Origin of the sequence: Gryllotalpicola reticulitermitis (assembly GCF_042651345.1) — a bacterium.
Taxonomy (GTDB): domain Bacteria; phylum Actinomycetota; class Actinomycetes; order Actinomycetales; family Microbacteriaceae; genus Gryllotalpicola; species Gryllotalpicola reticulitermitis.
Window position 1 is genome coordinate 392864 of sequence record NZ_JBHSCN010000006.1, and the last position, 54399, is coordinate 447262.

Annotated in this window: 66 protein-coding genes (2 of these 66 only partly in view); 39 read left to right on the forward strand and 27 right to left on the reverse strand. The window is 69.0% G+C overall.

The features are described 5' to 3' along the window. Positions 1-498, reverse strand: the 5' portion of a protein-coding gene (locus ACFOYW_RS15200) for a PAC2 family protein (protein WP_390230695.1). It extends 471 nt beyond the left edge of the window; 498 of the gene's 969 nt are visible here — the first part of the coding sequence; the start codon lies at positions 496-498; the stop codon falls past the left edge of the window. 52 nt (positions 499-550) lie between these two features. On the opposite strand from ACFOYW_RS15200, the gene ACFOYW_RS15205 reads away from it, so the two are divergent. The 9 genes from ACFOYW_RS15205 to lnt all read left to right on the forward strand — a co-directional run bounded on the left by ACFOYW_RS15205 (position 551) and on the right by lnt (position 10419). Next, positions 551-1222: an HAD family hydrolase gene (locus ACFOYW_RS15205; protein ID WP_390230698.1), complete on the forward strand. Its 672-nt coding sequence runs from the start codon at positions 551-553 to the stop codon at positions 1220-1222. Between the two features lie 14 nt (positions 1223-1236). Continuing rightward, the gene (locus tag ACFOYW_RS15210) at positions 1237-2241 is read left to right on the forward strand and encodes a tRNA (adenine-N1)-methyltransferase (protein ID WP_390230701.1); all 1005 of its coding nucleotides are present in this window, start codon (positions 1237-1239) and stop codon (positions 2239-2241) included. A gap of 85 nt (positions 2242-2326) precedes the next feature. Next, positions 2327-3223 (forward strand): peptidylprolyl isomerase, encoded by an 897-nt coding sequence (locus tag ACFOYW_RS15215; RefSeq protein ID WP_390230703.1) that lies wholly within the window; start codon positions 2327-2329, stop codon positions 3221-3223. A gap of 17 nt (positions 3224-3240) precedes the next feature. Further along, the gene (locus ACFOYW_RS15220; protein ID WP_390230706.1) at positions 3241-4239 is read left to right on the forward strand and encodes a helix-turn-helix transcriptional regulator; all 999 of its coding nucleotides are present in this window, start codon (positions 3241-3243) and stop codon (positions 4237-4239) included. Beyond that, positions 4236-5219: a helix-turn-helix transcriptional regulator gene (locus ACFOYW_RS15225; RefSeq protein WP_390230709.1), complete on the forward strand. Its 984-nt coding sequence runs from the start codon at positions 4236-4238 to the stop codon at positions 5217-5219. Before ACFOYW_RS15220 ends, ACFOYW_RS15225 begins: the two co-directional genes overlap by 4 nt. Before the next feature lie 66 nt (positions 5220-5285). Then, entirely contained in the window at positions 5286-5513 is a 228-nt protein-coding gene (locus ACFOYW_RS15230; RefSeq protein WP_390230712.1) for a twin-arginine translocase TatA/TatE family subunit, read from the forward strand. A gap of 3 nt (positions 5514-5516) precedes the next feature. Next, positions 5517-6311, forward strand: coding sequence for a twin-arginine translocase subunit TatC (gene tatC / locus ACFOYW_RS15235; RefSeq protein ID WP_390230714.1), 795 nt, complete (start codon positions 5517-5519; stop codon positions 6309-6311). Positions 6312-6347: 36 nt separating this feature from the next. Next, positions 6348-8780: a DEAD/DEAH box helicase gene (locus tag ACFOYW_RS15240; protein ID WP_390230715.1), complete on the forward strand. Its 2433-nt coding sequence runs from the start codon at positions 6348-6350 to the stop codon at positions 8778-8780. 7 nt (positions 8781-8787) lie between these two features. Next, positions 8788-10419: an apolipoprotein N-acyltransferase gene (gene lnt, locus ACFOYW_RS15245; protein WP_390230720.1), complete on the forward strand. Its 1632-nt coding sequence runs from the start codon at positions 8788-8790 to the stop codon at positions 10417-10419. A gap of 13 nt (positions 10420-10432) precedes the next feature. On the opposite strand, the gene ACFOYW_RS15250 is transcribed toward lnt, so the two are convergent. The 4 genes from ACFOYW_RS15250 to ACFOYW_RS15265 all read right to left on the reverse strand — a co-directional run bounded on the left by ACFOYW_RS15250 (position 10433) and on the right by ACFOYW_RS15265 (position 13125). Beyond that, on the reverse strand, positions 10433-10795 hold the full coding sequence (locus tag ACFOYW_RS15250; protein WP_390230723.1) for an RNA polymerase-binding protein RbpA: 363 nt from the start codon (positions 10793-10795) through the stop codon (positions 10433-10435). 81 nt (positions 10796-10876) lie between these two features. Then, entirely contained in the window at positions 10877-11611 is a 735-nt protein-coding gene (locus tag ACFOYW_RS15255) for a glycerophosphodiester phosphodiesterase family protein (protein WP_390230726.1), read from the reverse strand. 55 nt (positions 11612-11666) lie between these two features. After that, positions 11667-12635 carry an SPFH domain-containing protein gene (locus ACFOYW_RS15260; RefSeq protein ID WP_390230728.1) on the reverse strand — a complete coding sequence of 323 codons (969 nt, stop codon included), beginning with the start codon at positions 12633-12635 and terminating at the stop codon, positions 11667-11669. Positions 12636-12660: 25 nt separating this feature from the next. After that, on the reverse strand, positions 12661-13125 hold the full coding sequence (locus ACFOYW_RS15265) for an NfeD family protein (RefSeq protein ID WP_390230731.1): 465 nt from the start codon (positions 13123-13125) through the stop codon (positions 12661-12663). Positions 13126-13203: 78 nt separating this feature from the next. Here ACFOYW_RS15265 and ACFOYW_RS15270 point away from each other — a divergent pair, with 78 nt between their 5' ends. From ACFOYW_RS15270 to ACFOYW_RS15280, 3 genes are read left to right on the forward strand one after another with little or no spacing between them, the layout of a single operon-like run. Beyond that, positions 13204-13983 carry an SDR family oxidoreductase gene (locus ACFOYW_RS15270; protein WP_390230734.1) on the forward strand — a complete coding sequence of 260 codons (780 nt, stop codon included), beginning with the start codon at positions 13204-13206 and terminating at the stop codon, positions 13981-13983. A gap of 5 nt (positions 13984-13988) precedes the next feature. Continuing rightward, positions 13989-15986, forward strand: a complete 1998-nt coding sequence (locus tag ACFOYW_RS15275) for a S9 family peptidase (protein WP_390230737.1) — start codon at positions 13989-13991, stop codon at positions 15984-15986. Positions 15987-16043: 57 nt separating this feature from the next. Further along, positions 16044-16946, forward strand: coding sequence for an LLM class flavin-dependent oxidoreductase (locus ACFOYW_RS15280; protein ID WP_390230740.1), 903 nt, complete (start codon positions 16044-16046; stop codon positions 16944-16946). On the opposite strand, the gene ACFOYW_RS15285 is transcribed toward ACFOYW_RS15280, so the two are convergent. After that, positions 16898-17515, reverse strand: coding sequence for a dihydrofolate reductase family protein (locus ACFOYW_RS15285; RefSeq protein WP_390230743.1), 618 nt, complete (start codon positions 17513-17515; stop codon positions 16898-16900). The two genes, ACFOYW_RS15280 and ACFOYW_RS15285, sit on opposite strands and share 49 nt — an antisense overlap. A gap of 127 nt (positions 17516-17642) precedes the next feature. Here ACFOYW_RS15285 and ACFOYW_RS15290 point away from each other — a divergent pair, with 127 nt between their 5' ends. Together ACFOYW_RS15290 and ACFOYW_RS15295 are read left to right on the forward strand one after the other, a co-directional pair. Beyond that, complete coding sequence (locus ACFOYW_RS15290; RefSeq protein ID WP_390230745.1) at positions 17643-18275, forward strand: ScbR family autoregulator-binding transcription factor; 633 nt, start codon at positions 17643-17645, stop codon at positions 18273-18275. A 107-nt stretch (positions 18276-18382) separates the two neighbouring features. Next, positions 18383-19078 carry a hypothetical protein gene (locus ACFOYW_RS15295; protein WP_390230747.1) on the forward strand — a complete coding sequence of 232 codons (696 nt, stop codon included), beginning with the start codon at positions 18383-18385 and terminating at the stop codon, positions 19076-19078. 68 nt (positions 19079-19146) lie between these two features. On the opposite strand, the gene ACFOYW_RS15300 is transcribed toward ACFOYW_RS15295, so the two are convergent. Beyond that, positions 19147-19713: a TetR/AcrR family transcriptional regulator gene (locus tag ACFOYW_RS15300; RefSeq protein WP_390230750.1), complete on the reverse strand. Its 567-nt coding sequence runs from the start codon at positions 19711-19713 to the stop codon at positions 19147-19149. A 61-nt stretch (positions 19714-19774) separates the two neighbouring features. Here ACFOYW_RS15300 and ACFOYW_RS15305 point away from each other — a divergent pair, with 61 nt between their 5' ends. From ACFOYW_RS15305 to ACFOYW_RS15315, 3 genes are read left to right on the forward strand one after another with little or no spacing between them, the layout of a single operon-like run. Then, positions 19775-20749: an NADP-dependent oxidoreductase gene (locus ACFOYW_RS15305; protein WP_390230752.1), complete on the forward strand. Its 975-nt coding sequence runs from the start codon at positions 19775-19777 to the stop codon at positions 20747-20749. Positions 20750-20785: 36 nt separating this feature from the next. Beyond that, positions 20786-21490, forward strand: coding sequence for a hypothetical protein (locus ACFOYW_RS15310; RefSeq protein ID WP_390230755.1), 705 nt, complete (start codon positions 20786-20788; stop codon positions 21488-21490). Between the two features lie 51 nt (positions 21491-21541). Continuing rightward, positions 21542-21739, forward strand: coding sequence for a hypothetical protein (locus ACFOYW_RS15315; RefSeq protein WP_390230758.1), 198 nt, complete (start codon positions 21542-21544; stop codon positions 21737-21739). A 53-nt stretch (positions 21740-21792) separates the two neighbouring features. On the opposite strand, the gene ACFOYW_RS15320 is transcribed toward ACFOYW_RS15315, so the two are convergent. From ACFOYW_RS15320 to ACFOYW_RS15340, 5 genes are all read right to left on the reverse strand, one after another. Then, positions 21793-21984, reverse strand: coding sequence for a hypothetical protein (locus ACFOYW_RS15320; protein WP_390230761.1), 192 nt, complete (start codon positions 21982-21984; stop codon positions 21793-21795). After that, complete coding sequence (locus tag ACFOYW_RS15325) at positions 21978-22250, reverse strand: hypothetical protein (RefSeq protein ID WP_390230763.1); 273 nt, start codon at positions 22248-22250, stop codon at positions 21978-21980. Before ACFOYW_RS15325 ends, ACFOYW_RS15320 begins: the two co-directional genes overlap by 7 nt. Beyond that, on the reverse strand, positions 22247-22498 hold the full coding sequence (locus ACFOYW_RS15330; protein WP_390230766.1) for a hypothetical protein: 252 nt from the start codon (positions 22496-22498) through the stop codon (positions 22247-22249). Before ACFOYW_RS15330 ends, ACFOYW_RS15325 begins: the two co-directional genes overlap by 4 nt. Continuing rightward, positions 22495-22833, reverse strand: a complete 339-nt coding sequence (locus ACFOYW_RS15335) for a hypothetical protein (protein ID WP_390230768.1) — start codon at positions 22831-22833, stop codon at positions 22495-22497. The genes ACFOYW_RS15330 and ACFOYW_RS15335 overlap by 4 nt, the downstream gene beginning before the upstream one ends. A 288-nt stretch (positions 22834-23121) precedes the next feature. Continuing rightward, positions 23122-23406, reverse strand: coding sequence for a hypothetical protein (locus ACFOYW_RS15340; protein WP_390230771.1), 285 nt, complete (start codon positions 23404-23406; stop codon positions 23122-23124). 116 nt (positions 23407-23522) lie between these two features. Between ACFOYW_RS15340 and ACFOYW_RS15345 the strand changes: the two genes are divergently transcribed. The 13 genes from ACFOYW_RS15345 to ACFOYW_RS15405 all read left to right on the forward strand — a co-directional run bounded on the left by ACFOYW_RS15345 (position 23523) and on the right by ACFOYW_RS15405 (position 33085). Next, on the forward strand, positions 23523-23867 hold the full coding sequence (locus ACFOYW_RS15345) for a hypothetical protein (RefSeq protein ID WP_390230774.1): 345 nt from the start codon (positions 23523-23525) through the stop codon (positions 23865-23867). A gap of 2 nt (positions 23868-23869) precedes the next feature. Then, a complete protein-coding gene (locus ACFOYW_RS15350) occupies positions 23870-24118 on the forward strand; it encodes a hypothetical protein (protein ID WP_390230777.1) in 249 nt (82 codons plus the stop codon). After that, positions 24115-24276, forward strand: coding sequence for a hypothetical protein (locus tag ACFOYW_RS15355; RefSeq protein WP_390230780.1), 162 nt, complete (start codon positions 24115-24117; stop codon positions 24274-24276). The genes ACFOYW_RS15350 and ACFOYW_RS15355 overlap by 4 nt, the downstream gene beginning before the upstream one ends. A 44-nt stretch (positions 24277-24320) precedes the next feature. Then, on the forward strand, positions 24321-24473 hold the full coding sequence (locus tag ACFOYW_RS15360) for a hypothetical protein (RefSeq protein WP_390230782.1): 153 nt from the start codon (positions 24321-24323) through the stop codon (positions 24471-24473). 88 nt (positions 24474-24561) lie between these two features. Beyond that, entirely contained in the window at positions 24562-24702 is a 141-nt protein-coding gene (locus ACFOYW_RS15365) for a hypothetical protein (RefSeq protein WP_390230785.1), read from the forward strand. A gap of 352 nt (positions 24703-25054) precedes the next feature. Next, entirely contained in the window at positions 25055-25210 is a 156-nt protein-coding gene (locus tag ACFOYW_RS15370) for a hypothetical protein (RefSeq protein ID WP_390230788.1), read from the forward strand. An 88-nt stretch (positions 25211-25298) separates the two neighbouring features. Next, a complete protein-coding gene (locus ACFOYW_RS15375) occupies positions 25299-27563 on the forward strand; it encodes a hypothetical protein (RefSeq protein WP_390230791.1) in 2265 nt (754 codons plus the stop codon). After that, complete coding sequence (locus tag ACFOYW_RS15380) at positions 27560-27814, forward strand: hypothetical protein (protein WP_390230794.1); 255 nt, start codon at positions 27560-27562, stop codon at positions 27812-27814. Before ACFOYW_RS15375 ends, ACFOYW_RS15380 begins: the two co-directional genes overlap by 4 nt. A gap of 5 nt (positions 27815-27819) precedes the next feature. Next, positions 27820-28749 carry a hypothetical protein gene (locus tag ACFOYW_RS15385; protein WP_390230797.1) on the forward strand — a complete coding sequence of 310 codons (930 nt, stop codon included), beginning with the start codon at positions 27820-27822 and terminating at the stop codon, positions 28747-28749. 139 nt (positions 28750-28888) lie between these two features. After that, positions 28889-30217, forward strand: coding sequence for a hypothetical protein (locus ACFOYW_RS15390; protein WP_390230800.1), 1329 nt, complete (start codon positions 28889-28891; stop codon positions 30215-30217). Between the two features lie 128 nt (positions 30218-30345). Continuing rightward, the gene (locus ACFOYW_RS15395; protein WP_390230803.1) at positions 30346-30948 is read left to right on the forward strand and encodes a TetR/AcrR family transcriptional regulator; all 603 of its coding nucleotides are present in this window, start codon (positions 30346-30348) and stop codon (positions 30946-30948) included. Further along, the gene (locus tag ACFOYW_RS15400) at positions 30945-32039 is read left to right on the forward strand and encodes a Zn-dependent alcohol dehydrogenase (protein ID WP_390230806.1); all 1095 of its coding nucleotides are present in this window, start codon (positions 30945-30947) and stop codon (positions 32037-32039) included. The genes ACFOYW_RS15395 and ACFOYW_RS15400 overlap by 4 nt, the downstream gene beginning before the upstream one ends. A 110-nt stretch (positions 32040-32149) precedes the next feature. After that, positions 32150-33085, forward strand: coding sequence for an alcohol dehydrogenase catalytic domain-containing protein (locus tag ACFOYW_RS15405; protein ID WP_390230809.1), 936 nt, complete (start codon positions 32150-32152; stop codon positions 33083-33085). 16 nt (positions 33086-33101) lie between these two features. On the opposite strand, the gene ACFOYW_RS15410 is transcribed toward ACFOYW_RS15405, so the two are convergent. Beyond that, positions 33102-33605 carry a GNAT family N-acetyltransferase gene (locus ACFOYW_RS15410; RefSeq protein ID WP_390230812.1) on the reverse strand — a complete coding sequence of 168 codons (504 nt, stop codon included), beginning with the start codon at positions 33603-33605 and terminating at the stop codon, positions 33102-33104. Positions 33606-33696: 91 nt separating this feature from the next. On the opposite strand from ACFOYW_RS15410, the gene ACFOYW_RS15415 reads away from it, so the two are divergent. Together ACFOYW_RS15415 and ACFOYW_RS15420 are read left to right on the forward strand one after the other, a co-directional pair. Further along, positions 33697-34323, forward strand: coding sequence for a ClpP family protease (locus ACFOYW_RS15415; protein ID WP_390230814.1), 627 nt, complete (start codon positions 33697-33699; stop codon positions 34321-34323). Beyond that, positions 34320-34907, forward strand: a complete 588-nt coding sequence (locus ACFOYW_RS15420) for a ClpP family protease (RefSeq protein ID WP_390230817.1) — start codon at positions 34320-34322, stop codon at positions 34905-34907. The genes ACFOYW_RS15415 and ACFOYW_RS15420 overlap by 4 nt, the downstream gene beginning before the upstream one ends. A gap of 20 nt (positions 34908-34927) precedes the next feature. Here the strand turns inward: ACFOYW_RS15420 and ACFOYW_RS15425 are convergent, their stop codons facing one another. Then, positions 34928-35308, reverse strand: coding sequence for a helix-turn-helix domain-containing protein (locus tag ACFOYW_RS15425; RefSeq protein ID WP_390230820.1), 381 nt, complete (start codon positions 35306-35308; stop codon positions 34928-34930). Positions 35309-35454: 146 nt separating this feature from the next. On the opposite strand from ACFOYW_RS15425, the gene ACFOYW_RS15430 reads away from it, so the two are divergent. Next, entirely contained in the window at positions 35455-36150 is a 696-nt protein-coding gene (locus ACFOYW_RS15430; RefSeq protein ID WP_390230823.1) for an SDR family oxidoreductase, read from the forward strand. A 58-nt stretch (positions 36151-36208) separates the two neighbouring features. Continuing rightward, positions 36209-36586, forward strand: a complete 378-nt coding sequence (locus ACFOYW_RS15435) for a thioredoxin family protein (RefSeq protein WP_390230826.1) — start codon at positions 36209-36211, stop codon at positions 36584-36586. Between the two features lie 9 nt (positions 36587-36595). On the opposite strand, the gene ACFOYW_RS15440 is transcribed toward ACFOYW_RS15435, so the two are convergent. Further along, positions 36596-37549 (reverse strand): aldo/keto reductase, encoded by a 954-nt coding sequence (locus ACFOYW_RS15440; RefSeq protein ID WP_390230829.1) that lies wholly within the window; start codon positions 37547-37549, stop codon positions 36596-36598. A gap of 98 nt (positions 37550-37647) precedes the next feature. Between ACFOYW_RS15440 and ACFOYW_RS15445 the strand changes: the two genes are divergently transcribed. Next, positions 37648-38439 carry an alpha/beta fold hydrolase gene (locus ACFOYW_RS15445; RefSeq protein WP_390230832.1) on the forward strand — a complete coding sequence of 264 codons (792 nt, stop codon included), beginning with the start codon at positions 37648-37650 and terminating at the stop codon, positions 38437-38439. Here ACFOYW_RS15445 and ACFOYW_RS15450 read toward each other — a convergent pair. The 6 genes from ACFOYW_RS15450 to ACFOYW_RS15475 form a co-directional block, all read right to left on the reverse strand. Further along, positions 38436-39305: a serine hydrolase domain-containing protein gene (locus ACFOYW_RS15450; protein WP_390230835.1), complete on the reverse strand. Its 870-nt coding sequence runs from the start codon at positions 39303-39305 to the stop codon at positions 38436-38438. The genes ACFOYW_RS15445 and ACFOYW_RS15450 overlap by 4 nt on opposite strands. Positions 39306-39335: 30 nt before the next feature. Continuing rightward, on the reverse strand, positions 39336-40049 hold the full coding sequence (locus ACFOYW_RS15455) for a GAP family protein (RefSeq protein WP_390230838.1): 714 nt from the start codon (positions 40047-40049) through the stop codon (positions 39336-39338). Beyond that, positions 40039-41316, reverse strand: a complete 1278-nt coding sequence (locus ACFOYW_RS15460; protein WP_390230841.1) for an MFS transporter — start codon at positions 41314-41316, stop codon at positions 40039-40041. The genes ACFOYW_RS15455 and ACFOYW_RS15460 overlap by 11 nt, the downstream gene beginning before the upstream one ends. A 74-nt stretch (positions 41317-41390) precedes the next feature. Beyond that, the gene (locus tag ACFOYW_RS15465) at positions 41391-42665 is read right to left on the reverse strand and encodes an NRAMP family divalent metal transporter (protein WP_390230844.1); all 1275 of its coding nucleotides are present in this window, start codon (positions 42663-42665) and stop codon (positions 41391-41393) included. A gap of 35 nt (positions 42666-42700) precedes the next feature. Beyond that, positions 42701-43606, reverse strand: a complete 906-nt coding sequence (locus tag ACFOYW_RS15470) for a hypothetical protein (protein ID WP_390230847.1) — start codon at positions 43604-43606, stop codon at positions 42701-42703. Then, positions 43603-44193: a sigma-70 family RNA polymerase sigma factor gene (locus ACFOYW_RS15475; protein WP_390230850.1), complete on the reverse strand. Its 591-nt coding sequence runs from the start codon at positions 44191-44193 to the stop codon at positions 43603-43605. Before ACFOYW_RS15475 ends, ACFOYW_RS15470 begins: the two co-directional genes overlap by 4 nt. Positions 44194-44773: 580 nt before the next feature. On the opposite strand from ACFOYW_RS15475, the gene ACFOYW_RS15480 reads away from it, so the two are divergent. After that, positions 44774-44989 (forward strand): hypothetical protein, encoded by a 216-nt coding sequence (locus ACFOYW_RS15480; protein WP_390230853.1) that lies wholly within the window; start codon positions 44774-44776, stop codon positions 44987-44989. A gap of 85 nt (positions 44990-45074) precedes the next feature. Here the strand turns inward: ACFOYW_RS15480 and ACFOYW_RS15485 are convergent, their stop codons facing one another. From ACFOYW_RS15485 to trpD, 6 genes are all read right to left on the reverse strand, one after another. After that, a complete protein-coding gene (locus tag ACFOYW_RS15485; RefSeq protein WP_390230856.1) occupies positions 45075-46229 on the reverse strand; it encodes a YbfB/YjiJ family MFS transporter in 1155 nt (384 codons plus the stop codon). Between the two features lie 31 nt (positions 46230-46260). After that, positions 46261-48399 (reverse strand): MMPL family transporter, encoded by a 2139-nt coding sequence (locus tag ACFOYW_RS15490; RefSeq protein WP_390230858.1) that lies wholly within the window; start codon positions 48397-48399, stop codon positions 46261-46263. A gap of 121 nt (positions 48400-48520) precedes the next feature. Further along, positions 48521-49582 (reverse strand): LLM class F420-dependent oxidoreductase, encoded by a 1062-nt coding sequence (locus ACFOYW_RS15495; protein ID WP_390230860.1) that lies wholly within the window; start codon positions 49580-49582, stop codon positions 48521-48523. A gap of 85 nt (positions 49583-49667) precedes the next feature. Further along, complete coding sequence (locus tag ACFOYW_RS15500) at positions 49668-50492, reverse strand: shikimate 5-dehydrogenase (RefSeq protein WP_390230862.1); 825 nt, start codon at positions 50490-50492, stop codon at positions 49668-49670. After that, a complete protein-coding gene (locus ACFOYW_RS15505; RefSeq protein ID WP_390230864.1) occupies positions 50492-50797 on the reverse strand; it encodes an HPr family phosphocarrier protein in 306 nt (101 codons plus the stop codon). Before ACFOYW_RS15505 ends, ACFOYW_RS15500 begins: the two co-directional genes overlap by 1 nt. Beyond that, a complete protein-coding gene (gene trpD, locus ACFOYW_RS15510) occupies positions 50794-51843 on the reverse strand; it encodes an anthranilate phosphoribosyltransferase (protein ID WP_390230866.1) in 1050 nt (349 codons plus the stop codon). Before trpD ends, ACFOYW_RS15505 begins: the two co-directional genes overlap by 4 nt. Positions 51844-51887: 44 nt before the next feature. On the opposite strand from trpD, the gene ctaE reads away from it, so the two are divergent. The 3 genes in view from ctaE to qcrA are tightly spaced (at most 57 nt apart) and all read left to right on the forward strand, a layout consistent with a single transcriptional unit that may run on beyond the window. Then, positions 51888-52529 carry an aa3-type cytochrome oxidase subunit III gene (gene ctaE, locus ACFOYW_RS15515; protein ID WP_390230868.1) on the forward strand — a complete coding sequence of 214 codons (642 nt, stop codon included), beginning with the start codon at positions 51888-51890 and terminating at the stop codon, positions 52527-52529. A gap of 57 nt (positions 52530-52586) precedes the next feature. After that, the gene (gene qcrC, locus ACFOYW_RS15520) at positions 52587-53417 is read left to right on the forward strand and encodes a cytochrome bc1 complex diheme cytochrome c subunit (RefSeq protein ID WP_390230870.1); all 831 of its coding nucleotides are present in this window, start codon (positions 52587-52589) and stop codon (positions 53415-53417) included. A gap of 38 nt (positions 53418-53455) precedes the next feature. Beyond that, positions 53456-54399: the 5' portion of a cytochrome bc1 complex Rieske iron-sulfur subunit gene (qcrA, locus tag ACFOYW_RS15525; RefSeq protein ID WP_390230872.1), read on the forward strand. It continues 145 nt past the right edge of the window; 944 of the gene's 1089 nt are visible here — the first part of the coding sequence; its start codon is at positions 53456-53458; its stop codon lies off the right edge, out of view.

Consider the following 54399-nt stretch of genomic DNA (forward strand, 5'->3'; position numbering starts at 1 on the left):
GTCGCTCGACGCGCCGACCGAGATCGGCCGCGTGTGCGGCACGTCGGCGAGCAGCGCCCCGAGGAACACGATCGCGTCGACGTCTGCGGCGAGCGCCGCGTCGAGCAACTCGCCGACGAACGCCTTCCAGGTGCGCGAGGGCTCGGTGCCGAGCAGCAGATAGATGTTGCCGGTGTTCGCGCCGGTGACGCCCAGCTCGGCGTCTTCGGCGAGGTCGCGAGGCAGCTGGCCGGGCCCGGCCGGCCCGTAGAGCACGGCGCCGGGCCACTCCAGCATCCGATGGCCGTCATCGTCGAGCTTCGTGACGGGCCGGGTGAACTGGAAGTCGTAGTAGAGCTCGGGGTCGACCTCGTGCAATGGCACGACGTCGAGAACATCCTTGAGTGCCCGTACCGCGCCGGTCGCGGCTTCCCCTGCGTCGTTCCAGCCCTCGAAGGCCACGACCAGAATGCGGCCGTCCAGGATGCCCTTGCCGTCAGTCAAACGCCACCTCGCCATCGGTTCCGAATGCGTCTCACCAGGATAGGCCCCGCCGATAGACTCCACCCCTGTGACCCAGCTTCCCGCCGCCGTGCTCTTCGATATGGACGGCACCCTCGTCGACACCGAGCCGTACTGGATGATCGCGGAGTCGGAATTGGTGCACTCGTGGGGCGGAACGTGGACTCACGACGACGGGCTGACGCTCGTCGGCAACGGCCTTGAGGTGTCGGCCGCGGTGCTCCAGTCCCGCGGCGTGGATCTCGACATCGCGACGATCATCAACAAGCTCACCGACCGTGTCACCGAGCAGCTCGCCGAGGTAGGCGTGCCGTGGCGACCCGGCGCACAGGAACTGCTGCGCAGCGTGCGCGACGCGCGCATTCCGACGGCGCTCGTCACCATGTCGTTCCGCCGCATGGCCGAGCAGATCGCGAGCTACATCCCCTTCGAGCCGTTCGACACGATCGTCGCGGGCGACGAGGTCGAGAACCCGAAGCCGCACCCCGAGGCCTATCTGGCGGCGGCTCAGCGGCTCGGTGTGCAGGCATCCGCTGCGGTCGCGATCGAGGACTCGCTCGGTGGTCTGGCCGCGGCCGTTGCGGCCGGCACGATCGCGATCGGCGTCCCTCATATGGTCCCGCTCCCGGAGAGCGGCGACCACACGATCTGGCCGACCCTCGACGGCAGGACGATCGAGGACCTGCGCGCGCTCGCGGAGCAGCGGGCGGGAGACCGTTGAGCGATCAGGCGCCCGTGAACACGCCCGCGTTCAGCGGCCCGTTCCGCGCGGGTGACCGGGTGCAGCTGACGGGCCCCAAGGGGCGGCTCAACACGATCACGCTGGTGCCGGGCGAGAAGTTCCACACGGAGCGCGGCTTCATCGCGCACGACGACATCATCGGTGCGCCTGACGGCATAGTCGTCAGCAACTCGAGCGGCGCCCAGCACCTCGCGCTGCGCCCGCTGCTCAAGGACTTCGTGATGTCGATGCCGCGCGGAGCGGCGATCGTGTACCCGAAAGACGCGGCGGCGATCCTCTCGAGAGCCGACGTCTTCCCGGGCGCGACGGTCGTCGAGGCCGGTGTCGGGTCCGGCGCGCTCTCGCTGTGGCTGCTGCGCGCGATCGGCGCGGAGGGGCGGCTGGCGAGTTTCGAGCGGCGGCAGGAGTTCGCCGACATCGCGATGGGCAACGTGAGCGGATTCCTCGGCTACCGCCCCGACAACTTCGACATCACCGTCGGCGATCTGACGGATGCCGTGACCACTGCGTTCGACCCGGGCACAGTCGACCGGGTCGTGCTCGACATGCTCGCACCGTGGGAGCCGCTCGACGCCGTCGCGACGGTGCTCAAGCCCGGGGGAGTGCTGCTCGCCTACGTCGCCACGGTGACGCAGCTCAGCCGAGTCGCGGAGGCGATTCGTGACACCGAGTCGTTCACCCACCCCGACGCCGATGAGACGATCGTGCGCGGCTGGCACGTCGAGGGCCTCGCCGTGCGCCCCGACCACCGCATGGTCGGGCACACCGGCTTCCTCATCACCGCGCGACGTCTCGCTCCGGGTGCACAGCTGCCCGAGCTGAAGCGCCGTGCGAGCAAGTCGAGCTATTCCGACGAAGACGTCGAGGCGTGGACCCCCGGCGCGCTCGGGGAGCGGGGCAAGAGCTCGAAGGTGCTGCGCAAGAAGGCGAGAGAGGCGCAGCGCATCGCGGATGCCAGGAACCCTGACGACCAGGTCCCAGACGACCAGGTCCCATAAGTTCCTCCACTAGAGTGTCGAGCGTTTGACCCAGCCCGTGGAAACACCCCGCCCGTGGAAACACCCGCCCGTGGAAAGAGCATCCGTGCGCCGTACCGTCCCCGCCCTGATCGTCCTTGCTGCCCTTGCCGGCGCGGCCCTCACAGGGTGCAGCGCGTCGAATGAGGCATCGGCCTGCACCGTAACCAGTGGGAACGGGTCAGACTCGGTCACTGCGACGGGCAAGTTCGGGCAGGACCCGCAGGCCAAGGTGCCGTCGCCGCTCAACGTGTCGAAGACCGAGTCGAGCACCCTGATCAAGGGCACGGGACCGCGCGTCAACAAGGGGGGCGCGGCCGAACTGTCCGTGACGATCTTCGACGGAAGCTCCGGCGCCAGCCAGCCGACCCAGACCGGCGTCTTCCCCGTCGTCGCGAGCCAGATCAGCAAGGGCCTCGCCAACGCGCTGGCGTGCACCAACCAGGGCTCGCGCATCGCGGTGGTCATTCCCCAGAAGGACGGGGCGAGCATGTTCAGCGTGCAGGGCACCGTCGTCGCGGTCGTCGACGTCGACAAGGCCCTGCCGAACCGAGCGACGGGCCACGTGCGGCCCGCGACGCCGGGCTTCCCGACCGTCATCCTCGCCCCCAACGGCCAGCCGGGCATCGTGATCGGCGACCACTCCGAGCCCACCAAGGTGTCGTCGGCGACCCTCAAGCAGGGCGATGGCGCGAAGACGAAGAAGAGCGACACCCTCATCGTGCAGACCCAGACCGTCGAGTGGTCCGACCCGACGAGTGCGAGCGGCTCGTGGGAGCAGGGCTCGCCGGCGACTCAGACGCTTAACGACGGCTCGGCGCTGTCGAGCCAGCTGATCGGCAAGCGCGTCGGATCGCAGATCATCGTCCAGGTGCCGAAGAGCAAGAGCAGCGACGGCAATGCCTCAGTCACGGTGGTCGACATCCTCGGCGTTCTGCCCGCGGCAGCGGCGAGCGCGCAGTAGTTCTTAAACTGGGGAACGTGGCCCGCATAATCCCGCCGGAAGAGCGGCAGTTCGCGCTGGTGCTCGCGCTGCTCGCGACCGAGCAGGGGCTCACGAAAGAGCAGATTCTCTCGACCGTCGACGGCTACCACCAGAAGTACGTGCCGGGCGGCGACAACGCGAACCTCGAGCGGCAGTTCGAGCGCGACAAGGACACCCTGCGCGAGCTCGGCGTGCCGCTCGAGACCGTCGACGCGCCCGGTCAGGCCGGCAACAACCAGTTGCAGAGCTACCGCGTGTCGAAGGGCGACTACGAGCTGCCGGACGACATCAGCTTCACGCCCACCGAGTTGTCCCTGCTGCAGCTGGCCGGCACGGTGTGGCGCGAGGGCTCGCTCTCGGGCGACATGCGCCGGGCGATGATCAAGCTGCAGGCGGCCGGTGTCGAGCCCGACGGCCCGATGCTCGGCTACGCGCCGCGGTTGAAGCAGCTCGAGCCGGCGTTCGGCCCCCTGACGCAGGCGATCGAGCGCCACGAGGCGGTGCGCTTCCCGTACCTGCGCCCCGGCCGCGTCGTTGCGCGCACGCACATGATCAAGCCGCTCACCGTGTTCCAGTTCCGCGGGCGGTGGCTGCTGATGGGTCTCGACTTCGCGGATCACAGGCTGAACTTCCTCTTGTCTCGGATCGTGGGCGACGTCACCGCCACCCGCGAGCGATTCGAGCCACCGGCCGGCGATCACGCTGCCGAGGCGCTCTCCGAGCTCGAGAAGCTCTGGGGGCGGCAGACCGCGACCGTGTCGGTCGAGCCCGGCAGCGACGCGGCGATGCGCCTCGGCAAGCGATATGGCGCGACGACCGCCGACGAGCGTGTCCTCGTCGTGCACTACAGCGACCTGGCGCTGCTCGCCGACGAGCTCGCGAGCTACGGGCCCGAGGTCCTCGTGATCGAGCCGGACTCGCTGAAGCAGGCGGTCATCTCTCGGCTCGAGTCGACGGAGTTCGTCCACCGCGCGACCGAGAGCGGTGCCGCATGAGCCCGCGTCCCGCATACGCGGCCGACCGGCTGGCGTTCCTGCTCTCCGTCGTGCCGTACCTCATCGATCACCCCGGCGTGTCGGTGGCGGATGCGGCGGCGCACTTCGCCATTCCCGAGAAGGACATGCGCGCGCAGGTCGAGCGCATCACCGGCATGGGCGTGCCGGGCAGCACGAAGACCTACGGCCCCGAGGACCTCTTCGACATCGACTGGGACGCGCTCGACGAGCGCGACGAGATCTTCATCACCAACCGCGTCGTGATCGACGACGCGCCGCGCTTCTCGGCGCGTGAGGCGGCCGCGTTGATCGCGGGCCTGCAGTATCTGCAGGCGATCCCGGGAACGGCCGACACCGAGGCGCTCGACGGTCTCATCGCGAAGCTGGCGCGGGGAGCATCCGCCACGCCGCCATCGGTTGCGATCGGCAACCCCGTAGCGGATGCCTCGCTCGAGCTGATCCGCGCGGCTCTCGCCACTTCCACGCGCATCGACTTCGACTACCTGAACGCACGGGGGGAGCGCGAGCGGAGGCCCGTCGACCCGTTGCGCCTCGAGAGCCGCGACGACGTGTGGTACCTGCGCGGCTGGTGCCACAAGCGGCGGGAGCTGCGCAACTTCCGCGTCGACCGGATGGCGGATCTCACCGCGACGACGATCCCCGTGCAGCACACGGCGGCGGACGTCGTGCTCTCCGAGACCCTGTTCGACCCGAGCGATCACGACCTCGTCGTCGAGGTGCGCCTCGCGACGAGCGCGATCCCGGGCTTCGCTGAATACCTCCAGAACGGGGGTACGCTCACGCCCGACGGCGAGGGCTTCGTGCGCACACGCATCCGAGTCGCCCATTTTCACAGCCTGAAACGGCTCGTTTCCTCGCTCGCGGGCCTGCTCGTCGTCGTGGGACCACCGGAGGCTCGCCGCGAGGTCGCTGAATGGGCGCTGGCTGGACTCACTCAGTATCGAAGCACGTTCGCATAATGCGTTTAGACTGCTCGGGATACCCGCACTAGGCATCACACTCAAACCCCTGCAAAAGGAAAAACCATGGGCTTCTTCAGAGATCTTGGCGGTCTTCACCTGCTGATCATCGTGCTCATCCTCGTGCTGTTGTTCGGAGCATCGCGGCTCCCGGCAGTATCGAAGGGCATCGCTCAGTCTGTCCGCGTCTTCCGCAAGGAAGTCGCCAAGAAGAACGACGAGGACGAGGGCAGCGTGGCCCGTTCGACCGAGTCGACGACGACGACCACCACCCCCAGCGACGACAAGAAGTAAGCCGTGAGCCCGTCCACCAAGGCCGGGCGCGCCTCGAGGGACACCGACGGGCGGATGTCGCTCGGTGAGCACCTCATCGAGTTCCGCAATCGTGCGATGATCGCCGCCGCCGGGATTCTGGTCGCGGCGGTCATCGGCTGGTTTCTTCAGCCCTTCGTGTGGTCTGCCCTCAGCGAGCCGATCCACCAGATCGCGCGCCACCGCGACGCGACGATCAACTACCCGTCCCTCACGGCCGCGTTCGACCTGCGCATGCAGCTGTCGATCTACATCGGCATCATCATCTCGAGCCCGCTCTGGCTCTACCAGATCTTCGCGTTCCTGACCCCAGGGCTCACGGGCAAGGAGAAGCGGTACGTCTTCGGCTTCTTCTTCTCCGCGATCCCGCTGTTCCTCGGCGGGTGCGCGTTCGGCTGGTACGTGACACCGCACATCGTGACGCTGTTCGCGAGCTTCGCGCCCACGCAGGACGCGACGATCCTGACCGCGAGCGACTACTTCAGCTTCGTCCTGAAGCTCGTGCTCGCGGTGGGCGTGGCGTTCGTCACGCCGGTGTTCATCGTGCTGCTCAACATGATCGGCATCCTGTCCGCGCGCGCCATCTGGAAGGCATGGCGCTGGGCGATCCTCGGCGCGATCCTGTTCGCGGCGCTCGCGACGCCGTCGACCGACGTGATCTCGATGATGATGCTGGCCGTTCCGCTCATCGTGCTCTACTTCGGTGCGGCGAGCTTCGCGTGGCTGCACGACAAGCGGAAGGCGCAGTCGGCCGCGAAGTTCGACGCGGAGTTCGCGTAAGGCTGCATGACAGCACGCTCGCCTAGCATTGGCAGCGTGACCGACCACCTCTCGCCGTCCGAGCGCTTCGCGGCCGCGAGGACCCGCTCCCGGTCGCCGCAGCTCGACGATTTCCGCGCGCTGCTGCGCTTCGACCTCGACCCCTTCCAGCTCGACGCGTGCGCGAGCCTCGAGGCGGGCCGCAGCGTGCTGGTGGCCGCCCCCACGGGCGCCGGCAAAACCGCCATCGCCGAGTTCGCGGTGCACCTCGCGATGTCGACCCCCGACGAGAAGGTCTTCTACACGGCTCCGATGAAGGCGCTGTCGAATCAGAAGTACAACGAGCTCGTCGAGCGGTACGGCGCCGAAGACGTCGGTCTGCTCACCGGCGACACGAATGTGAACTCGCGGGCCCGCGTCGTCGTCATGACGACCGAGGTGCTGCGCAACATGCTCTACGCCGGCTCGGACCTGCTGCCCGGCCTCGCCTACGTGGTGATGGACGAGGTGCACTATCTCGCCGACCGTTTCCGCGGTGCCGTCTGGGAAGAGGTCATCATCCACCTGCCGCAGCAGGTGCGGCTCGTGTCGCTGTCGGCGACCGTGAGCAACGCCGAAGAGTTCGGCGACTGGCTGCAGGCGGTCCGCGGCGACACCGACGTCATCGTGTCGGAGGAACGGCCCGTGCCGCTCGACCAGCATGTGCTCGTGCGGTCGAAGCTCGTCGACCTGTTCGAGGGTGCCGGCCGCGACTCCGCCATCAAGGTCAACCCCGAGCTCGTTCAGCTCGCGCGGGCGGGCGGCAGGCCGTCCGGCGGGCGTGCCGCCTCCGATCGCGGCCGCCGTCACGGCGCGGCGTTCGCCGGGCACGGCTTCCGCATGGACCGCGCTGAACTGGTCGGCCTGCTCGACAGCAGGCGCCTGCTGCCCGCGATCTTCTTCGTGTTCAGCCGCAACGGCTGCGACCAGGCGGTGCAGCAGGTGCTGCGCGCGGGCATCCGTCTCACGGAAGGCTGGGAGCGCGAGGAGATCAGGCAACTGGTCGAGGAGCGCACCCGCACGCTGCTCGATGAGGATCTCGCGGTGCTCGGCTACTGGGAATGGCTCGAGGGCCTGCAGCGCGGCGTGGCGGCACACCACGCGGGGCTGCTTCCCGCCTTCAAAGAGGTCGTCGAAGAGCTCTTCCAGCGCAAGCTCGTGAAGGTGGTGTTCGCGACAGAGACACTGGCGCTCGGCATCAACATGCCCGCGCGCACCGTGGTGCTCGAGAAGCTCGAGAAGTTCAACGGTGAGGCCCGCGTGCCGATCACCCCCGGGGAGTACACGCAGCTGACGGGCCGCGCCGGGCGTCGCGGCATCGACGTCGAGGGCCACTCGGTGATCCAGTGGGTGGCCGGCATGGACCCGCAAGCGGTCGCGGCGCTCGCATCACGCCGTTCGTACCCCCTGAACTCGAGCTTCCGGCCGACCTACAACATGGCGGTCAATCTGATCGAGCAGTTCGGGCGCGAGCGCACTCGCGAGGTGCTCGAGTCGTCGTTCGCCCAGTTCCAGGCCGACCGGGCGGTCGTCGATCTCGCGCGCACCGTGCGCAAGCGTGAGGAGTCCCTCGCAGGCTACGAGAAAGCCATGCAGTGCCATCTCGGCGACTTCGCCGAGTATGCCGCGCTGCGCCGCCGGGTGAGCGACCTCGAGAAGCAGAACGCGAAGATGCGCGGCGAGTCGAACGCGGCCAAGGCGCGACTGCAGCACGAGCTCTCCGCGGTGCGCACCGACATGCGCCACCACCCGTGCCACGGGTGTTCCGAGCGTGAGCATCACGCCCGCTGGGCCGAGCGGTGGTGGCGACTGAAGCGGGAAACCGACCAGCTCAACTCGCAGATCCGCAGCCGCACCGGTGCGGTGGCCCGGGTCTTCGACCGCGTCAGCGAGGTGCTGCTCGAGATCGACTACCTGCGGGTCGGCGACGACGGGCAGACGAAGCTCACCGTGCACGGCCGCCGGCTCAGGCGCATCTACGGCGAGCGCGACCTGCTCGTCGCGGAATCCCTGCGCCACGGCCTGTGGGACGGACTGGATGCCCCGAGCCTCGCGGCGATGGCGTGCGCCCTCGTCTTCGAGCCGCGCCGTGACGAGGTCGACGTGCCCGAGCGCTTCCTGCCGAAGGGGCGATTCCGCGAAGCGCTCGACGCGACGCAGAAGCTCTGGGCCGAGCTCGACGATCTTGAGCGCGAGCATCGGCTCGCGGGCAGCGACCCTCTGTCGATCGGGCTCACGCCCGCGATGCACGCCTGGGCCCGCGGCCAGAGTCTCGAGCGGGTGCTTGAGCAGGCCGAGCTGGCGGCCGGCGATTTCGTGCGGTGGTCGAAGCAGACCATCGATCTGCTGGATCAGCTGTCGATGGTCGCCGACGGTCAGCTCGGCCGCACGGCCCGGCAGGCGCTCGACTCGGTGCGGCGCGGCATCGTCGCGTATTCGAGCGTGGGTTAGCAGACGGATGCTTCGCAAGCTCGAGCCGCGGAGACGCGCGGCGGCCGGCGAGCGGCGGCGCCCCCCGCACCCGTTGTTCACCGCCCGCACGGGTCATGGCCTTCCGCTGTGGGCGGCGCTGATCTGCTCGGCGGCCGGCGGGGTCGTCTTCGACGGTGCGTTCCCGGCCCTCTCGTGGTGGCCGCTCGTCTTTCCCGGCGTCGCGCTGCTGCTGTACGCCCAGCAGGGCCGCAGAGCCTGGAGCGCGCTCCTCGTCGGTTTCGTGGGCGGTCTCGCGTTCTTCCTCACCGACGTGGCGTGGACCGGGCTGTACCTCGGGCCCGCGCCGTGGCTGGCTCTCTCAGCCACTGAGGGCGCACTCTGGGCGGTCGGCGCGCTGCTGTACACGCTCGCCTACCGTTTCGTGCCGCGCGCCATACCGGGGCGTCTCGGGCGCCTCGTGGTGCTTCCGATAGTGCTCGCGGGACTCTGGACGCTTCGCGAGCTCGTGACCGACCACTGGCCCTTCACGGGCTTCGCGTGGGGTCGCGTCGCCTATACCCAGTCGGCGAGCCCGTTCACCCACCTCGTCGCCTATGTCGGGGTCGCCGGGCTGAGCTTTCTGCTCGTCTGGGTGACGGCGTTCGCGATCGCGTTCGCTCAGGAGGGCGGTCTCACGTGGGCAACACGCGCCCTCGTTCCCATCGTGAGCGCCCTGGCACTCGCATCCGTACCCGCTCTTCCGAGCAGCGCCCACGGCACCACTCGCGTGGCCGCGGTGCAGGGCAACGGGCCTGCCGGCTACTTTCAACCTCATCGACTCGGCGACGTCGAGGAGGCACAGCTCGACGCCACTCTTCCGCTCTTGCAGAAGGGCAAGTTCAGCATGGTGGTCTGGCCGGAGGGCAGCGCCGACCTCGACCCGCTCGCGAACGCGAGCAGCGCCGCGGTGCTGAGCGCGTTCTCGAAGGCGCTCGGCGCGCCGCTCGTCGTCGGTGCGATCACCGACGCGGGGCCGAAGACGTACAACTCGTCGCTGCTGTGGGACGGCACGGGCAAGCTCGCGCAGTACGACAAGCAGCTTCCGGTGCCGTTCGGGGAGTACATACCCGACCGGGCGTTCTTCCATCTGCTGGCGCCGCACCTCGTCGACCTCGTGCAGCGCGGCTACTCGCCGGGCACTCGGCCGAACGTGTTCGACATCAACGGAATCAAGGCCGGCATCTCGATCTGCTTCGACATCACCGACGACCGGCAGATCCCGCAGATGATCGACGGGGGAGCGCAGCTCATCCTCGCTCAGACGAACAACGCCGACTTCGGCCGCACCGAGGAGAACGTGCAGCAGCTCGCGATCGCACGCATGCGCGCGGTCGAGGCCGATCGGTCGGTCGTCAACATTTCCACGGTGGGCACGAGTCAGATCATCGGCCCGACGGGTCGCACGATCACCTCGACTGCGGCGTACAAGCCGGGCACTCTCGTGGCCGAGGTTCCGCTCGCGACGGGCATCACCCCGGCCGTGCGCCTCGGCTCGGGCCTGGAGCTCGGCGCTGCGACGCTCGGGGGAGCGGGGCTGATCGGATGCTTCGTGCTGTTGCTCGCACGACGAAAGGACCGGGCCCTGACGGACCCGGCCCTCACAAAACTCAACCGCTGACGATGCCGGTCGACTACGCCTGCTGTTCCTGCCCACGGCGGGACCGCAGGTAGTTGAGGCGCTCCTGGAGGAGCTCCTCGAGCTCGGCCTCGGTGCGACGTTCGAGCAGCATGTCCCAGTGGCTGCGCGCGGCCTTGGCCTCGGCACGGTCCACCTCGACAGGCTTGTCGTCGATCAGCAGGGTGGCGTCGCGTCCGCAGTACCGGCACTCCCAGGTGTCAGGGGCGTCGGCCTCGGCCGCGAAGACCATGGCGGTCTCGCGGCCGCAGTGGGAACAGACGTACGTATAGCTGGCACGCGGCGAGAAGCTGACGCCCTCTTCGCTCTGCAAGCTCTGAGCTCCAAGCCTCATACCGCGCAGGCTACGATCTGCCATCAGGACTCCTTCACGCTTCGAGACGTATTCGTTGGACGGAACGTCCTCGCGTTCACTGGGCTTCCCAGTGAAGCGATAGACTCAGGGGTTTGCCAGGTCCTTGACAACCCTCACAGCAAGATCTGCGCGATCGGTCACGATGCCGTCGACGCCCTGGACGATGAGCCGCCGCATGTCGTTCTCATCGTTGACCACCCACACGTGCACCTCGACCCCGGCACGGCGCACCGCGTCGATGAAGCGCGGTGTGACGACGCGCAACGGCCCACGCCGCTCGGGCACCTGCACCGCGTCGACACCGCCGAGCGCGGTGCGGACGAGGAAGCCAAGGCCGAGCCACGCCCCGATCAGGGCGAGGATCACCCCGCGCTGCGACGCGGAACTCGCCACCGCGTGCTCGCCGCCGAGCGCCGCAACGGTCGCCGCGCGCGTCGCGTCGTCGAAGCTGGTGACGAGCACCCGCTGCGACGCGTTGGTGGCGATGATGGCGCGCGCCGTGGCCTGCGCGGCAGCACGAGTCTTGACGTCGAGATTGAAGCGAGCGTCGGGGAATCCGTCGAGCGCCTCGGCGAGCGTCGAGTAGCTCTGCCCTTCGCCGAGATCGACCTTGGCCAGTTCGGCTTTCGTGAGCTGGGAGATCCGCTCGGGACGCCCGGTGAGTCGCTTGAGCCCGGGGTCGTGGCTGATGACGGCGACACCGTCGGCAGACACGTGGACATCGGTCTCGATGTAGTCCGCGCCGGCCGCCAGCGCCTTCGCGAACGCGAGCAGGGTGTTCTCGGGAGCGTCGGTCGCGAGGCCGCGGTGCGCGAACACGCGGGGCGTGCCCGGTGCGAAGAAACCGCGGTCGCGGCCGGTGCGGGCCAGAGCGCTAGTCCTTCGGAGATTCCGGCGCGGGCGCGACCGGCGGTGCGGCCTGCGCCGCGGCGGCACCGGTCGACTCGGCCGCGCCGCCCGGAAGTTTCGGACCGAACGCTGCACCGATGCCGCCGAGCGCCTTGGTGAGCTCGGCCGGAATCATCCAGACCTTGTTGGCCTGCCCGTTCGCGATCTGGGGCAGCGTCTGAAGGTACTGATAGGTAAGCAGCAGGTCGTCGGGCTTTCCCGCGTGGATGGCGGTGAAGACCGTGCCGATCGCCTGGCCCTCGCCCTCCGCCCGCAGGATCGCCGACTGCTTGTCGCCCTCGGCGCGGAGAATCGCGGCCTGCTTGAAGCCCTCCGCGTTGAGGATCTCGGACTGCTTCGTGCCCTCGGCGGTCAGGATCGCGGCGCGGCGGCTGCGCTCCGCGCGCATCTGCTGCTCCATCGAGTCCTTGATCGATGCGGGCGGGTCGATCGACTTGAGCTCGACGCGTCCGACGCGGATGCCCCACTTGCCCGTCGCCTCGTCGAGGACGATGCGCAGCTGCGAGTTGATGTTGTCGCGGCTCGTCAGCACCTCTTCGAGGTTGAGGCCACCGACGACGTTACGCAGCGTCGTGGTCGTGAGCTGCTCGACGGCCGCGAGGTAGTTCGCGATCTCGTAGGTGGCGGCTCGGGCATCCGTCACCTGGAAGTAGATGACCGTGTCGATCGAAACCACGAGGTTGTCCTCGGTGATCACGGGCTGCGGCGGGAACGAGACGACCTGCTCGCGCAGGTCGATGAGGGGCCGGAGGTGGTCGACGTAGGGGATGAGCAGGTTGAGGCCGGGCAGCAGCGTCTTGTGGTAGCGGCCGAGCCGCTCGACCACGCCGGCGCGCGCCTGCGGAACGATGCGGATCGCGCGGAACAGCGTCACCAGTACGAAAATGACGACGACGATGATGACGACCAGCACGATGACGGTCTCTGCGCTCATGGCGCCCTTTCTGTTGTGAGCCGCGTCAGCTGAGCTGAGCGCCGCTCGATTCGGGTTCGATGATGACGGATGCCCCGTCCACCGCGAGCACACGCACACCGGCGCCCGGCTGCAGCACCATCTGAATGCCCTCGGGCACGCGTGCACTCCAGGTCTCGCCGTTGCCGAGCTTGACCTGGCCGCTGGTCTCCGTGACGGGGATCAGCACATGCCCTGTGCTGCCGATGATCGCATCGATGTTGCTCTTCGTCGGATCGGAACTGCGCCTCAGCAGGTTCAGGAACCGCGGACGCAGCAGGAACGTGCCGAGCACGGCGATGATCGCCGCGATCACGGTGGCGAGCCACCACGGCGCGCCGAGCAGCTCGGCGACCAGGCCGCCGAGCGAGCCCAGTGCGAGCAGCATGAACTCGATCTCCGCCGTCATCATCGCGACGGCGACGAAGACGACGATGAGGCCGGCCCAGATAACCCACTCGAACCCAGCCATGATGGCCACGATATCCGCATTGGTATCGTCGCAGGTGGGAATCTTTTTCCCAGTTCTCACCGCCAATTGGAGAAGCTCGTGACCAATCCTCTCGCCCCCGGCTCACTCGCAGGCAAGCGCATTCTCGTGACCGGCTCGAGCCGCGGCATCGGCGCCGACACGGTGTCCTACTTCGCGGAGGCCGGTGCCCGGGTCGTCATCAACTACCGGAACAAGGAAGCCCGGGCCGTCAAGCTGCAGGCCCAGCTCGCTGAGAAGGGTGCCGAGGCGCTGGTGATCGGCGCGGACCTCACCGATCAGGCATCCGTCGCCCAGCTGTTCGAGAAGGTGAAGGAAGCGTGGGGTGGGCTCGACGTCCTCGTGCTGAACGCCTCCGGCGGCATGGAGGCCGACATGGGCGAGGACTACGCGCTGCGCCTCAACCGCGACGCGCAGGTGAACGTGCTGCAGGCGGCGCTGCCGCTGCTCAACCCGGGCAGCCGCGTGGTGTTCGTCACGAGCCACCAGGCCCACTTCATCCGCACGACGCCGACCATGCCCGAGTACGTGGCCGTGGCGACCTCGAAGCGTGCCGGCGAGGACGCGCTGCGCGAGCACATTCCCGAGCTCGAGACGCGCGGCGTCGAGTTCGTCGTCGTCTCCGGCGACATGATCGAGGGCACGATCACCGCGACGCTGCTCAACCGCATGAACCCGGCCGCCATCGAGCAGCGACGCGAGGCCGCCGGCAAGCTGTACAACGTCGCCGAGTTCGCCGCGGAGGTGGCGCTCGCCGCCGTCGAGCCGGTGGGGGCCGATCACACGCGCCTCGTGGGCGACACCACCGGATTCGAAGCCGACGAGCGCGCGGGGGAGTAGCGATCGTGCAGCCGAGCGACCTGCCGCTGATCAACTCCGTCTCCGCGCCCTCAGTGCATCCCCGCGGTGGCGTGGCCGTGGTCGCCGTCACGCGGCCCGACCTCGACGCGGACGCATACGTCGGCCAGCTGTGGATCGTGCCGCTGTCCGCGCACGGCGGCAATGCGTTCCGCTTGACGCGCGGCTTCCGCGACACGGAGCCGCAGTTCTCGCCCAGCGGCCGGCTGATCGCGTTCCTGCGAGCCGCGCCGGGAGTGCCCCCGCAGCTCTACGTCGTCGACGCGGGCGGCGGGGAACCCGTGCAGGTCACGGACCGCAAGCTCGGCGTCAGCGCGCTTGCCTGGTCGCCCGACGGCGCGAACCTCGCGTTCGCTAGCCGCGAGCCCGAGCCCGGCAGGTACGGCACGGTCGAGGGCGTCGGGGCGGATGCTGAGCCGCCCCGACGCTTCGACACCTTCAACCGCACCGCCAACGGTCTCGGCTACTACCGCGACCGACCCGAGCTGCTGTTCATCGTGCGGGTGCCCGACGTGCAGGCCGAGCCGGTCGTGCAGCCCGTCGCCTCCGCGTCGGGGCCGGCCGAGCCGCGCCCTGTCGTCGCCGAGCCGCGGCGCGTGTCACAGCACGAGGTCGATCACGGCGCCTTCGCCTTCTCACCTGACGGCGAGACCATCGCGGCGGTGGCGTCGGTGCACCCGACGCGTGACGAAGACCTCATTTCGAGCGTCGTGCTGCTCCCCGCCTCGGGCGACGGCGACGCGGTCGACGCCACCATCTCTCACGGCTCTTTCCAGATCGACACCCTTCGCTACGGCGACGACGGGCGGCTCTTCTTCCTTGCCTCCGACCTCGGCGAAGACGGCCTCGACTTCGTGGGCCGGAACTCGTCGCTGTACGTGATCGACGAACCGGCGGCCGCGCCGCGCCGTCTCACCGATCCCGCGCAGTACGACATCGGCAGTGGCGGCACGCAGCCGGTGATCGTGCCACGACCCGAGGGCTCGGTGCTGGTCGTCGACGGCAGGCGCGGTACCCACCAGCTGCTGCGCGTCGACGTGTCGGGGGCGGTCACGTCCCTGACCGCGGGCGACATCGACATCAGCGGGGCGGATGCCGGAGGCCCGGCGATCGTCGTCTCCTATGCCGACCCGGGCAGCTACGGTGACGTGGGTGTCATCGAGTCGGACGGCCTGCGGAGACTGACGGATTTCTCCGCGCAGCTGCGCGCGACCGGCGTCGCCACGCCGTTCGAGCTCGAGACGGCGAGCGCTGACGGGTACCCGGTGCACGGCTGGGTCGCCGTGCCCGAGGGCGACGGTCCGCACCCCGTCCTGCTCATGATCCATGGCGGCCCGTTCGCCGAATACGGCGTGCACCTGTTCGACGAGACGCAGGTTCTCGTCGGCGCGGGTTACGCGGTCGTGTACTGCAATCCGCGGGGCAGCCGTGGGTACGGGGAGAGCCACGGGCGAAGCATCCGCCATGCCATGGGCACCGTCGATCTCGACGACGTGCTCGCGTTCTTCGACGCGGCCATCGCCGCAGACCCGCGCCTCGACGGCTCGCGCACGGGTATTCTCGGCGGGTCGTACGGCGGCTATCTCACCGCGTGGACGATCGCGCACGACCATCGGTGGAGCGCCGCCATCGTCGAGCGGGGCTACCTCGACCCCGAGTACTTCGTCGGCACGAGTGACATCGGCTCGTTCTTCAGCGATCAGTACGTGGGGGAGGAGCGCGCGCACATCGACGAGCAGAGCCCGCAGGCGAAGGTCGGACAGGTGACCACGCCGACACTCGTGCTGCACTCGGAGCAGGATCTGCGCTGTCCGCTTGGTCAAGCCGAGCGGTACTACCACTCGCTCAAGCGGAACGGCATCGAGACCGAGCTGGTCGTCTTCCCAGGGGAGAACCACGAATTGAGTCGCGGCGGCAGGCCGCGCCACCGGCTGCAGCGCTTCGAGGTCATCCTCGACTGGTGGGCGCGGCATCTGCCGGTCTAACGGCCCGCCTGGCGCGCAGCCCGATGGCATGTCGGTGGCGAGCCGTACCGTGGTGCCATGACCTCGCTCGGCATGATCTTCCAGCCATCCTCGGCACCCGAAAGACTGCCCGAGGCGGCGAGAGCCGCGGAGCACGCCGGGCTCGACGAGCTGTGGGTCTGGGAAGACTGCTTCAAGCAGAGCGGCGTCGCGTCGGTCGTCGCGGCGCTCGCCGCCACCGAGCGGCTTCGGGTCGGGGTCGGAATCCTGCCGATGCCGCTGCGCAATGTCGCACTCCTCGCGATGGAGCTCGCGACGATCGAACGGCTGTATCCACGGCGCGCCCGTGTCGGCGTCGGGCACGGCGTGCTCGAGTGGATGGGGCAGGCGGGTGCACGGGTCGCGTCACCGCTCAGCTTGATGCGCGAATACGTGCCGGCGCTGCGCGGCCTGCTCACGGGTGACGAGCTGAACGTCTCGGGGCGCTACGTCGAGCTCGATCGTGTTCGGCTCACGTGGCCGCCGGAGTCGGCCGTGCCGGTCCTTGCCGCGGCCGAGGGGCCGAAGACGACAGCGCTGGTCGGCGAGGTCGCCGACGGGCTCGTGCTGACCGGCGGGTGGAGCGCGAACATGGTGCATGAGAGCGTCGATCGAGCCCGCGCCGCGCGAGAGGGTGCCGGTGTGGCGGGGGCGTTCGAGGTCGTCGTGTTCCTGATGACCGAGTTCGGTGACGGCGCCCGCGAGCGTATGGCGGCGGAGTTCGACCGCTGGAACTTCACGGGGGACAGGCGCTATGCGGCGCTCGGCTCACCGGAATCCGTCGCGCAGACCGTGCTCGAGGTGATGGCAGCAGGGGCGACCACCGTGCTTCTGCAGTCGCGCTCCGATGCCGCCGACATCGACGCGTTCGCCGAGAACGCGGGGCGAGTGCGTCAGTCCGTCATGTCAGCGGTCTCGGGCTCGCCGTCCACGAGCGCGTAGTGCAGGGCGACGACACCCGCGGGGGAGGTGACCGCGGGTTCGGTGAGGCGCAGCGAGGTGGGCACCGCGCCATCCGCGAAGATCCGTTTTCCGCTGCCGAGAAGCACTGGATACACCCAGAGGTTCAACCGGTCGAAGAGCTGCTCGTGCAGCAGGGTCTGCACGAAGTCGAGGCTGCCGATCACGTGAATGTTCTGATGGCGGCTGCGAAGCTCGGCAACGGACTTCGTTATGTCAAGAGAGAGCAGTTCCGAGCCGGCCCAGTCGAGCGCGAGGGCACTTCGCGACGCCACATACTTGGGCACACGGTTGAACAGCGACGCGATCGGGTTGTCGGGGTCCGTCCGCAGCGGCCAGTAGCTCGCGAAGATGTCGTAGGTGCGCCGGCCGAGCAGCAGCGCATCGAGGCCGTCCATGCCCGCGAGGACCTGCGAGCCGACGAGCTCATCGCTCAGCGGCGCCTGCCAGCCGCCGAACCGGAAACCCCCGTCGAGATCCTCCTCACGGCGCCCCGGGGCTTGAGCGACGAAATCGAGCGACGTGAACAGATCGATGTGAATCTCACCCACAGCCCGAGCATGGCTCATGCGCGCGCTCGCCGCCAGGCATCCGATGTGCAGTGGTGGCGCCTGCTGCGGGTCGGGCAGAGATTGCTGCTGTCGCCTGTCGTCGGCTCGGCTTTAGGCTGAGGCCACTATGCCTGACCCGAACGTCATCCCGCGCCGTGATGCGTTCATTCAAGCGGCCGCCGCCGAGTTCGACAAAGCCGGCTACGCCGCAGCCTCGCTTTCGACGATCGCCGCGCGAGTCGGGAAGACGAAGGGCGCGATGCGATATCACTTCGCGTCGAAGGCAGCGCTTGCCCGCGCGGTGATCGAAACGCAGTACGCGCAATGGGAAGACGTTCTGGCGGCAGTGCGCGCGGGGGGCTACAACGGCATCGATGCGCTGATCGTGCTCGCCTTCGTCGTCGCGGCGCGGTTCCGTGACGACGTGCTGGTGCGCGCCGCCCTGAGCTTGCTCGGCGACCCCGGGCTGCAGGGCGTGGAGCTGCCGACGCCGTTCGTCGGGTGGATCGACATGACGACGCGCCTGCTCGCCGAGGCCGGTTCTCTCGGGGAGCTCGATTCCGTCCTCGACGCCGAGGCGGCTGCCGAAGTGCTCGTCGAAGTGTTCGCTGGAGCGCAGGACGCCGCGAGGCGACTCACCAACATGCAGGACCTCGAACTGCGGGTATGGAGATACTGGCTGCTGTGCCTGCCAGGGCTTGGCATTCACGACGGAGCGGAACGGGTGCCGCGCCTCGCCGAGGACGCAGCCCGATACTGAGTCGAGCAGCAGGTCTCGCTCACGAAGCTCGCCCGACGAGCGCCTCCTTCGCGTGTCGGCAGAAGATGCGACTGGTCGTCTTGCGGCGCCGCTGATTCGATGCTTCTATGCACCCCGCCGCCCTCCGTCGGACCGTTGCCGCCGTCATTGCTGGGGCCCTTCTTGGCACGGTCGGCCTCACCGTCACCGGGTGCTCGGCCACCACCGATTCGCCTCACGCGTCGAACACCCCGGCGCCCAACTGGTACGACACCCAGTGGGGCAGCTTCGCCCCGGCAACGGTCACGGGCTCGGGTGACAAGATCATCAGTCTCCCCGCGCAAGGCGGCATCGCGACCTTCACGACCACAAGCCCGCACTACGCCGTCGAAGAACTCCTGACCGTCGACGGCAAGTACGTCGAGGCGGCCGAGCTGTTCAACGATCAGCCCGACGCGGGGAAGCAGGGCGGCACGTCCGCCTGGGGCCTGCCGATCGCGAGCGGGCCGACCAAGCTCGAGATCAGGGCGACCGGCGCATGGAAGATCTCGCTCGCCCCGTTCAGCTCAGCCCCCGAGTTGACCGCCGCCGGAGCGAGCGGCACCGGCTACGGCGTGTTTCGCTACGACGGCCCGGCAGGCACCTGGCACACCACCTACGACGGGCCGGCCGAAGAGGGCTGGTTCAATCTCATGCAATACAGCGCCGGCAACCCGAACGGGAACATCAGCGACGGATCGAAGCGATTCGCCGGCGCGTCGATCGTGGTGATCCAGGCGGACGGCGGCTGGACCTCGACGAAGGCCGACTGGACGATCAAGTAGTTGCCGAGTGACGGGCGCCCGCGGCCATCGTGGAATCGAGGCACAGCATGATCGTTTGAGGATTCTGGTTACGGGTTCAGGGCGCGAAGGAGAAGGTCGCGCAGGGTGAGAACTGGGGGCCGATCGGGGCCGTCATGGTCGCCGGCGAATGCGGTCATCGCCATCAAGCCGACGCGCACGTCGTGCACCGTCGTGCCGGAGCGAATCGCTCCGGCCGCCTCGGCGCGCGCCACGATCATCGCGAGGGCCGCGGAGTGCTGGGCTCTCAAAGCAACGAACGGTGCATCTCGCCCGGTAGCTGTCAACAGGCTCCTGAGCAGGCCCGGCTGCTCGACCTGCATGTCAGCGAAGCACGCGATGACGTCTCGGATCGCGTTGCCGGGGTCCGGATCTGACGCGGCACGATCCAGCATCGCAGAGCAGGCGCTGACCTGCGCTGCGAACACCTGCTCGAGCAGTGCCGTCTTGGACGGGAAGTGCCGGTAGGCGGTGGCGATGCCGACCCCTGCGTCCTTGGCTACGGAGCGCATGGAGAAGTCCACTCCACCCGAGCGCAGCGCACGGCCAGCTGCCGTCACCAAGCGACGTCGGTTCTCGACCGCGTCGGCGCGCGGCTTCTGAGTCGTTTCAGCCATGCTGTGTCTCGTTTCCGGGCGTATCGGATCACCCGCTCCGTTTGCTCTTTACCGTAGCGAAGTGGCTCATGACACCAACTCACCAGAGATGATCGCCGTGCATTTCGACCGCCATGGAGGGCCTTCGGTTCTCCAGCTGGCACGCCGCCGGGTCCCAGCGCCAGCGCCCGGTACCGTGCTGATCCATGTCCGCGCGGCAGGGATCTCACCGGTCGACCTTGCTCTCCGCGCCGGGAGCAGCGCCCTCACTGTCCCGCTACCGCACGTGCCGGGTCTTGACGCAGCAGGCACCGTCGTGGCCGTTGGAGAGGGCGTCACCAGCACGGGTGTCGGCGACGAGATCTACGGATCGGTCGCCCTCACAGACTTCGGCGGTTCAACGGCCGAGTACGCGATCCTGTCGATGTGGGCCGCTAAGCCCGCCGCGATGCCCTGGGAGCAAGCCGGTGCGGCGGGCACCTCCGTCGAAACCGCCACCCGAGCACTCGACCTTCTGCAGATCACCGCCGGCGACACGGTGCTCATTGATGGCGCTGCCGGCGGTGTAGGGGCGATCGCCGCACAGCTCGCGACCGGACGCGGCGCTCGCGTCATCGGGACCGCACGCGCAGAGACCCTGAAGGTGGTCGAGGCGCGGCCCGGAGTTGCCGCGCTCCCGGCCGGTGCCGACCTCGCGCACGAGCTCCGGACAGCAGGCTTGGGCGCAGTCGATGCCGCGCTCGACGCGTCAGGAGCCGGCGTTCTTCCGGCATTGATCGCGCTGACCGGCGATGCAGAACGCGTCGTCACGATCGCAGACTTCAACGCCACGCAGTACGGAGTCAAACTCACCCGAGGCGCTCTTGCCGGCGAAGCCGATGGACGTATGGGCCTCACAGAGGCCGCGGAGCTCGTGCGCCGAGGGAGATTCACCGTCCCCATCCGCGGTGTCTTCCCCTTCACTCGGGCTGCCGACGCGCACCGACTCGCCGAAGCGCGACCACGTTGGGGCAAGGTCGTACTGATCAACGACCAGCCGCCGCGACAGCAAGGCTGACTGCGACCACTCCGTTCAGACGAGAATTATCGACACGTGCTTGCCGATAATTCCAGATATGTCAACAAACCGATCCCCGATCGCCTCGCCACTGCACTGCGACTACTCAACTACCGCCAGCAAGTTCAGGCCGGCGGCGAATGGGAGTGCCACCAAGGTTTCGCCACCGACAAATCGGTGCTACGAGCAATAGAACGCGCGAGCGACGGATCAAGTTCAGCGGACGCGGATATCGCCATCCGGCACGCGCAGAAGCTCTCCAGAGCGCAGGCGCAGCGCCTGACGGGCCGACAGGATGACGGCACCCGGATGATCCGCGTACGCAAACACGTGTGTAGTGACCGCTGCGGCGCGAACTGCGTCCGAAGGGGGCGCTTGCACGTCTGGACCGGCGCGACGCGCGTCCACGTCGAGTTCCGCAACGGCCGCGACGAGCAAGGCCGGCTGCTCCCCCGAGTCCCGTGCCGCCACCATGGCGCCCATCCGCGCGGCGACCGGCCCAAGGTCCGCGTGCAGGTCGAGTCGCCCGTGCCAGGCACGTACATTCGCAAACTGCGCCGGCCGCTCGTCGACCAGCGCACCGGAGAGGTCCGCGTTGTCAAGAAGAACCAGGTCGGCCACTGGGTCGGCCGCGCCGGGTTCCTGATCACCAACGACGGACGCCGCACCGCCGACGGATTCGCCCGCGTGCTCGGCGCCACCCCGGGCTGGGACCCGTCCCAGTTCGACCTACAAGCCTGACCCCTTCACAGGGTCTACACAGCCAGCGATCGCGAGCTGTACGTTTCCCGTGTGGTCGTTGTTGCAGTCGCTCTCATCATCGTCGCCGGGTTGATTCTCGTTGGCGGACCCGTCGTCGGCGCGGTGTTCCTATGCCGCGCGTTGGTGCGCGCGCAACGTCGGCGGCTCGACTACGAGTACCGACGTCGCGCGGAGATCACACGACAGGTGTGGTCGTCCGCTCCCCCACGCGGCCCGCGCGACTGGTGACGACAACACAGGCCTCCGCGTACGTTCGTGGGGGCCTGTGTCAGTGGGGCGTGTTAGGCGAGCGGGCCCCAGTCGGTCAACTCGTTGATGAAGTTGATAAGACGACGGCTGTTCTCATCACGCTCCTGCGCGAGCTGCACGGCCTTATCGATGCCGGACCCCCGGCATTGCAGCAGCGCGACGATGTGGCCGGCCTGGTTGCTGATGAGCTGTAGCAGCTCCTGCCGCTGCTCGACCGTCAGCATTCGAACATCTCCGGCGGCATGACACCCTCCCGGATCATCCGGTCATGGTGCTCCGCGGTGACGCGTAGCGCGAGCGCGTCAGCGGCGCGCTTCGCGTCCGCGAGACGCGCGTGGGTACTGAGCCGCGTGCCGTTGAGCTCCAGGGCGAACGCGGCGGCGGACTCCTGCGCGATCGCGATCGTCGAGCCAGTGCCGCGCACGGTGGCGGAGTAGAACGCGTGCCCGTGCTTGTCGTAGGACCGCCAGAAGCTCAGCGCCGCGCTCACTTGGTGCCTCGCTGCGCTCGTAGCAGAGCGTCGTATCGACGCATGATCGCGTCGTATTCGCGCCGTGACCGGGCTTCTTCTCTCGCGATCGCGGTCAGACGGGTCGCGTTCGTGAGGTTCAGCCCCCAGCAGAAGCCGAGAACTGCGGCCGCCCACCAGGGGGCGTTGGTGACCAGCGCGGCGATGTTGAGGCCGAGGGTCACGGCGAACGCGGCGTAGGTGATTGCCGCTGCGGCGCGCGTGCTCATTGGCGGCAGTCCGTGTCGATGAGGCTGGCCGGGTCGACGGGGGCGTCCTGCCAGCCGTCGTAGTCCTCGGGCGACCATCCGTTGACGGGTGGCTCGGCGGCCGGCTGGCCCGGCTGCTCGGGGCGCGGGCTGAGGACGTACCGGAGCAGCTGGTCGGGGTTGCACAGCTCGGTGACGTAGGCGCAGAAGTCGCCCCATGCGGCGTCTTCGGCGGTGTAGTCGCGCGGGCCGTTGCTGTCCGTGTATTGGATGTCTCGCACTGCGCTGGAGTGCGCGATGGCGAGGTCGAGGATGCGGTGCATCTGCTGGACGGTGAGCGGGTGCTGGTTGCTCATTTGGTTTCTCCTTTGGTGTGGCGGTTGAAGATCTCCGCCGGCGCGCGTAGCGCGGTGGTGGTGGCTTCAATCGGCATGCGCCGACCTGCGCTCCGTGGAGCGGCTGTCAAGGGTGCCCGCAGGGCATCGCGTAGCGACGCGAAGCGCCCTTTACTGCCGCGGAGCGGAGTGCAACCCCGAGCGAGACCGACTGCACAGGCCCCCGGGAACGCGTTCCGCGCCTGCCCAACTTCCGGACGCCGATTCATGGTCACCGCGTCAGCCCTCGCCCGTGAGAATCGTTCTCAACTAGCGCGATCGGCGCGCCGGAAACCACGGCTTGTCGTAGAACAACGGTGCAGATTGGACAGTCTCGGCCGCAAAGGGCACACCGGGCGGCGCGATTGGGACATCCACGAGCTGGTTCCGCGCCTTCACGAGCTGCGTCACGGCCTGCTCGAGCATGTCGACGGCCAGATGCGGCGACGAATGATGCAACGCCACCGCCGACTCGAGGTAACCGAGCGCGTGCCGGATCCGCTGATACGGCGACGCGCCCCTTCCCGCAGCCCGCTTGTCCCCCGCGACCGGCATTCTCTGTCCCCCATTTGCGCCCCGCTGTGGGGCGGGCGCCCCGGGCTTGTTAAGTGTCACGATTTCCCATGTACGAAGGAACACCCCGTCGGGGTGACACAGACAGGAGAGAGACCATGGCGATCGCCACGAGAACGCGACCGGAGATGCTCATCTTCGGCGTGCTGAACAGGACCCGCGCAATCCAGGCGCGGCAAGCAGACGACTCGGGGCGCCGCCCGTATTACGGCGAGTCTCTGGAGGTCGAGACCGCCGGCGGCGGCGTCCAGGTCAACGCCTGGGAACGCGACCTGCCGCATCCCGGCGAAGTCGGCGGCGGGTTCTCCGTCGGCCAGGTCGTCGCGATCGTCGTGACCGTTACTGAGTCCCGGCAGAACGGCGCCGACCTGAGCTTCGTGCGCTTCGCGGATGCCGACGACGTGCGCCAGGTCGCCGAAGCCGCGGGCGTCAAGGCGGCGTGACCGTGAACGCCGTCGCTACATTGCTCGCTCTCGCGGGCATGATCGGGGGGCTCTGGTTCCTCGTGGAGCACGTCGTCGTCGGCTCCATCCGGCAGGGGATCCGAAACGCGCAACGCCGCGGCCGACTCGTGCGCCACGCGCAGGCCCGCGAAGCGCGGATCCGGGCCCGCGGCGGATTCAACGGCGCGGCACCATCGGCCCGCGCAGTGGGCGAGACGACCGGAACCGTGTACGAGGGGGAGTCCGCATGAACGCCGAGGTGGTCGTCGAGGCAGGAGCTGCCGCAGGCACGGCCGCCGGCATCGCGTTCGGAATGGTCTGGCTCGCGTTTCGCGGCACCGTCGCGGCCGCAGAACTCGTGGTCGACGGCATCGGATGGTTACGCAAACGGAAGGCGGCGGACGCATGAACCCGGCCGACTCCCCCACGCCCGACCCCACAGTCACTGTGACGATGACGCCCACACCTACTCCGGTGCCCACCGCGGACCCGATCGCTGTCGCCCACGTGATCGCGACACTCCCCCCGGATCAGTGGCAGTTCATTGCCCTGGCGATCGTCATCGTCGTGTTCGCCGTCGGCGTCCTCATCGCGGTGAAACTATGAAAATCGCCAGCCGGATCGGCGTCGCCGTGCTCTGCGCGGCCGCCTGCGCGCTCGTGCGCGAACTCGTGTACCACGGCTGGCCCAAGCTATGAGCGCCGAAGCATTCGCCGCCGAACTCGTCCACGTGTTCGAGGTCGGGTTCGAGACGGCCGCGACCATCGCGCTCATCGGCATCGTGCTTATCCTCGGCGGCGGCGCGCTCGTCGAAGCTCACGAGGCCCAGCGATGAGCGCTGGCTGGGCGGTGGGGCTGCCACATGTCGGGGCCTGGCTGTTCGGGTTCGGTGTTGGGGTGCCGGTGTGCGCGCTGGCCGTGGCCTGGGAAGCCGTCCGTTCGCGCGGCCGAGGCGACTGATGGACGCGTGCACCGCCGCCCTGGGCTTCCTCATCCCGTCCGTGGTGCTGTCCATGACGCTCGTGCGCTGCTGGGACTTCCTCACCTCGATCCTCCGGGGGTCCGACTCGTGACTCAGATCGACGGCATGATCTTCACCCTGAGCGGCTTGCTCACGGTGTTCGGCGCCGGACTCGCGGCGGGCACACTCGCCCGCCTGGTCGGCTTATCAAGTGGAAGGAGGTGACATGAGCACTCCCGACGTGGTCACCTCGCTGTTCGACGCAGCGACGACCAACCTCCAGTCCGAGCTCGTCTCGGTCGGAACGATCGGTGTCGGCATCGGCGTCGTGATCTTCGCGATCGGCTTCGGCTGGCGCTGGGTCAAGAGCCTCATCTCCTAAGGGAGGCCAGGCACACGGTCCCCGCAGGCAACCCAACTGCCTGCGGGGACCGCTCTCACACTGTCCAATCGCACCCTGTTAGGTCGCCATGAAACTGCGCACCCTCATCGCGGGCCTCGGCATCGCCGTCGTCGCCGCCGTCGGCGCGATTGCCCCGGTGCCGGCACAGGCGGCGTACGCCGACTCCTCGTCCGGGGGCAACGGCATCGGAGGGCGCGCGGACTTCTCCGCGTGGGAGCAAGAACTCATGGACGACGACAACTCCAGCGTGCCGTTCCCCAACGGATTGTCGGACGAGTACGAAGAGGCCGAGGGACTCGAAGACGCGTTCCCGCTCGAACGGCTCGTGAACGAGGGCGAGATATCCCCCCAGGTCGCCGACATCGTGCAGTACATCGACCTGCAGGCATCAGACGGCGATCTGAGCTACGGCTCGCCGTCGATCGGGTCCGCGTCGTGGCTTGCCGAACACCCGCAAGTCGAGGCCGAAGACCAAGACTTCGAAGACAAGTACGGCCAGTCCCCGTGGGAAATGGCCGGGTACGACTCCGAGGCCGAATATCTCCAGGCGATGGGGTCCGTCGAGGAAGAGGCGCTCGCGGGCGGCGAATCGGAGGTGGGCGCAGCGGACGTGGCGCAGCTCGCCGCGGACGGCGAGTTACCGGCGACCGGCGCCGCGGGCCTGTCGGTTGGTAGTGGGCTCCTGGCCGGCGCAGTTGGCGGGTTCATGTTGGGCGCTCAGGGCGCCGGGGTATACGAGAAACTCACCGGCGGCGACCTCGCGGGCGAGATGTGCTCGCAGACCGGCATCGAGGGCTCGATCATGCAAGCTCTCGGGCCCGCCTACGGAGTGAACTGCGCAGATACCCCCAACACGCTCACCCCGGCGCAACGCGATGTGGACACGCCCTCGTCGCTGTCGAGCCCACAAGTCGGCACGACTTGGCAGGTCGCCGGCGGAACCATCACCCTGTCGGGATTCGCCACCGACCCGAGCGGGCTGCACCAAGGCGTGCAGGTCGCGTGCCTCACCGGCGCAAGCGGCAACGGGGTCCTCTACTACGAAGGCATCGATGGGTCCGTCTCCAAGGACGGATTGGGTGGCTGGTCGTCGATCTGGGGTGCAACCGGCACCTACGGATGCGCGGCACCGTCCGGCGGCGCAGGCGCGGTCGCCGTGCTCGGCCCGGCCTGGGGCGGCGCCGTGCAGCTCGCCGGCATCGGCACCTCCAGCGGCACCATCACCCCCATCCAAGTCCAGTCGGTTCACGCCGACCCCCAGCGCGTGTTCCAGACCACCGAGACCGGGACCGACGGCAAGCAGTACACCTGCGACTCCGCCGCATTCACCGAGACGATGGCGGACCTCCCCTACTACTGCGCCCCGACGACACCACCCGGCGTCGGCACCGAGAGCTACACGGTCACCGAAGCCCCGGCCACCACCGGCAACGGCGCGACGACACGCACCGTATCGACGGGCACCGCAACCAAGGCCTACCAAGAAGACGCAACGCTGTACCCCGACTGCGCCGGCGGCACATGCCTTGCCGAGGTCTACTACGACGCGAGGCCCTGCGCCGTCGGCCAATCCGAGTGCATCGACTGGCAGACCGGCGCCCAGCAGAACCCCGGCGACTACGAATGCGAATACGGGCCCCAAGGCAACCCCACCGAGTACACGCCGCCGCTGAGCGAATGCGCCGAACTCGGCCAGTTCTACGACCCCCAAGCCCAAACCAGCGGAACCGCCGACTCCGACCCCTCTAGCGGGCTTAAGGTCGGGACCGACACCAGCCCCGACCAGGACAGCCAACAACAGAACGAGCCAGGCGCGTCCCCCGACGCGAGCGGCGACAACACCGCCTGCTTTCCCTCCGGGTGGGGCGCAATCAACCCGCTCAACTGGGTAGAGCAACCGATCCAGTGCGCCTTCAAATGGGCGTTCGTACCCAAGACCAGCGACGTGCAAGACGCCCAAAAGCGGATGAGCAACGCCTACCAAGCCTCCGCCATCGGCGCGATCACCGCACTCGTCGGCGCGTGGGGCACGTCCTTCGCCGCATCCGGCGTCGGAGGCAACGGGGCCAACTGCGGCATCCCCTACGACTTCGAATTCGCCGCCGGCAAGGTATCCGTCAGAGGCGACTTCCTCGACTCCTGCGACGGCGCACTCGTGCAACCCGCACAGATCGTCCACGCCATCCTCTCCGGCGTGCTCCCCACCGCCGGCACCCTCGCCTGCCTCAGGTACGCCGCAATGATCTTCGGCTACGGCGGACTCGGCTCGCTCGTCAACCGCGACCGCGGAACCGAATCCGTCCGCTTCAAAGACGGCGGGAGCAGCACATGATCGTCACCGCCCTCTGGTCCGTCGCCTCCACCGTCGTCGACTGGGTCCTCGGACTACTCCCCGGGTTCTCCGTGTCCGCGTCCACCGGCCCCGGCACCATCCTCCAGCCCGTGGCCGGCTACGCGGCGGACCTGTCCGGCTGGATCCCCTGGGGCCAGGTCGTCATCTGGCTCCCGCTCACTCTGGCGTTCTACCTCGCGTCCTTCGGCGTGAAGATCCTCCGCACCATCATCACCTTCGGAATCGGGTAACGATCATGAAGCAAGAAGTCCAGCTCGCAGCTCCCGAAGGTGACGGGAGCGAACAGCGATTGCGCGGCGCCAGCCGCGCTGAGCTGTTCGCACCCGTCACTGCTGAGCTGAGAACGCAGCTCGCGGCCATGAAAGACACCAAAAAATGGCAGAGAGCACGCGCACGGAAATCACGCCGCAAACTCGCCGGCGTGCCGATCATCGCCCTGATGGGCCCCAACGGATCCGGCAAAAGCGCGACCGCCACGTTCATCCTGCTCGACTACTTCCGCGGCCGGATCTGGCACTGCGAAGAACCCGACCACCTGCACACCCAACTCGGCATCGTCGAGGGCTACTTCATGATCTACTCGACCGTCCGCCTCTACCTCGCCGGCACCGGCCGGCCGCACCCCCTCTATCGCAAGCTCGACTCCTGGGACCCACTCCTTTACGCCGAACACGCCGTCTTCTTCCTCGACGAGATCAACGGGGTCGCTGCGTCGCGCAACTACTCGGCGCTGCCGGTGCAGGTCATGACCACGATTGAACAGCAACGCAAGACCGAGAACGTGATCGTCTACACCGGGCCCCGGATGGCGTCAGCGGACACCACGCTGCGCGGGATTACCCAGCTCGTCATCGACTGCCGCTCGCACATGCACGTCAAGAAAGGCCACGAGCTGTCACCGTGGAAACCGGGCCGTCTCTTCCACGTTCGCGCATTCGACGCCCTCGACAAAGAATCGTTCGACAAAGGTGACACCTCACAGAAGAGGCTCAAACAACACCGCCTCCGCGCCAAAGTCGTCATGTGGTGGTGGGGCCCCGGCTCCGAAGTGTTCGAGTCCTACTCCACCAAGGGCGCCGTATCCCGCATCGGCACCGTCTCCGACTCCGGCGTGTGCGCCCACTGCGGCGGCACCAAGACCCGCCACAAGTGCACCTGCGACTAACGGCGCGGCGGCGCCGCCGATCCACTCGCGCCAACTAGGTTCCCCATAGACAAAGAAGCCGCCCCGGACGGTCACCCGGGGCGGCTGGAGAAACGAGATAGCACCTCGCCATGACAGATTCTACCCGCAAGCCCCCCAAGTGGGCGCGATGACGCGGACCCTCGCCCGCACGTTCGGGTCCGCCGCCGAGGTCGACGTCGCCACCCAGGCGATCCCCCACGTGCGCCCGCCGGTGCTGACCGGTACTGAGCTCCCCGGCACCCTGGTCGAGCATGGCGGACCATCGGTCCTGCTCGAGGTCACGCCCGGCGGATTCCGCATCCGGCACGAGGACCAGGCGAAGAAGGTCAAACGCCGCGAGGACAAGCTTCGCCGCGAGGCCATCGAACTGGGGACTGTCGCACAGAGCCGAGGCTGGCTTAATGACGACATGGAGTTCTGGGGCCTAGACGAGTCCGATGACAGTGACAGTGACAGTGACGACTACAAGTTCGGTGACGGCGGGAAGATCGGCGCGCGCAGCACCGAATGGTCACGCGCCGCCCGCGCACGTACCCGCTGGTCCCTCGCCGCGTTCGACTACAACCCCGTGTTCGAGAATGACGGCCAGGCGGTCCTGGTCACGCTCACGATGCCCGGCGCGATGTGGGAATTCTTCGCCCCCCGGCCGGCCGCGTGGGTCAAGATGCTCGAACTGTTTCAGCAACGGTTCGCGGACGCATGGGGTTCACGACCCATCGCCGTCTGGAAAACCGAGTTCCAGGGCCGCGAAGCCCCGCACATCCACATCCTCATGCGCCTCCCGGAAGGGCGCTCGGCAGGCGAACCGCACTCGGCGTCGCGCACGGGCAAGCTCCGCTGGGTGCGCCATCACGAGGACTACTCCGAGCTGCTCGGCGACGGCAACCTGGCCCGCCGCGACCGCATCGGCGGCGAACTCGTGTCGCTGAACGTTGGCGACCTCGACTTCGACCAATGGTTGTCCTTGGCATGGGCCAAGATCGTGCACCGCGAACGACTCATCGTTGATCGCCGCCGCGTTGACAGGTTCAAACTCCAGGCGCTCTCCCCCGTCGACCCGGCCTTCGCCCGCGACAACTTCAACGACCACGTCGTCGCCGGCACCGGTGTCGACTACCCCGAGGAACGCTACCGCGACCCCAAACGCGTCGCCGAATACTTCTCCAAGCACGGCGCGTTCGCCGGTAAGGAGTACCAGAACCGCATGCCGTCGATCTGGCTTGACGAAATTAAAGCCGGCGCGTCGTCATTCCACTTCTCCGGGGCCTGGCGGTTGAAAAAAGCCGTGTCCGAGGTCGAGCTGGCACAGACGCCGGCCTACCTGCGAGGTTCGAAGATTTCCTTTGAGCAGGACGCCAATCCGCCCAATTATGTCAAGAGACGCCCACGATGGGGGTTCCCCGCCGTTTCGGGCTGGCCATCGCGACGGTGCCCGGCGCTGCTGTGAGTAATCCAACACCTGTTGATTAAGTCCGTCGATCGTGCCTACGATCGGGCCGTGATGCAGATGTCCGTGACGGTCTGATGGACGCCCGGATCGAAGCAACCCGACGAAGTCTGCGCGAAGCCGTACTGATGCTGGCGGCCCGTAAGGACATCGGCACGGTCACCGTCGCCGAGCTCGCTCGCGCCGCGGACATCGACCGCAGCACGTTCTACAGTCACGCATCGTCACCGACCGAGCTGCTGCTCGACGTGCTGCGCGAAGACCTCGATCCGCTGCGTGTGGAGGCCGACGAATCCCTCGACGGCTCCCCCGAAACGGTCGCCCAGATCGGGCGAGGCCTGAATGCCCGCTTGGTCGACCATGTCGAGCGCTATGAGGCGATCTACGCCGACCGCGATGGTGGCCGGCCCAGCTCGGCGCTCCACACCGTGCTCAGCGGTCACGTCCGCACCTCTCTCGAGCTCGTCTTCCGCCACCTCGGCGCGCCGACCGCCGAAGGGGACGCGCAGGTCGGGACTGAGTACCTGGCCGCGTTCGTCGCCCACGGTGTCGTCGGGGCCGTCTCGGTGTGGCTGAGCGAGCCGGCACCGCGCGACCGTACTCGGCTCGAAGCCGTGCTCGGCATCGTCTACTCCGCCTGGATCGTGCCGGCGGCAACCAGGCGGACCGCCACAGAGCCACCTCAGAACCAGAAGCAAAACCAGAAGCACACGCAGAAAGAAGAACCATGAGGGCCGCAGTCGTCCACCAGATCAACGGAGTCTTCGATGTCGAGGACGACGTCGAGATCGGAACACCGCAGGGGCGGGAGGTGCTTGTCGAGGTGAAAGCATCCGGCCTGTGCCACTCCGACCTGCACCTCGCAGAGAACGACTTCGGCATCCCCCTGCCCATGGTGCTGGGCCACGAGGTCGCCGGCATCGTCACCGCCGTGGGACCTGACGTGACCGACTTCGCCGTCGGCGACCACGTCGTCGGCTCCCTCGTGCAGTCGTGCGGCCACTGCGCCGCGTGCCGCGCGGGCCGCACCTACCAGTGCTCCAACCCGAACGAGACCCTGCGCGACCCCGCGAACGGCTCGCGCTTGACCGCCGGTGGCGCTCCCGTGACGCAGGGCATGGGCCTCGGCGGCTTCGCCGAGCAGGCGCTCATTCACGAGAACCAGCTCGCGAAGGTCCCCGACGCGCTGCCTTTCCCGCAGGCCGCGCTGCTCGGCTGCGGCACCGTGACCGGCGCGGGCGGCGCGATCAACACGGCCGGCGTGCGCTTCGGCGACACCGTCGCGGTGATCGGCGCAGGCGGCGTCGGTCTCAACGTGATCTCCGGCGCGAAGATCGCCGGAGCCGACCGCATCATCGCAGTCGACCTCCAGCCGGCGAAGCTCGAGCTCGCCGCGAAGTTCGGCGCCACCGATCTCGTGAATCCCGCCGAGACCGACCCCGTCGCTGCCGTGCTGGAGCTCACCGGCGGCGGCGTCGACCACGCATTCGAGGTCATCGGCCTCACCTCCACCTCCGAGCAGGCCATCAAGATGGCACGGCTCGGCGGCGGCGCGTACCTCATCGGCGTGCACAAGCCCGGCGCGACGCTCGCCGTCGACGTGCTCACCGACCTGCTCTACGGGCAGAAGAAGGTGCAGGGCGTCTACATGGGGTCGACCAACATCAAGCACGACATCCCCTACTACGCCGACCTGTACCTGCAGGGCCGGCTCAACCTCGACGACCTCGTCTCGCGAGAGATCGGCCTCGACCAGATCAACAGCGCGTATGAAGAGCTCAAGAGCGGCAGCATCGCCCGCAGCGTCATCACGAGCTTCTAAATCGCCAGGCGAACGGATGCTGTGACACACGCATCCGTTCGCCTCGACAGCACCCGTGACGACAGCACCCATCACAACAGCAACACCCGCGGCAGAAAGAAGAAATACAGATGAAGGCCTGGCGCCTCACCGCAGCACATGAGCCCCTCGTTCTCTCCGAGGTTCCGGAACCGGTCGCCGGGTCCGGCGAGATCGTCATCGACGTGAAGGCGGCGAGCCTGTGCCACAGCGACGTCGGCTTCCTCGACGGCACGCTCACCGGCATCCTCGGCTTCACTCCGATCACGCTCGGGCACGAGATCGCGGGCGTCGTCGCCTCTCTCGGCCACGGCGTCACCGGCTTCCAAGTCGGCGACCGCGTGGGAGTGCCCACTGCGTTCGGCGGCCCGGGCCAGGCCACCGACGGCGGCTTCGCGCCGAAGGTGAAGGTCGGCGCCGACTGGGCGATCCCCCTGCCCGACGGCATCTCGTTCCAGCAGGCGGCACCGGCGACGGACGCCGGCATGACCGCGTACCACGCGCTCAAGCTCGGCGGGGTGACTGCCGGCACCAAGCTCGGCGTCATCGGCGCAGGCGGACTCGGGTCGCTCGCGATCCAGTTCGCCGTCGGGCTCGGCGCCGAGGTGTACGTCGCCGAGATCAACGAGTCCGTATGGGACAGCGCGAAGGGCTACGGCGCCAAGGCCGTCGCCGCTGACATCATGGCCTTCGCCGACGAGGGCCTCGAGGTGATCGTCGACTACGCCGGGTTCGGCACCACGACCGCCGGCGCAATCGACGCCGTCGCGCCGAAGGGCACCGTCGTGCAGGTCGGCCTGGGCCGTGAACGTGCCGACATCTCCTCACAGAACGTCGTGTTCAAGGAGCTGCGCTACCTGGGCTCATCGGCCGGCACCCACGACGACTGCGCCCAGGTGATGGACCTCATCGCCGAGGGGAAGGCGTCATCGATCCTCACCGAGATCGGGTTCGACGAGATCGGCGCCGGGATCGAGCGCCTGCAGCGCGGCGAGGTGATCGGCCGCCTCGTTGCGGTCCTCCCCTAGGCCTGCCGGCCTGATGTCAAACGTCGCCGGGCGGGAAGCGGCGCATGCGCAGCTCGCGGACGCCGCCTTCCGTCTTGCTCATGCCATCGAAGGCGAATCCGTGCTTGCGGTAGAAGGCCTGGGCTCGCGGGTTGGGGTCCGCGACCCAGAGCACGGCGGACGCGTTGGGGTCGAGCACCGCCGCAAGCAGTGCCGAGCCCGCACGCTCGCCATGCACGGCGGCATACGTGTAGAGCACGTAGAGCTGGCGATCGCACGCCACGTCATCGTCGGCGACCGGCCCCGATGACGCGACGCCGACAACCTCGCCGTTCAGAAGCGCCGCCGCCACGGACATGCCGGCGGAGCGCTCGTCCGTCAGCACCGCGCGCCAGAACCGCTCACGGCGACCGACGAAGTCGGGGTCGTCCAGAACCTCGTCAGCGAACAGGCCGCGGTAGGTCTCCCGCCACGACTCGACGTGCACGCGCGCGATTCCGGGCACGTCGGCGAGCTCGGCGGCGCGCACGATGATGCTCATCGCAACACCTTAGCCAGGCATCCGCTGAGGGCAGATCTGCCTTCGGCAGAAGTCGCGGCAGCCGGCACCGACCTCCGCGCAGGGTGGAGTCATGACAGACACCGCTGCTCCCCCGCTCTTCGACCCACGCGCCCGCCGCGACCTCTACGAGCAGCGCGTGCTCGTGCTCGACGGCGAGCTCACCGACGACAACGGCACGCTGCTGGCCACCTCGATGCTCGGTCTGGCGGCCGATGACCCGTCCGCCGATATCGCGTTGTGGATCCACTCCCCTGGCGGCTCGGTCCCGGCGATGCTCGCCATCCGGGACGTCATGAAGCTCGTGCCGTGCGACGTCGCCACGCTCGCCCTCGGCATCGCGTGCAGCGCGGGTCAGTTCCTGCTGTCGGCGGGCACGCCTGGCAAGCGGCGCGCGCTGCCGCACGCCCGCGTTCTGATGCACCAGGGCTCGGCGGGCATCGGAGGCACCGCGGTCGACATCGAGCTGCAGGCCGACGAGCTGCGGCAGCTGCGCGACACCGTACTCGGACTGATCGCCCAGGACACGGGTCAGCCCGTTGAGCGGGTGTTCGAGGACTCGCTGCACGACCGCTGGTACACGGCCGAGGAAGCGCGGTCGTACGGATTCGTCGATGCCATCGTCGAGCAGTTCGGCGACGTTCTGCCCCGCGGCCGCGATCGTGCCGGGTTCCGCGCCGCCGAAGGCGGCGAGCGATGAGCAGCTACACCATCCCCAACGTCATCGCGCGCGATGCACGCGGCGAGCGCATCATGGACGTCTACTCGCACCTGCTGACCGAGCGGATCGTCTACCTCGGCACCGCCATCGACGCGGGCGTCGCCAATGCGCTGATCGCCCAGTTCCTGTACCTCGAGGCGGACAACCCCGATCGGGACATCCAGCTCTACGTCAACTGCGAGGGGGGCGACCCGAGCGCGATGCTCGCCGTCTACGACACCATGCGGTACATCCGCGCACCCGTTGCGACGACGTGCGTGGGGCAGGCGGTCGCGGTCGGTGCGGTGCTGCTCGCGGCCGGCGCGGAGGGCAGGCGGTCAGCGCTCCCCCACACCCGCGTCATTCTGCATCAGCCCGCGGCCCAGGGGCGCGGCGCGATCCCGGACCTGATCCTGCAGGCGGACGAGGTCGTGCGGATCCGGTCCGATCTCGAAGAGATCCTGTCGCGACACACCGGCCAGAGCGTGGAGACGCTGCGGGCGGACACCGACCACGACCGGATCTTCACCGCGCAGGGCGCTCGTGACTACGGCCTGATCGACAGCGTCATCGAGCGTCGGTAACGGCCCGCACGCCCCACGGCTTACGCCGCGAGAGCGAACGCGGCCGGGCCGGCGGCAGTCGAGCAGTTGGTGCCGGTCCCCCGTGCCGTCTGAGCCGAGCGCAGCTCGTCAGACACCTCGAGCGTCAAGTCGAGCAGCGTGACCTCGAGCGCATCGGCGACGGCGGCGATCACCTCGCTGGACGGCTCCTTCGTCCCGCGCTCGATCTCCGACAGGTACTGCGACGACACGCCCGCCCGCCGCGCGGTCCCGATGAGCGTCTCGCCGCGCTCGTGACGACGCGCCCGCAGGCGGGCGCCGAGCATGTGGCGCCACAGCGGCTCGCGATCGGGGCGCGCTCGTTCGGGCTGCGGCGAGTCGTCGTTGGGGATCAGGCGAAGGTGCGGGGCCGGTTCAGGCATGCTTCATGCTAGGTCGCGTCCCGTAGGCGGCTCGAGGTCTTCTGCTCACAGCAGAAGGGGCGGTCGGCGCCCCGACCTCAGCGTCGGTCGCCGCGGTCGGGGCCGCTGTCGGGGCCGCTGTCGGTGGTGCCCCGTAGGATCGAGGAGTGACTGCACAGGCATCCGTTCAGCTGCCCATCGCGCTTGTGACCGGCGCCAGCCGCGGCATCGGCCGCGCGATCGCGCGCGAGCTGGGGCGCACGCACCATGTGTTGGTCGGCGGTCGGAGCGAGGCATCCGTCGCCCCCGTCGTCGCGTCGCTTCCGTCGGCCACGGCGTACGTCGCAGATCTGGCGACGGATGCTCTGCCGCCGCTGCCCGCACGACTGGATGTGCTCGTGCACTCAGCGGGTGTCGAAGAGGGTGACCGCATCGCCGACACCGACCGCGCCACCTGGGAGCGCGTCTTCGCGACCAACGTGTTCGCTGTCGCCGAGCTGACCCGACTCGCGCTGCCCGCGCTGCGCGCTGCGCACGGCACCGTCGTCACGATCAACAGCGGCTCGGGCTTCGCGAGCGGGCCGCGCGGCGGCGTGTACAGCGCCTCGAAATTCGCGCTGCGCGCCTTCGCCGACGCGCTGCGCGAGGAGGAGCGCGGAAACGGCGTGCGCGTCTCGAGCGTGCACCCGGGGCGCACCGACTCCGACATGCAGCGCGGGCTCGTCGAGAAGCTCGGCGAAGAGTACGACACCGACTACTTCCTCGCCCCTGAGGACGTGGCAGCGGCCGTCCGCACGGTCGTCGATCTGCCTGAGCGGGGCACGATCGAGACGCTCTCGATTCGGCCGACACGGCGGCGCTGACCCGGGTCGCCGACGCGAGTGCACTGCGCGAGAGCGCACAACAGCGCAGGATGGACGTATGAGCACGGTAGAACTCACCAGCGAGACCTTTGAGCAGACCGTCCTCGGCGAGGGCATCGTCCTCGTCGACTTCTGGGCCGACTGGTGCGGCCCGTGCAAGGCGTTCGCTCCGATCTACGACGCGAGTTCGGAGCAGAACCCCGACATCGTCTACGGCAAGCTCGACACCGAGGCCGAGCGCGAACTGTCGGCCGCGCTAGAGATCCAGGCGATCCCCACGCTGATGATCTTCCGCGACGGCATCGGCATCTTCCGGCAGGCGGGCGCGCTCCCCGGCCCGGCGCTCGATGACCTGGTCAGCCAGGCCCGCGCGCTGAACATGGACGAGGTGCGCGCGAGCCTGGAGGCCGGCGAGGAGGCCGCCGAGCAGCGGTGACCGCCGGGCTCAGCCGAACACGCCGGCGATCTCGGCCGCGACCTCGTCCGACCACGCGAACTGCGACGCCTCGTGAATGCCCTGCCAGTGCGACGGCTTGCTCGGCCCGACGATCGGCGCCGTGACGACGGGGTGATTGACGAGCCACGCGAGCGCCAGGCCGGCTGAGCTCACGTCGTGCGACGCGGCGATGCGGTCGAATTCGCGCACGTTGGCGATGGCGGCGGCATCGTCGAGGAACTCGGCGGCGCGCGAGGCGACACTCGCCCGCGCTCCGTGCCCGGGTCGCTCGCCGTGGCTGTACCGGCCCGCGAGCAACCCGTTGGCGAGCGGCGAGAACGGCGTATAGGCCAGGCGCTCCGACTGAACGATCGGCAGTACCTCGGCGTCGTCGGCGCGGGCGAGCAGCGAGTACTGGTTCTGGATCAGCTCGGGGCGCGCGAGCCCCAGCCGGTCGGCCGTCTCGAGCGCCGCTGTGAGCGTCGCGCCGTCGACGTTCGAGAGGCCGTACGCGCGGATCGTCCCGTCCTCGACCGCGGCGCTGAAGACCGGGAGCGACTCCTCCCACGGCGTGTTGGGGTCGACCTGGTGCGCGACGTAGAGGTCGACTCGGCCGAGCACCTCGAGGCTGTGCGCGAGCTGGCGGCGCACGCGCTCGGGTGACAGGTTCGGTCCGTCGGCGGTGACACCCGTCTTGGTCTGAATGAGAACGGCAGAAGACGGATGCTTCGCCCGCCACGCCCCGACGATGCGCTCGCTTGCGCCGGCGGCGTACACGTCGGCCGTGTCGAGCACCTTGATGCCCTCGTCGATCGCCTGGTCGATGAGAGCGTGGCCGTCCTCTTCCGACAGCCCGATGCCGGGGCCGGTCGCGCCGGCGATGCCGCCCATGCCTCCGGTGCCGAGCAGGAATCGGCCGAGCTGCTCGCGGCGGTCGTCGGTGGTGCGTGCAATCCAGGTCATGCGGTGGTCCTCCGTGATTCGACTCAGTAAGTTCGTAAATCGAACTCTATGCCAGGAATGCTCTTGACGCCGACCACGCCCACGACTTTGATCAGGTCATGACCCTCGCCACCTCGGCGGACGGCACACGGATCGCCTACTACTCCGATGGCGGTGACGACGATCCCGCCGTCATCATCGTGAACGGCGCGTTCTCGATCGCGAACGACGGCACCGAGTTCGCAGAAGAGCTGGTGAAGAGCGGATTCCGGGCGCTGAGGTACGATCGGCGCGCTCGCGGCGGGAGCGGTGACACGAAACCCTACGCGCCTGAGCGAGAGGCCGAGGATCTCGCCGCAGTGATCGACGCCGCCGGCGGCGAGGCATCCGTCGTCGGTCATTCCTCGGGCGCCGTCCTCGCGCTCTTCGCCGCCTCCCGCGGGGTACCGATCTCGCACCTCTTCCTCTCCGAGCCGCCGTTCCGCTTCGGCGAGGACGAGCCACCCGCAGACCTTCCCGAGCGGCTCCAGGCGCTCGTCGACGCCGGCCGCGGCGCCGATGCCGTCACGACCTTCCAGCACGACGGCATCGGGCTGCCGGCCGAGGTGATCGAGCAGATCACGCGCAGCCCGATGTTCGACGCGCTTGTCGCACTCGCCCAGTCGACGGTCTACGACGCATGGCTGACCCGCGATGTCTCGACCCCGACCGCCGCGATGCGGAGCCCCGGCGTGCCGACGCTCGTCTTCTCGGGCCGCGAGACCTTCCCGTTCCTGCGCGCCTCAGCCGAACGCCTCGCAGGCGTCGTCGCGGGCGCCGAGTTCGCGGAGGTACCCGAATCCGTCGGTCATCGCCTCGATCCGGTCGCGACGACGCGGCTCATCTCGGCACGCGTCGACCGCGGCGCCTAAGCCCGGACGGCGTCCGCGGCGAGCTCGGCGAGACGCTGGTCCCGCGACTCCTCGTGCGCCGTGATGGTGACGACCGCGTCGGCCCGCTGATCGACGAGCACGTACTGGCCGTACAGCCCGTCGAGCCGCCAGCACTCCCCCGGGCCGTCCCACACGGCCAGGCCGTAGCGCTCGTACGGGTACTCGCCCGCCCGGCGCCAGTCGTCGTGCATCCGATCGATCCACGACGCGTCCACCAGCTGCCGGCCGTCCCAGGCGCCGCGATCGCGCAGCAGGCGCCCGATCCGCGCGAGTTCCTCGGTGCGCAGCTCGAGGCCGCTCCCGCCGACGATCCACCCGGCCGGGCAGCGCTGCCACTGCGGATTGTGAATCTCGAGCGGGTCGAACAGCCGCGGCATGAGCCAGTCGCGCACATCTCCGACCTCGGCGCCCAGCATCCGCATCGCGACGTACGTGCTCGCGTCCGAGTACTGGAAGATCTCGCCCCGACCACGCGTGGGTCGCCGCAGCATCTCCTGCGCAAGGTCGGGCCACGGCACGGGTTGCGCGCCGAACCACTCGAAGTCGATGCCGCTGCGCATACGCAACAGGTCCTCGACCGTCACGGCGTCGACCCCGGCGCCGAGCTCGAAGTCTGGAAGAACCTCAGGCACGCGGGTGTCGAGCCGGAGAATCCCGTCCCCCACCGCCATGCCGATCGCAAGAGCGCACACGCCCTTCGACGCCGAATAGACGTTCTCGCGGTCGTCGCTGCGCCAGCGGTGCTCTGCCACGTCGTCGCCGATGCGCACGTGCACCCCGTAGGCACCGAGCTGTTCGCGATCGACCCCGGCAACGAATCGGGAGAGAACGGATGCCGCATCCACGGTCGCCAGTCTGCCCCATCCCGCAGCGCGCTACCGATGCAGGAAGCCGGTCACCACTCCGAGGATCAAGAAGACCGCGCCGCCCGCGACGAGCGCCCATGCGACGAACGGGCGCAGGTCGCGGCGCAGCAGGCGCGCGTAGGCGCGGTTCATGCGCGCGCCGAAACGCGGCAGCCGGCGCCACACGTAGCCGGCGGCGAGGTACGGGCCGGCCACCGCGGCGAGGAACACCGCGTAGCCGACCAGCTGCAGCTCGATGTAGGGCGTCGAACCCGCGATCACGCGGCCCGTGACGTACATCGTCACCGGCGGTACGAAGCCGATCGCGGTGTTGAGAAAGCCGACGGTGATCATCGAGCGCGGATGCTCGTTCCGCGCGGTCTCGCGCGCCGGGCGGCGCCTCCGCCGCGGGCGGCGCCTCACGACGTTCAGCATGACGAGCCCCGCGATCACGAGGAGAAGGCCAGCGACAAGGTCGACGACCGTCTGCACGAGCAGGCGCTCGACCCCGAGCCGGAGCACGTCCACCAGCGTGGTCGGGTCGAAGCCGCGGAAGATCAGGAGCAGCAGGGTCGCGCCGAGCCCCATGCCGAGCGTGAGGGAGATGATCGAACGACGGGGGCTGCCGCCGCGCACGAGCAGGTGCACCGTCACGCCGTACAGCGGGGGGCTGAAGCCGAACGTGAGCCCGAGCAGGACGAGACTCACGAACGCGCTCAGCAGCCGGGCCAGGTCACCGCCCATCGGATTCCCTCAGCCTCGGGGTGCGCGGCGTGGCGCCGCTCGACCCGGGGCTGCGCAGCACGGCGGCGGCCCAGCAGCCGGCGATCGCGGCGAGGCCGGCCACCGCGAGCGCCGTCGCGTCCCATCCCGCGTGGGTGAACACGACGCCGCCCGCCCAGCCGACGACGCTCGAGCCGAGGTAGTAGAAGAGGTTGTACAGCGACGTGGCCTGCGCGCGGCCGACGACGGCCCGTGCTGCCGTCCAGCCGGAGGCGATCGAGTGCGCGGCGAAGAAGCCGGCGGTGAGCACGACAAGGCCGATGAAGATCACCCAGAGCGACGGGACCAGGGTGAGCAGGATGCCTGCGATCATGACGGCGATCGAGACGAGCAGCACCGCGAGCCGACCCCGGCGGGCCGAAGCCGACCCGGCGCGCCGCGAAGACCAGGTACCCGCGAGATAGGCGAAGAACAGCAGGGCGGTGATCGTGGCGGGCAGCTGGAACGGCGCCGCCTGCAGCCGGAAGGCGAGGTAGTTGTACAGGGTCACGAAGCCGCCCATCAGGAGGAACCCCTGGGCGAACAGCGTGAGCAGCGCCGGTGTGCGCAGCTGCCGGCCGACGAGACGCAGCAACGGCTCGCGGTGCTCCGCCGGAGCGCGTCGGAAACCGCGTGCGGCCGGCGTGAGCAGCACGAACGCGACGGTGGCGGCCCCGGCGATGACGACCACGGTCCCGACGCCGCCCCGCCAGCCGAAGACGGCGGCTGCGGGTGCCGCGATGATGCGGCCGAGCAGTCCGCCGACCGTCGTTCCGGAGACGTAGGTGCCGGCGGCGAGAGCGCTGTGGGCCGGGCTGATCTCCTCCTGCAGGTACGTGAGCGCGAGCGCGGGGAGGCCGCCGAGAGCGATGCCCTCCCCCGCGCGCAGCACGAGGATTCCGAGGAAGCTCGGGCAGACGATCACCGCGAAGCCCAGCACCGTGGCTGCGGCCAGTGACAGGCGCATCGCGGGCAGTCGGCCGATCCGGTCGGCGACCCACGACCAGGGCAGCACGCCGACCGCGAGGCCGATCGTGGCGGCCGAGATCAGCAGCGCCGACTGGTCCGGTGTGACGCGAAGCGACGAGGCGATCTGCGGCAGGATCCCCTGCGGCGAGTACAGCTGCGCGAACGTCGCGATGCCCGCACACGCGAGCGCCATCAGAATGCGGCGGTACTCGGAGCTGCCACGCGCGTGGCCTCGCCACTCTCCCGCACCGCCGGCGGCGGGTCGGGAGGAATCGGTCACCTATCCACCCTGCCCTATCGGCGTGCCATCGATGTGACGCGCGCGGAGCGGGTCGCACCGAAATCGGTGCAGGCCTAGAACGTGATGCCGATCGTCTCGGGCACCATGAACAGCCCGAACGCCATCACGATGAGGCACAGGCCGGTGACGACCCAGCGATACACGCCCTTCATGCGGAAGCGCTTCGGGAGCGCCTTCGCCTCGAGCGCGAGCAGGAAGCCGAGCACGAGCGGTAGCAGCAGCGCGTTCATGGCCTCGACGCCGACCGCCAGCTGCACGAGGTTCGCGCTCACCATGACCACGACCGCACCGAGCACGTGGGTGAGGATGTAGACAAGGTAGAACTTCCAGTTGTCGCGGCCCAGCTTCTGGTTGAGCGAGTGCTTCCAGCCGAGCACCTCCGAGAGCCCCCACGAGCCCGCGAGCGACACGACGAGCGCGGCGACGAGCGCACCGCCGAGAATCGCGAGTCCGACGAGCACCGAGGCCGACTCGTGCCCGAGGTAGGGCGTGAGCGCGTTCGCGATGTCGCCGACGGTGTTGAGCGCGCTCGCTCCCCCGTGCTTCCACACCGTCGCGGCCAGCGTGACGATGACGACGATCATGACGCCCTGGGTGATGAGGGACCCCACCGCGGTGTCGCGGCGCTCTCTCACCAGGTCGGCGGGTTTGAGACCGCGGTCGATGACCGCGGTCTGCTGATAGAAGATCATCCACGGCATGATGACGGCGCCGACGTTCGCGGCCAGCAGGTACACGTAATTCGGATGGGTGAGCGGCAGCTTCGCGAAGTTGGCGGCGAGATCGCCGAAGCTCGGGTGGGCAAAGATCATCGCCGGAACGAAGAACAACTGCGCGAGACCGACGATGATGCCGATCTTCTCGGCCCGCCGGTAGCTGCCCAGCAGGCCGACGGCGCAGAGGGCCAGAGTCGCCACGGGGATCGTCAGCCATTTCGAGACTCCGAAGAGCTCGCCGACCCCGGCGATGCCGGCGAATTCGGTGAGCAGGGCGCCGATCGCCGATACCGCGAGCGTGCCGGCCGACACGAGCCCCCAGCCGAAGCCGAACTGCTCTTTGATGAGCTGCCCGTGCCCCTTCTGCGTCGCGACCCCGAGCCGCACCGTGATCTCCTGCGCCATGAACAGGCTCGGGATCAGGACCAGCTGCGGCAGGACCATCGCGTAGCCCCACTGCGCGCCGGACTGCGCCGCAGTGATGAGGCAGCCGGCGTCGGTGTCGGCCAGCATCACGATCAGACCGGGACCGAAGATGGCGAGCATTGCTCGCCACCCGATCGCCCTGGCCGGCGCAGCCTGGAGCTGTGCGGTGCGGGCAGAGCTGGTCATCGGCCCAGCTTAGGGGTACCTAACTTTGTGTCGCCTCAGCGCCGGAAGCGCGTGCCGCCGAACGACTGCCCCCAGGAGGGAGACGACGTCCGATACGACTCGCGAGGCGCCTGAGTCGACGGCGACGCGGGTGCCGTCGGAGACGTGGGCGTCCTCGTGCCCGTGGTCGCCGACATCGGAGCCGCGGTGGGCGCGCGGTACGGCTGCTCTGTGACGGGAGCCGAGTAGCGCACGGTCGGCGATGAGGAGGGCGAGGGCACTGGCCGCAACGGCACTTCCGGCGCCGGTGCGGGTGTGCGGCCCGAGAGCGAGTGCGAATAGGTATGTGGTGACGGGGCCGCTCGCGACGGCCCGAGCGGCGCGGTCGGGTCGTTGAAGGCATCAGCGCGGTGCGTAGCCGGCGCCGACCGGGCGATCGTGGTGTCGCGCGCGAGCTGCCACGTCCACGCAGTCGCGTCCTCGGTGCCGGCGACCGGCAGCGGAGACATCATCCCTGCCGCCGATGTCGCCGACACTCCGCGGGAGCCGCTCGGCACGCTCGGCGCATCTGGCACGCTCGGCACCACGGTGACCGTCACAGTGCCACGGGCGACGGCGGCGGGCGGCACGGCGGGCACGACGAATCCGTTCGAGGGTCCGCCCTCGGCGTGCGGCGCGAGTTCGCCGTTCGCGGCCACGCTGAGCCCGCTGCCGAGTGCGATCGCGACGGACACGCCGAGCGTGACCCCCCAGATCGTGCGGATTCGGCGACCTCCGCCGCCCTCGCCAGGCGACCCCTCGTCCCCCGGCGGGTCACCGTGCGCCGCCGCATCGGCCTCCCGCGCGATCTCGGCCAGCAGCATCGCGGCGTCGTCGTCGACGGGCGCCCCCGAGGCGACCGCGTCGAGCAGCGCGTCGTCGCGCTCGATCGCAGCCTGGTCGCCCTGCTCGGGTGTCGTCATGAGTTCTCCGTCGTCTCGTCCTCGTTCTCGGCGCCATTGCCGAGTCGCGCTCGCAGACTTGACAGCGCGCGGTGCTGAATCACGCGGACGTTCGCCGCGGTCGTTCCGAGCGCCGCGGCGGTCTCATCGGCCGAGAGGCCGGCGACTACGCGCAGCAGCAAGACGTCGCGATGGCGCTCCGGAAGCTCGTCGAGCTGGGCGAGCAGCCGACGAAGCGAATCGTCATGCTCGTAGCGCTCGGCCGGCCCCGGCGCGACCGAGCTCTCCTCGGGCACCTCGGCCACGGGGACCTCGGGGCGCCGGCCGCGGGAACGCTGCGACATCAGCACCTTGTTCGAGGCGATGCCGAACACGAATGAGGTGAACTTGCCGCTCTTCGCATCGAAATCGGGCAGCGCGGAGGTCAGGGCGAGACAGGTCTCCTGAGTCACGTCCTCCGCCTCCTCTCGCTTGCCGATGCGGGCCAGCACATACGCGAAGATCCTTGTGCGCAGCCGGCGCACGAGCTCGTCCACGGCATCGGTGTCGCCGGCCTGACCGCGGCCCACCAACTCCGACAGCTCCTCGCCCCCGCCTGCGTGTCGCACGTCGCTATTGTCCCCCGTTCGGGGGTGAAATCAACTCCGGTCGGCGTCACGGGCGCGCGACGCCGACCGGAAAACCGCTGCTCACCGGCGGTATCCCCACGAGGATCCCGGCCGCTGCGCGCGGTGGGTCGCCGGCGCCTCGAACCCCGTGGTCGGACGGGTCCGAGGCGTGGCGGTTGGCGCCCGCAGGGCCGTCCGAGCAGGCGCGACACGGGTCGGAGCGGTCGGCGCTGCAGCTCGGGCGGCCCCTGCGGGCACGCGATAACCCGAGACGGATGCTCGGGAAGTCTGAGGGTTCGGTGACACCGGCGCAGCCGAGCGCGTCGGCACGGCGGGCGACTCAGGCCAAGCCGCCGCCGGTACTGCGGAATGCGCCGCCCGAGCCGTCGATGGCGCCGGCGTGGCCAGCGACGCCGGCCGAGCGGGCCGTGCCGGCGGCAGAGACGGCACAGGAGCGCCACCGCGCGCCCCTGACGGCGCAGCCGCCGGCTGACGCCATGCGGCCGGTTCGACACGTGTCTCAGACGGCTGAGGCGCAGCGACCAGCTCGTGCGGGGCCTGGTGCGGACGCGCCGTCGGCGTGATGCTCGGTCGGGGTGCCGATGTGGCGCTCGGGTGCACCGAGGCCGTCTGCACGGGTGCGGCGACTTCGGCGGCGACGATCGGCCCGGCGCTGTTCGCGCCCGCGACGAACGTGGCGACCAGGCATCCGCCCGCGACGACGACGGCGCCGGCAGACAGAGCGACGAGCGTGACGTATCGGTACACGACGGATGCCTCCCGCTCCGGTCGATGACGAAGTCGATGACGACCGGTGAGGGCCGTCATCGCTAGGTATTGCCGGAGCGCGCCGATCCGTTACACGACGGCCTGAGAAAGTTTCAGCGCGCGACGGCGAGGCGCCTCGGGTAGCCGAGCCGCAGCACGAGCGCCGTCGCCGCGCCGACGAGGAGGACTGCGGCCGCCAGCAGCAGCGCGACGCTGTAGCCGCCGCCCACGAGCGGGGTCACGATGATGGGCCCCGCGATCTGGCCGACCGAGTAGCCGGTGGTCATCACGGCGATCGCCCGCGGGAAGCCGAGCTCGTTGCCGATGCCGAGCGCGAGCGAGGTGATGCCGATGAAGGTGCCCCCGAACAGCACGGCGGAGACGAGGGCCGGCGCGATTCCGGGCACCAGCGCCGGCAGGGCGACACCGATCGCCTGCACCAGCAGCGCGACCACGAGAAGGCTCGGCCGCGTGAATCGAGCAGACAGACGGCCCCACAGCACCGTGGACGGCACCGCCGCCAGTCCCACCACGACCCAGGCGCCGTCGCCGACCCAGCCGGATGCGTTCTCGTCGATGGCGGCGACGAGGAAGGTGCCGGCGATGATGTAACCGACCCCCTCGAGTCCGTAGCTCACCGCGGCCCAGGCGAAGGATTGGCCGGTTCGCTCGGCGCGGCCGGCACGGGCATCCGCCACCTGGACGCCCGGCACCCGCTCGGGCACGAGGAACCAGCCGAAGAACCCGAGCACGGCGGCCAGCGCGGCGACGGCGATCCACGCGCTCGCCCAGTTCGTGAACTCGCGCAGCACCAGCACGAGCGCCCCCGAGATCGCGATGCCGGCCCCCACTCCCCCGAAGCCCCAGCCGATCAGATGTGCCCCCTGCCCGCGCAACTGCGACTGCAGGCTCGCCACGGCGATGACGAACAGCACAGCGCTCGCGACGCCCGTCACGAACCGCAGGACGGCCCACAGTGCGAAGGCGTGGGTCACCGGCATGAGCGCGAGCGAGAGCACGAGCACGATGAGCACCGCCCGCAGCGCGAGTCGCGAGCGCGTCAGCCGCGGCGCGATGATGCCGATGACCGCCCCTACGAGATAGCCGACGAGGTTGATCGTCGCGAGCTCGGCGCCGGACGCGGCCGTGAGGCCCGCGCCCGACACCATGAGGGGCAGGATCGGCGTGAAGGCGAACCGCCCGACGCCCATCGCGGCCGCGAGCGTCGCGGCGGTCGTGCCGACGGCGCGCCAGGTGGAGTGCTGCACTCGTCCAATGCTCGCACGGCCCTGGACCGGTTCAGGGCCTCTTGAGCGAGGCGCCCTCCACATCGACGTTCGGCACGATGCGCTGGAGCCACCGCGGCAGCCACCAGGCGGCACGCCCGAAGAGCGTCAGCACAGCGGGCACCAGCGTCATCCGCACGACGAAGGCGTCGATCACGATGCCGATGGCGAGTGCGAAGGCAATGGGCCTGATCGTCGAGCTGCCCTCGACGACGCCGTTGCCGAACACGCCGATCATGATCAGCGCGGCGGCGGCGACCACCTTCGCACCCTGCTGGAACCCCGTCGCCACGGCGGCGCGCGGCTGCTCGCCGTGCACGAAGTGCTCACGCATGCCGGTGACGAGGAACATCTCGTAGTCCATCGACAGCCCGAACAGCACGCCGATCACGATGGTCGGCAGGAACGCGAGCAGCGGCGCGGGCGGGTCGACGCCGACGAGGCCGCCGAGCCACCCCCACTGGAACACCGCGACGGTCACACCGAGGGCGGCGCCCAGACTGAGCAGGAAGCTCACGGCGGCCTTGAGCGGCACGAGCAGCGAGCGGAACACCATGACCATCAAGAGGAACGCGAACGCAGCGATCAAGCCGAGATACAGCGGCAGCGCGCTGGCCAGTCGGTTCGAGATGTCGATGTCTACGGCGGTCTGACCGGTCACCTCGAGCGAGGGCGAGCCGGGCAGCGAGCGGGCGACGGATGCCTTGCGCAGCGCACCCACGAGCTGGGTGGTCGCCTCGTCCGACGGCCCGCTCTTCGGCACGACGGCCACGAGCACCTCGTGTCCCTTCGCTCCCGCGAGCTGTGCCTGGGCGACGTCCGCCGTCTTCCCGACCCTCTGCGCGAGCGCTGCGGCGTCGGCCGGCGTCGGAGTCGCGGGGTAGGTCGCGAGGATCTCGAGCGGCCCGTTGACGCCGGCGCCGAATCCGTCGGCGAGCAGATCGGATGCCTGCCGCTCGGTCGCCGAGCTCGGCTGGGTGCCGTCGTTCCCGAGGCCGAGCCTCATACCGAGGATCGGCGCCGCAAGCACGCCGACGACGACGAGCGATGCCACGAGGAAGAGCACGGGGCGCTTCTGCACGCCCGCGACCCAGCCGGCGGCGAGCTGACGCGTGCGCTTCGTCTCCCCCGCCGCGAGGCGGCGGCGCGCTCGCCGCGTGAGCACGCGGGGGCCGGCCAGCGCGAGCAGCGCCGGCGTCAGAGTGAGCGATACGAGCATGGCGATGAACACCGCGAACGCCGCGGCGAGTCCCATCTGCGTCAGGAATCCGAGGTTCTCGACCGCGAGCCCGGCGAGCGCGATGATCACGGTCACGGCCGCGAAGAAGACGGCGGTCCCCGCGGTCCCCACGGCGAGCGGCAGCGACGTCTTCGGGTCCATGCCCTCGAGCAGCTGCCTGCGGTGACGGCTCACGATGAACAGCGAGTAGTCGATCCCGACCGCGAGCCCGAGCAGCAGCGCGAGCGTCGGCGCAACCGCGGTCAACGAGACGAAGCTGGAGGCCGCATAGATCGCGGTGACACTGGTGCCGAGACCGATCAGCGCCGACAGCAGCGGCATGCCCGCGGCGACGATCGTTCCGAACGTGACGAGCAGCACGATCAGCGCGAGCACGATGCCGGGCAGTTGACTCGACGACGCGCCCGTCTGTCCGACGATGCTCGAGGTCGCCTCGACGTCGAGCTGCGAGGTGCGCGCGTGCGTGACCAACGTGCGGATGCTCTGCTCCGTGGCGCTCGACGGGGTGGCGGCGTGGAGCTCGACCGAGATGTACCCGATTCGGCCGCCTGGTGCGAGACCGCCTGCTTTCGGCTGGGTGAACGGGTCGACCGCCGCCGACACGCCGGGCACTGCGGCGAGCTTCCCCGTGAGCGTGGCGACCGCCTGCTGATCTGCAGCGTCGAGCTTCTGCCCCTTGGGGGCGGCGAAGACGACCTTGCCGCTCGCGTTGTCACCGCCGCCGAACGTCTTCTGCACGGTGTCGAGCGTCGTGATCGACTGCAGACCCTTCACCGAGATGTTCGAATCGAGCGGCTTCGCGAACGCCGCCATGCTCCCCACTGCCGCAGCCAGCAGCACGATCCATGCCGCGATCACCCACCACCGGCGGCGTGCGCTGAACGCGCCGACCGCCTCCAACCAACGAGCCACAGCTCCACCTTCCAGGTGCCGAACCGGCGACGGATGCCGCCACCTCCGATGCTCCCGAAGCGCGGTGCGGTCCACCTCACCCCACGGGTGGATCCGGGGTGGAGATCAGGTGGAGAGACGGCTATTCCTCGTCGAGCACCGCGCGGAGCATCCGGATCGCCGCGACCCTCTCCTCGTGGGTGCGGTCGGCCGGCTGGACGAGCAGTGTCGTGACGCCGGCCGCGACCAGCGCGTCGACCCGCTCCGCGATCTCGTCGCGCGTGCCGATGAGCGACACGGCGCGCGCGAGCTCCTCGGGCACCGCGAACGCGGCGTCGTCCTTGTCGCCCGCGAGGAAAAGCCGCTGAATCTCCGCCGCCTCGGCCTCATAGCCGTAGCGCACCGCGAGGTCGTAGTAGAAGTTACGGCCCTGCGCGCCCATGCCGCCGACGTAGAGCGCGAGCTGCTGACGCACCATCATCAGCGCGTACTCGGTGAACTCGCCGGTGTAGAGCGCGACCGGCACGATCACGTCGAGCTTGCCGAGCGCGGGGGAACGTTTCCCGGCGCCTTCGGCCAGGGCTGCTCCCCAGACGTCCGCGGCCCGCTCGGGGTGGAAGAAGATCGGCGTCCAGCCGTCCGCGATCTCGGCCGCCTGCGCGACCGACTTCGGCGACAGCGCCGCGATATGCACGGGCACCGCGGACCGCACGGGGTGGTTGATGATGCGCAGCGGCTTGCCCGCGCCGACGGCGCCGGGTGTCGAGGCCGGCAACGGCAGCTGATAGTGCCGCCCCGCGTGCGCGAGCGGCTCACGACGCCACACCTGGCGGCAGATCTCGATGATCTCGCGAGTGCGACCGAGCGGCGCGTCGAAGGGCACACCATGGAAGCCCTCCACGACCTGCGCGCCGCTCGATCCGAGTCCGAGCTCGAACCGGCCGCCCGACAACGAGTCGAGCCCCGCCGCCGTCATCGCGAGCAGCGCCGGCGTGCGTGTGTAGATCGGCAGGATGTCGCTCGCGAGCCCCGCCGTCTTCGTGATCGCCGCGAGATAGCCGAGCTGGCTGACGGCGTCGAACGAATACGTCTCGCTCACGCTGAACAGCTCGGCACCGGCAGCCTCGAAGTCCGGCACTTCCTCGGCCACTGCGTTGAAGTCCGCGGCGTAGCCGAGGACCACCCCCAGTCGGGCTCGCCCCATTGCGATGTCCTCTCTCGTTCTGTCGTTGCTGGTCTCGTCGTGTCGGCATCGGTCTCGTCGTGTCGATGCTGGCACGTGCCGCGAATCAGGCGCGCGACGCGTAGTCCTCGGCCGCCGCGACCTGCTCGCGTGACGGCGTCACCCCGGTATACAGCGCGAACTGCCCAGCGGCCTGCAGCGCGATGACCTCGCCGCCCGTGACGACGTGCTTGCCCGCGGCACGAGCCGCCCGGATGAGAGGCGTCTCGACCGGAAGCGCGACGACATCGAAGACGACGGATGCCTCGCCCACCTGCGCGTCGGAGAACGCCTGCTGCGAGGCATCCGCCCCGCCGGACATGCCGATGGGAGTCACGTTCACGATGATCGGCGCGCTGAGCCCATCGGGGGACTCGGTCGAGTCCCAGCCCAGCTCGCCCGCGAGTGCGGTGCCGGCGACGCGGTTGCGGGCCGCGATCGTGCCGCGGAAACCCGCATCGCGGAAGGCCGCCGCGACCGCGCGAGCCATGCCGCCGCTGCCGCGCAGCAGCACGGGCTGCGCGCGATCGAGTCCGTGCGTCGTGATCAGCTGCTCGATCGCGAGATAGTCGGTGTTGTACGCCGAAAGGACCCCGTCGTCATTCACGATCGTGTTCACCGACTGGATCGCGGCCGCCGACGGCGTCAGCTCGTCGACCAGCGGGATCACCGCCTCTTTCCACGGCATCGACACCGAGCAGCCGCGAATACCGAGAGCCCGCACCCCGCCGATCGCCGCGACGATGTCATCGGTCGTCATCGCCTTGTAGATGAAATCGAGCCCGAACTCGTCGTACAGCCGGTTGTGGAAGCGCGTGCCGTGGTTGCTCGGGCGCGCGGCCAGCGAGATGCACAGGCGGGTCGACTTGTTCAGCGCGGGGCGCGCGACCATCACTCGACCCCGACGCTCTGCCGCGCGAAACCCGAACCGACCAGCTCGGCCAGCGCATCGACGGCGGTGCGGCCGGATTCCTCGTCGCTCGCGATCTCGCAGGATGCACCCCGCATCAGCCCCAGCGACAGGATCGCGAGCAGACTGCGAGCGTCCTTCCCGTTGATCGTGACACGCGCAGGAAACCGGGCGGCGAGCTTCACGAACTCGGCCGCCGACCGGGCGTGCAGTCCGTCAGGATTGCTCAGCATGACCGTGCGCGCGTAGTGCGCGGCGCTGCCGGTCGCCCGGCTGTCACGGCTCATCGGGCGGCCGCCACCCATGCGTCGAGCTTGGCGTCGGCGGCGCCCGAGTCGATCGCGTCCGCGGCGACCGCGAGCTGCTCACGGAAGCGCTGCAGGATCGGCAGGTCGCCCTGCCCGGGGTCACCGGCGAGGCGGTAGGCGATGAGACCCGCCGCCGCATTCAGGAGCACGATGTCGCGCACCGGTCCGGGCTCGCCGGCAAGAGTGCTGCGCACCACGCCCGCGTTGTGCACCGGGTCGCCGCCCGTGATGTCGGCGATCGACGCGCGGGGCACGCCCACCTCGCGCGGATCGAGGTCATGCTCGGTCACCGAGCCGTTGCTGATCTCCCAGATGTGGCTGTGGCCGGTCGTCGTGAGCTCGTCGAGCCCGTCGTCGCCGCGGAACACGAGAGCCGTCGCGCCACGAGTCTGGAACACACCGGTGATGAGCGGAACGCGATCGAGGCTCGAAACGCCGACGGCGGACGCCTCGGGGCGCGCCGGGTTGCACAACGGCCCAAGGAAGTTGAACACGGTCGGCACGCCGAGGTCGCCGCGCACTTTCGCGGCGTTCCCGAAGCCCGGGTGGAAGAGCGACGCCCACGCGAAGGTGATGCCGGCCTTCTCGAAGGTCGCGGCGACGGCCTCGGGCGAGCGCGAGAGGTCGATGCCGAGCGCGGCGAGCACATCGGATGCTCCCGAGGCCGACGACACCGCGCGATTGCCGTGCTTGATCACCGGCACCCCCGCTGCGGCGCACACGATGGAGGCCATCGTCGAGATGTTCACGGTTCGGAAACGATCCCCGCCGGTGCCGACGATGTCGAGCGCCATCGGGTCGAGCGCGAGCGGCTTCGCGTGCTCCAGAATCGCGTCACGGAAGCCGACGATCTCATCGACCGTCTCGCCCTTCACCTTGAGCGCGATGAGGAATCCGGCGATCTGAGCCTCGGTTGCGGCACCCAACATAATCTGATCCATCGCCCAGCTGGCTTCGGTGATGCTCAAATCTTCCCCATCGAGCAGCGCAGTGATGATCGCAGGCCACGTGAGGGAATCCGCCATGCCGGGATCCTATCGGGCGCAAGCCCCCCTTCGATTCGGACATAATGGGGTTTGTGACGAGCACCTCCATTACTCAGCAGGCGGCCCCAGTCGTCTCCCGACCCAACGTCGTCGCGGTCGGAACGATTGTCTGGCTCGGTAGCGAGGTGATGTTCTTCGCAGGCCTTTTCGCGATCTACTTCACCCTGCGTTCGACCTCTCCCGACCTCTGGGCGATCTCGACCCCGCACCTCGATGTGCCGTGGGCGACCGGGAACACCATCATCCTGGTGATCAGCTCGTTCACCTGCCAGTTCGGCGTCTTCGCCGCTGAGCGCCTGCAGGCACGCAAGCTCGGTGGCGCGTTCAACCTCGCCAAGTGGGGCATGGTCGAGTGGTTCACGCTCAGCTACGCGCTGGGTGCGATCTTCGTCTGCGGCCAGATCGTCGAGTACGCGAACATGGTCCACGAGGGCATCTCGATCAGCGCGTCCGCCTACGGCAGCGTGTTCTACCTGACCACCGGCTTCCACGCCATGCACGTCACCGGCGGCCTCATCGCGTTCCTGCTCACGATCGGGCGCGCCTTCGCGGTCAAGAAGTTCGGTCATAAAGAAGCGACCACCGCGATCGTCGTGTCGTACTACTGGCACTTCGTCGACGTGGTGTGGATCGGTCTCTACCTCGTCATCTACGTCCTCAAGTAAGCACCTCCTCACGTAAAGCACCACGTCACGTAAGCACCTCGGAGAAGTCCACTTCACATGGCAAAGCTGAACCAGCCGACGACCAGCGGGAAGAAAACCCGCCAGCGCAAGACCGGCCGCCGTCACCCACTCGCCACCTTCGCGCTGATCGCTATCGGCCTGGGGCTCACCGGCGGCGTCTACGCCGCCGCGAACGCCGCACCGTCAGCCGCATCCGCTGACACGGCCGCCGCGTCGCAGCAGCAGATCCAGCAGGGCAACAAGCTCTTCGAGGCCAACTGCGCCAGCTGCCACGGCATGAACGCCGTCGGCACCTCCGCCGCGCCCAGCCTGATCGGCGTCGGCGCGGCCGCCGTCGACTTCCAGGTGGGCACCGGCCGCATGCCCATGGCCATGGACGGCCCCCAGGCCGAAGAGAAGCCGCCGCAGATGACGGACGCGGAGACGAAGGAGCTCGCGGCGTACGTCGCCTCCCTCGCCCCGGGGCCGGCGATCCCTTCGCAGCAGTACCTGAACGGCGATGGTGACGCCGCCGCCGGTGCGCAGCTGTTCCGCATCAACTGCGCGATGTGCCACAACGTCGCAGGCGCGGGCGGTGCGCTCACCGAGGGCAAGTTCGCTCCCCCGCTGAAGGGCGTGAGCCCGGTCCACATCTACGAGGCCATGCTGACCGGCCCGCAGAACATGCCGGTGTTCAACGACCAGAACATCACGCCTTCGCAGAAGGCCGACATCATCACGTACCTGACGTATCTCGAGAAGAACCCGTCGCCCGGTGGTTTCTCTCTGGGTGACCTCGGCCCTGTCGCCGAGGGCCTCTTCCTCTGGATCTTCGGTCTCGGTTCGATCGTGGGTCTCGCCGTGTGGATCACGGCCAAGTCCAACTGATCGATCGACGCCATAACAGCAGCGCATGAAGGAGAGCAATGGCACAGGACGATAGCGGCAGCGTAGAGCTCGCCGGGACTTCGTCGACAGCCGTCGAACACCCGGCCGAGCACGAGCGCCTCGGCGACCCGGGCATCGGCGTCGTCGTGGCGGACGCGCCGGTCAACCCCGGCTTCCCCGCACACCGTCCCCGCGTGACGGACCTCGACCCGAAGCGGAACCGCCAGGCCGAGCGCACGGTGTTCACCTTCTTCTACCTGTCCATCGCCGGCAGCGTCTGGGCCATCGCGGCCTACATGGCCTTCCCGATCGAGTCGGGCAACATCAGCGACGTCCGCACGTCCACGCTGTTCATCGGTCTCGGAATGGTCTTCGCGCTGCTCGGCATCGGCATCGGCGCGGTGCACTGGGCCAAGACCCTCATGGCAGACCACGAGGGCATCGACATCCGTCACCCTGTCCGCGGCACGGAAGAGACGCGCGAGCGCGTCATCGAGATCTTCGAAGAGGCCAACCAGGAATCCGGCTTCGGTCGGCGCACCCTGATCCGCAACTCCCTCATCGGTGCGCTCGTCGCCTTCCCGCTCCCCGCGGTCGTGCTCTTCCGCGGTCTCGCGCCCCAGAACGAAGACCCCGTGAAGGAGCTCAAGCAGACGATGTGGGCCAAGGGGGTGCGCCTCACGAAGGACCCGACCGGCCTGCCGATCAAGGCCTCCGATGTCACCATCGGCTCGGTGTTCCACGTCATCCCCGACGGCCTCAACGACGCCCCCGACATGCTCGACCAGAAGGCGAAGGCGGCTGTGCTGCTCATGCGCCTCAAGCCGCAGGACCTGCACGTCTCCCCCGACCGCAAGACCTGGAACTACCACGGCATCGTCGCCTACTCCAAGATCTGCACGCACGTCGGCTGCCCGGTCGCCCTGTACGAGCAGCAGACCCACCACCTGCTCTGCCCGTGCCACCAGTCGCAGTTCGACAT

Excerpts from the sequence above, each read along its gene's own strand:
- ACFOYW_RS15280 (WP_390230740.1), top strand. The coding sequence starts at position 16,044 with ATGACCTCGCTCGGCATGATCTTCCAGCCATCCTCGGCACCCGAAAGA.
- ACFOYW_RS15505 (WP_390230864.1), bottom strand. The coding sequence starts at position 50,797 with ATGAGCCGTGACAGCCGGGCGACCGGCAGCGCCGCGCACTACGCGCGC.
- ACFOYW_RS15360 (WP_390230782.1), top strand. The coding sequence starts at position 24,321 with ATGACGCCCACACCTACTCCGGTGCCCACCGCGGACCCGATCGCTGTC.
- ACFOYW_RS15405 (WP_390230809.1), top strand. The coding sequence starts at position 32,150 with ATGAAGGCCTGGCGCCTCACCGCAGCACATGAGCCCCTCGTTCTCTCC.
- ACFOYW_RS15440 (WP_390230829.1), bottom strand. The coding sequence starts at position 37,549 with ATGACCTGGATTGCACGCACCACCGACGACCGCCGCGAGCAGCTCGGC.
- ACFOYW_RS15500 (WP_390230862.1), bottom strand. The coding sequence starts at position 50,492 with ATGGTCGCGCGCCCCGCGCTGAACAAGTCGACCCGCCTGTGCATCTCG.
- ctaE (WP_390230868.1), top strand. The coding sequence starts at position 51,888 with ATGGGGTTTGTGACGAGCACCTCCATTACTCAGCAGGCGGCCCCAGTC.
- ACFOYW_RS15455 (WP_390230838.1), bottom strand. The coding sequence starts at position 40,049 with ATGGGCGGTGACCTGGCCCGGCTGCTGAGCGCGTTCGTGAGTCTCGTC.
- lnt (WP_390230720.1), top strand. The coding sequence starts at position 8,788 with ATGCTTCGCAAGCTCGAGCCGCGGAGACGCGCGGCGGCCGGCGAGCGG.
- qcrC (WP_390230870.1), top strand. The coding sequence starts at position 52,587 with ATGGCAAAGCTGAACCAGCCGACGACCAGCGGGAAGAAAACCCGCCAG.
- ACFOYW_RS15495 (WP_390230860.1), bottom strand. The coding sequence starts at position 49,582 with ATGGGGCGAGCCCGACTGGGGGTGGTCCTCGGCTACGCCGCGGACTTC.
- ACFOYW_RS15225 (WP_390230709.1), top strand. The coding sequence starts at position 4,236 with ATGAGCCCGCGTCCCGCATACGCGGCCGACCGGCTGGCGTTCCTGCTC.
- ACFOYW_RS15230 (WP_390230712.1), top strand. The coding sequence starts at position 5,286 with ATGGGCTTCTTCAGAGATCTTGGCGGTCTTCACCTGCTGATCATCGTG.
- ACFOYW_RS15345 (WP_390230774.1), top strand. The coding sequence starts at position 23,523 with ATGGCGATCGCCACGAGAACGCGACCGGAGATGCTCATCTTCGGCGTG.
- trpD (WP_390230866.1), bottom strand. The coding sequence starts at position 51,843 with ATGGCGGATTCCCTCACGTGGCCTGCGATCATCACTGCGCTGCTCGAT.
- ACFOYW_RS15415 (WP_390230814.1), top strand. The coding sequence starts at position 33,697 with ATGACAGACACCGCTGCTCCCCCGCTCTTCGACCCACGCGCCCGCCGC.
- ACFOYW_RS15400 (WP_390230806.1), top strand. The coding sequence starts at position 30,945 with ATGAGGGCCGCAGTCGTCCACCAGATCAACGGAGTCTTCGATGTCGAG.
- ACFOYW_RS15250 (WP_390230723.1), bottom strand. The coding sequence starts at position 10,795 with ATGGCAGATCGTAGCCTGCGCGGTATGAGGCTTGGAGCTCAGAGCTTG.
- ACFOYW_RS15295 (WP_390230747.1), top strand. The coding sequence starts at position 18,383 with ATGCACCCCGCCGCCCTCCGTCGGACCGTTGCCGCCGTCATTGCTGGG.
- ACFOYW_RS15365 (WP_390230785.1), top strand. The coding sequence starts at position 24,562 with ATGAGCGCCGAAGCATTCGCCGCCGAACTCGTCCACGTGTTCGAGGTC.
- ACFOYW_RS15260 (WP_390230728.1), bottom strand. The coding sequence starts at position 12,635 with ATGAGCGCAGAGACCGTCATCGTGCTGGTCGTCATCATCGTCGTCGTC.
- ACFOYW_RS15290 (WP_390230745.1), top strand. The coding sequence starts at position 17,643 with ATGCCTGACCCGAACGTCATCCCGCGCCGTGATGCGTTCATTCAAGCG.
- ACFOYW_RS15370 (WP_390230788.1), top strand. The coding sequence starts at position 25,055 with ATGAGCACTCCCGACGTGGTCACCTCGCTGTTCGACGCAGCGACGACC.
- ACFOYW_RS15335 (WP_390230768.1), bottom strand. The coding sequence starts at position 22,833 with ATGAGCAACCAGCACCCGCTCACCGTCCAGCAGATGCACCGCATCCTC.
- ACFOYW_RS15385 (WP_390230797.1), top strand. The coding sequence starts at position 27,820 with ATGAAGCAAGAAGTCCAGCTCGCAGCTCCCGAAGGTGACGGGAGCGAA.
- ACFOYW_RS15465 (WP_390230844.1), bottom strand. The coding sequence starts at position 42,665 with ATGACCAGCTCTGCCCGCACCGCACAGCTCCAGGCTGCGCCGGCCAGG.
- ACFOYW_RS15355 (WP_390230780.1), top strand. The coding sequence starts at position 24,115 with ATGAACGCCGAGGTGGTCGTCGAGGCAGGAGCTGCCGCAGGCACGGCC.
- ACFOYW_RS15265 (WP_390230731.1), bottom strand. The coding sequence starts at position 13,125 with ATGGCTGGGTTCGAGTGGGTTATCTGGGCCGGCCTCATCGTCGTCTTC.
- ACFOYW_RS15445 (WP_390230832.1), top strand. The coding sequence starts at position 37,648 with ATGACCCTCGCCACCTCGGCGGACGGCACACGGATCGCCTACTACTCC.
- ACFOYW_RS15425 (WP_390230820.1), bottom strand. The coding sequence starts at position 35,308 with ATGCCTGAACCGGCCCCGCACCTTCGCCTGATCCCCAACGACGACTCG.
- ACFOYW_RS15380 (WP_390230794.1), top strand. The coding sequence starts at position 27,560 with ATGATCGTCACCGCCCTCTGGTCCGTCGCCTCCACCGTCGTCGACTGG.
- ACFOYW_RS15435 (WP_390230826.1), top strand. The coding sequence starts at position 36,209 with ATGAGCACGGTAGAACTCACCAGCGAGACCTTTGAGCAGACCGTCCTC.
- ACFOYW_RS15395 (WP_390230803.1), top strand. The coding sequence starts at position 30,346 with ATGCTGGCGGCCCGTAAGGACATCGGCACGGTCACCGTCGCCGAGCTC.
- ACFOYW_RS15330 (WP_390230766.1), bottom strand. The coding sequence starts at position 22,498 with ATGAGCACGCGCGCCGCAGCGGCAATCACCTACGCCGCGTTCGCCGTG.
- ACFOYW_RS15320 (WP_390230761.1), bottom strand. The coding sequence starts at position 21,984 with ATGCTGACGGTCGAGCAGCGGCAGGAGCTGCTACAGCTCATCAGCAAC.
- ACFOYW_RS15470 (WP_390230847.1), bottom strand. The coding sequence starts at position 43,606 with ATGACGACACCCGAGCAGGGCGACCAGGCTGCGATCGAGCGCGACGAC.
- ACFOYW_RS15375 (WP_390230791.1), top strand. The coding sequence starts at position 25,299 with ATGAAACTGCGCACCCTCATCGCGGGCCTCGGCATCGCCGTCGTCGCC.
- ACFOYW_RS15340 (WP_390230771.1), bottom strand. The coding sequence starts at position 23,406 with ATGCCGGTCGCGGGGGACAAGCGGGCTGCGGGAAGGGGCGCGTCGCCG.
- ACFOYW_RS15410 (WP_390230812.1), bottom strand. The coding sequence starts at position 33,605 with ATGAGCATCATCGTGCGCGCCGCCGAGCTCGCCGACGTGCCCGGAATC.
- ACFOYW_RS15300 (WP_390230750.1), bottom strand. The coding sequence starts at position 19,713 with ATGGCTGAAACGACTCAGAAGCCGCGCGCCGACGCGGTCGAGAACCGA.
- ACFOYW_RS15420 (WP_390230817.1), top strand. The coding sequence starts at position 34,320 with ATGAGCAGCTACACCATCCCCAACGTCATCGCGCGCGATGCACGCGGC.